Origin of the sequence: Streptomyces reniochalinae, from assembly GCF_003323735.1 — a bacterium.
GTDB classification, from domain to species: domain Bacteria; phylum Actinomycetota; class Actinomycetes; order Streptomycetales; family Streptomycetaceae; genus Streptomyces; species Streptomyces reniochalinae.
The window spans coordinates 1-57,202 of the sequence record NZ_QOIM01000043.1 but is presented as its reverse complement, the minus strand read 5'-3'; the positions used below and the strand labels follow the sequence as shown (position 1 = coordinate 57,202).

Annotated in this window: 48 protein-coding genes, 1 tRNA gene and 3 pseudogenes (1 of these 52 cut by a window edge); 23 read left to right on the top strand and 29 right to left on the bottom strand. The window is 70.8% G+C overall.

The annotated features are described in order from the left end of the window. The 4 genes from DQ392_RS29270 to acs all read right to left on the bottom strand — a co-directional run. Positions 1–42, bottom strand: partial view of an alpha/beta fold hydrolase gene (locus tag DQ392_RS29270; protein WP_114018735.1) — the beginning only. The gene continues 894 nt to the left of window position 1, outside the view; only the first 42 of its 936 coding nucleotides appear in the window; it begins with the start codon at positions 40–42; the stop codon falls past the left edge of the window. Continuing rightward, positions 39–509, bottom strand: coding sequence for a phage holin family protein (locus DQ392_RS29265; protein WP_114018734.1), 471 nt, complete (start codon positions 507–509; stop codon positions 39–41). Before DQ392_RS29265 ends, DQ392_RS29270 begins: the two co-directional genes overlap by 4 nt. 135 nt (positions 510–644) lie before the next feature. Then, positions 645–2,234, bottom strand: coding sequence for a Na+/H+ antiporter NhaA (gene nhaA, locus DQ392_RS29260; RefSeq protein WP_245982122.1), 1,590 nt, complete (start codon positions 2,232–2,234; stop codon positions 645–647). A 175-nt stretch (positions 2,235–2,409) separates the two neighbouring features. Beyond that, on the bottom strand, positions 2,410–4,377 hold the full coding sequence (acs, locus tag DQ392_RS29255) for an acetate--CoA ligase (protein WP_114018733.1): 1,968 nt from the start codon (positions 4,375–4,377) through the stop codon (positions 2,410–2,412). A gap of 681 nt (positions 4,378–5,058) precedes the next feature. On the opposite strand from acs, the gene DQ392_RS29250 reads away from it, so the two are divergent. After that, on the top strand, positions 5,059–6,300 hold the full coding sequence (locus tag DQ392_RS29250; RefSeq protein ID WP_114018732.1) for a polysaccharide deacetylase family protein: 1,242 nt from the start codon (positions 5,059–5,061) through the stop codon (positions 6,298–6,300). Positions 6,301–6,636: 336 nt separating this feature from the next. On the opposite strand, the gene DQ392_RS29245 is transcribed toward DQ392_RS29250, so the two are convergent. Next, on the bottom strand, positions 6,637–7,653 hold the full coding sequence (locus tag DQ392_RS29245) for an ATP-binding protein (RefSeq protein ID WP_114018731.1): 1,017 nt from the start codon (positions 7,651–7,653) through the stop codon (positions 6,637–6,639). Positions 7,654–7,759: 106 nt separating this feature from the next. On the opposite strand from DQ392_RS29245, the gene DQ392_RS29240 reads away from it, so the two are divergent. After that, positions 7,760–8,623, top strand: coding sequence for a Fic family protein (locus tag DQ392_RS29240; protein ID WP_114018730.1), 864 nt, complete (start codon positions 7,760–7,762; stop codon positions 8,621–8,623). A 682-nt stretch (positions 8,624–9,305) separates the two neighbouring features. Here DQ392_RS29240 and DQ392_RS29235 read toward each other — a convergent pair. Further along, positions 9,306–10,157, bottom strand: coding sequence for an HAD family hydrolase (locus DQ392_RS29235; RefSeq protein ID WP_114018729.1), 852 nt, complete (start codon positions 10,155–10,157; stop codon positions 9,306–9,308). A gap of 452 nt (positions 10,158–10,609) precedes the next feature. Between DQ392_RS29235 and ssd the strand changes: the two genes are divergently transcribed. The 7 genes from ssd to DQ392_RS29200 all read left to right on the top strand — a co-directional run bounded on the left by ssd (position 10,610) and on the right by DQ392_RS29200 (position 16,418). Then, positions 10,610–11,767: a septum site-determining protein Ssd gene (ssd, locus tag DQ392_RS29230; protein WP_114018728.1), complete on the top strand. Its 1,158-nt coding sequence runs from the start codon at positions 10,610–10,612 to the stop codon at positions 11,765–11,767. Next, positions 11,764–13,191, top strand: a complete 1,428-nt coding sequence (locus DQ392_RS29225) for a TadA family conjugal transfer-associated ATPase (protein WP_114018727.1) — start codon at positions 11,764–11,766, stop codon at positions 13,189–13,191. Before ssd ends, DQ392_RS29225 begins: the two co-directional genes overlap by 4 nt. After that, a complete protein-coding gene (locus DQ392_RS29220) occupies positions 13,188–14,186 on the top strand; it encodes a type II secretion system F family protein (RefSeq protein ID WP_181856629.1) in 999 nt (332 codons plus the stop codon). The genes DQ392_RS29225 and DQ392_RS29220 overlap by 4 nt, the downstream gene beginning before the upstream one ends. An 11-nt stretch (positions 14,187–14,197) precedes the next feature. Next, positions 14,198–15,043: a type II secretion system F family protein gene (locus tag DQ392_RS29215; protein WP_114018726.1), complete on the top strand. Its 846-nt coding sequence runs from the start codon at positions 14,198–14,200 to the stop codon at positions 15,041–15,043. A 106-nt stretch (positions 15,044–15,149) separates the two neighbouring features. Further along, positions 15,150–15,383, top strand: coding sequence for a DUF4244 domain-containing protein (locus DQ392_RS29210; RefSeq protein ID WP_114018725.1), 234 nt, complete (start codon positions 15,150–15,152; stop codon positions 15,381–15,383). A gap of 154 nt (positions 15,384–15,537) precedes the next feature. Beyond that, on the top strand, positions 15,538–16,008 hold the full coding sequence (locus DQ392_RS29205) for a TadE family type IV pilus minor pilin (protein WP_114018724.1): 471 nt from the start codon (positions 15,538–15,540) through the stop codon (positions 16,006–16,008). After that, complete coding sequence (locus DQ392_RS29200; protein WP_114018723.1) at positions 16,005–16,418, top strand: Rv3654c family TadE-like protein; 414 nt, start codon at positions 16,005–16,007, stop codon at positions 16,416–16,418. Before DQ392_RS29205 ends, DQ392_RS29200 begins: the two co-directional genes overlap by 4 nt. A gap of 473 nt (positions 16,419–16,891) precedes the next feature. Here DQ392_RS29200 and DQ392_RS29195 read toward each other — a convergent pair whose 3' ends face one another. After that, entirely contained in the window at positions 16,892–19,453 is a 2,562-nt protein-coding gene (locus DQ392_RS29195) for a DEAD/DEAH box helicase (protein ID WP_425470632.1), read from the bottom strand. Positions 19,454–19,642: 189 nt separating this feature from the next. Here DQ392_RS29195 and bldG point away from each other — a divergent pair, with 189 nt between their 5' ends. From bldG to DQ392_RS29170, 5 genes are all read left to right on the top strand, one after another. Continuing rightward, positions 19,643–19,984 carry an anti-sigma factor antagonist BldG gene (bldG, locus tag DQ392_RS29190; protein WP_016473000.1) on the top strand — a complete coding sequence of 114 codons (342 nt, stop codon included), beginning with the start codon at positions 19,643–19,645 and terminating at the stop codon, positions 19,982–19,984. Between the two features lie 142 nt (positions 19,985–20,126). Continuing rightward, on the top strand, positions 20,127–20,678 hold the full coding sequence (locus DQ392_RS29185) for an ATP-binding protein (RefSeq protein WP_114018721.1): 552 nt from the start codon (positions 20,127–20,129) through the stop codon (positions 20,676–20,678). 396 nt (positions 20,679–21,074) lie between these two features. Then, complete coding sequence (locus DQ392_RS29180; protein ID WP_114018720.1) at positions 21,075–23,534, top strand: sodium-translocating pyrophosphatase; 2,460 nt, start codon at positions 21,075–21,077, stop codon at positions 23,532–23,534. 241 nt (positions 23,535–23,775) lie between these two features. After that, entirely contained in the window at positions 23,776–24,324 is a 549-nt protein-coding gene (locus DQ392_RS29175) for a small secreted protein (RefSeq protein WP_114018719.1), read from the top strand. Between the two features lie 484 nt (positions 24,325–24,808). Beyond that, complete coding sequence (locus DQ392_RS29170) at positions 24,809–26,347, top strand: DUF7059 domain-containing protein (RefSeq protein WP_245982121.1); 1,539 nt, start codon at positions 24,809–24,811, stop codon at positions 26,345–26,347. A 143-nt stretch (positions 26,348–26,490) separates the two neighbouring features. On the opposite strand, the gene DQ392_RS29165 is transcribed toward DQ392_RS29170, so the two are convergent. Together DQ392_RS29165 and DQ392_RS29160 are read right to left on the bottom strand one after the other, a co-directional pair. Then, positions 26,491–26,916: a DUF2752 domain-containing protein gene (locus tag DQ392_RS29165; RefSeq protein WP_114018717.1), complete on the bottom strand. Its 426-nt coding sequence runs from the start codon at positions 26,914–26,916 to the stop codon at positions 26,491–26,493. A gap of 55 nt (positions 26,917–26,971) precedes the next feature. Then, positions 26,972–27,427, bottom strand: a complete 456-nt coding sequence (locus DQ392_RS29160; protein ID WP_114018751.1) for a TM2 domain-containing protein — start codon at positions 27,425–27,427, stop codon at positions 26,972–26,974. A 161-nt stretch (positions 27,428–27,588) separates the two neighbouring features. Here DQ392_RS29160 and topA point away from each other — a divergent pair, with 161 nt between their 5' ends. From topA to DQ392_RS29135, 5 genes are all read left to right on the top strand, one after another. Further along, complete coding sequence (gene topA, locus DQ392_RS29155) at positions 27,589–30,504, top strand: type I DNA topoisomerase (protein ID WP_114018716.1); 2,916 nt, start codon at positions 27,589–27,591, stop codon at positions 30,502–30,504. 96 nt (positions 30,505–30,600) lie between these two features. After that, complete coding sequence (gene tmk, locus DQ392_RS29150) at positions 30,601–33,897, top strand: dTMP kinase (protein ID WP_245982125.1); 3,297 nt, start codon at positions 30,601–30,603, stop codon at positions 33,895–33,897. A 143-nt stretch (positions 33,898–34,040) separates the two neighbouring features. Continuing rightward, a complete protein-coding gene (locus DQ392_RS29145; protein ID WP_114018750.1) occupies positions 34,041–35,252 on the top strand; it encodes a DNA polymerase III subunit delta' in 1,212 nt (403 codons plus the stop codon). Positions 35,253–35,406: 154 nt separating this feature from the next. Beyond that, on the top strand, positions 35,407–37,038 hold the full coding sequence (locus DQ392_RS29140) for an alpha/beta hydrolase (RefSeq protein ID WP_114018714.1): 1,632 nt from the start codon (positions 35,407–35,409) through the stop codon (positions 37,036–37,038). Positions 37,039–37,118: 80 nt separating this feature from the next. After that, a tRNA-Thr gene (locus DQ392_RS29135) sits at positions 37,119–37,195 on the top strand. A 44-nt stretch (positions 37,196–37,239) separates the two neighbouring features. Here the strand turns inward: DQ392_RS29135 and DQ392_RS29130 are convergent. The 16 genes from DQ392_RS29130 to DQ392_RS29065 all read right to left on the bottom strand — a co-directional run bounded on the left by DQ392_RS29130 (position 37,240) and on the right by DQ392_RS29065 (position 49,598). Then, positions 37,240–38,625, bottom strand: a complete 1,386-nt coding sequence (locus tag DQ392_RS29130) for a tyrosine-type recombinase/integrase (RefSeq protein WP_114018713.1) — start codon at positions 38,623–38,625, stop codon at positions 37,240–37,242. Between the two features lie 64 nt (positions 38,626–38,689). Continuing rightward, the gene (locus DQ392_RS29125) at positions 38,690–38,896 is read right to left on the bottom strand and encodes a helix-turn-helix domain-containing protein (protein WP_114018712.1); all 207 of its coding nucleotides are present in this window, start codon (positions 38,894–38,896) and stop codon (positions 38,690–38,692) included. A 449-nt stretch (positions 38,897–39,345) separates the two neighbouring features. Continuing rightward, entirely contained in the window at positions 39,346–40,821 is a 1,476-nt protein-coding gene (locus tag DQ392_RS29120) for an ATP-binding protein (protein ID WP_114018711.1), read from the bottom strand. A 2-nt stretch (positions 40,822–40,823) separates the two neighbouring features. Beyond that, a complete protein-coding gene (locus DQ392_RS29115; RefSeq protein WP_245982116.1) occupies positions 40,824–41,729 on the bottom strand; it encodes a bifunctional DNA primase/polymerase in 906 nt (301 codons plus the stop codon). Between the two features lie 98 nt (positions 41,730–41,827). After that, positions 41,828–41,992: a hypothetical protein gene (locus DQ392_RS34645; protein ID WP_181856628.1), complete on the bottom strand. Its 165-nt coding sequence runs from the start codon at positions 41,990–41,992 to the stop codon at positions 41,828–41,830. A 12-nt stretch (positions 41,993–42,004) separates the two neighbouring features. After that, complete coding sequence (locus DQ392_RS29110; RefSeq protein WP_114018710.1) at positions 42,005–42,223, bottom strand: hypothetical protein; 219 nt, start codon at positions 42,221–42,223, stop codon at positions 42,005–42,007. A gap of 21 nt (positions 42,224–42,244) precedes the next feature. Continuing rightward, on the bottom strand, positions 42,245–42,439 hold the full coding sequence (locus tag DQ392_RS29105) for a hypothetical protein (protein WP_114018709.1): 195 nt from the start codon (positions 42,437–42,439) through the stop codon (positions 42,245–42,247). Beyond that, the gene (locus DQ392_RS29100; RefSeq protein WP_114018708.1) at positions 42,436–42,690 is read right to left on the bottom strand and encodes a hypothetical protein; all 255 of its coding nucleotides are present in this window, start codon (positions 42,688–42,690) and stop codon (positions 42,436–42,438) included. Before DQ392_RS29100 ends, DQ392_RS29105 begins: the two co-directional genes overlap by 4 nt. A gap of 141 nt (positions 42,691–42,831) precedes the next feature. Next, positions 42,832–45,015: a cell division protein FtsK gene (locus DQ392_RS29095; protein WP_114018707.1), complete on the bottom strand. Its 2,184-nt coding sequence runs from the start codon at positions 45,013–45,015 to the stop codon at positions 42,832–42,834. 195 nt (positions 45,016–45,210) lie between these two features. Further along, a complete protein-coding gene (locus DQ392_RS29090) occupies positions 45,211–46,548 on the bottom strand; it encodes a hypothetical protein (RefSeq protein ID WP_114018706.1) in 1,338 nt (445 codons plus the stop codon). After that, positions 46,545–47,189 (bottom strand): GGDEF domain-containing protein, encoded by a 645-nt coding sequence (locus DQ392_RS29085; RefSeq protein WP_114018705.1) that lies wholly within the window; start codon positions 47,187–47,189, stop codon positions 46,545–46,547. Before DQ392_RS29085 ends, DQ392_RS29090 begins: the two co-directional genes overlap by 4 nt. Next, positions 47,186–47,629, bottom strand: coding sequence for a Pycsar system effector family protein (locus tag DQ392_RS29080; protein ID WP_114018704.1), 444 nt, complete (start codon positions 47,627–47,629; stop codon positions 47,186–47,188). Before DQ392_RS29080 ends, DQ392_RS29085 begins: the two co-directional genes overlap by 4 nt. Next, the gene (locus DQ392_RS29075; protein ID WP_114018703.1) at positions 47,626–47,898 is read right to left on the bottom strand and encodes a hypothetical protein; all 273 of its coding nucleotides are present in this window, start codon (positions 47,896–47,898) and stop codon (positions 47,626–47,628) included. The genes DQ392_RS29080 and DQ392_RS29075 overlap by 4 nt, the downstream gene beginning before the upstream one ends. A 95-nt stretch (positions 47,899–47,993) precedes the next feature. Then, positions 47,994–48,761 (bottom strand): DUF4097 family beta strand repeat-containing protein, encoded by a 768-nt coding sequence (locus tag DQ392_RS29070; protein ID WP_114018702.1) that lies wholly within the window; start codon positions 48,759–48,761, stop codon positions 47,994–47,996. Positions 48,762–48,894: 133 nt separating this feature from the next. Beyond that, complete coding sequence (locus tag DQ392_RS34640) at positions 48,895–49,062, bottom strand: hypothetical protein (protein ID WP_181856627.1); 168 nt, start codon at positions 49,060–49,062, stop codon at positions 48,895–48,897. Between the two features lie 77 nt (positions 49,063–49,139). Next, on the bottom strand, positions 49,140–49,598 hold the full coding sequence (locus tag DQ392_RS29065) for a pRL2-23 (RefSeq protein ID WP_114018701.1): 459 nt from the start codon (positions 49,596–49,598) through the stop codon (positions 49,140–49,142). Positions 49,599–50,094: 496 nt separating this feature from the next. Here DQ392_RS29065 and DQ392_RS29060 point away from each other — a divergent pair, with 496 nt between their 5' ends. Then, positions 50,095–50,865, top strand: coding sequence for a GntR family transcriptional regulator (locus tag DQ392_RS29060; RefSeq protein WP_114018700.1), 771 nt, complete (start codon positions 50,095–50,097; stop codon positions 50,863–50,865). A gap of 2 nt (positions 50,866–50,867) precedes the next feature. After that, positions 50,868–51,422, top strand: coding sequence for a GNAT family N-acetyltransferase (locus DQ392_RS29055; RefSeq protein ID WP_114018699.1), 555 nt, complete (start codon positions 50,868–50,870; stop codon positions 51,420–51,422). Positions 51,423–51,639: 217 nt separating this feature from the next. Here DQ392_RS29055 and DQ392_RS29050 read toward each other — a convergent pair whose 3' ends face one another. The 3 genes and pseudogenes from DQ392_RS29050 to DQ392_RS35555 all read right to left on the bottom strand — a co-directional run. Beyond that, a complete protein-coding gene (locus tag DQ392_RS29050; RefSeq protein WP_114018698.1) occupies positions 51,640–52,497 on the bottom strand; it encodes a DUF6551 family protein in 858 nt (285 codons plus the stop codon). A gap of 244 nt (positions 52,498–52,741) precedes the next feature. Next, the gene (locus DQ392_RS29045) at positions 52,742–54,154 is read right to left on the bottom strand and encodes an HNH endonuclease signature motif containing protein (protein ID WP_114018697.1); all 1,413 of its coding nucleotides are present in this window, start codon (positions 54,152–54,154) and stop codon (positions 52,742–52,744) included. Positions 54,155–54,843: 689 nt separating this feature from the next. Further along, positions 54,844–55,119, bottom strand: a pseudogene (locus DQ392_RS35555) (transposase family protein); the annotation flags it as partial. Positions 55,120–55,445: 326 nt separating this feature from the next. On the opposite strand from DQ392_RS35555, the gene DQ392_RS34175 reads away from it, so the two are divergent. Then, positions 55,446–56,252, top strand: coding sequence for a hypothetical protein (locus DQ392_RS34175; RefSeq protein WP_147266596.1), 807 nt, complete (start codon positions 55,446–55,448; stop codon positions 56,250–56,252). Positions 56,253–56,373: 121 nt separating this feature from the next. Further along, a pseudogene (locus tag DQ392_RS29040) lies at positions 56,374–56,850 on the top strand (transposase family protein); the annotation flags it as partial. A gap of 157 nt (positions 56,851–57,007) precedes the next feature. Here the strand turns inward: DQ392_RS29040 and DQ392_RS29035 are convergent. Continuing rightward, positions 57,008–57,202: pseudogene (locus DQ392_RS29035) on the bottom strand (IS110 family transposase); the annotation flags it as partial.

The window sequence follows — 57,202 nt, the reverse complement described above, 5'->3', positions numbered from 1 at the left end:
CTCGGGACGGATCACGGCCGCGGGACTGTCTGCGAGCGTCATACGGACGAGCGTGTCACACCCTGCACCTGCGGGCGCTCCTTCCCTCCGTTCTCCGCCGCACGGGGGTGCGGCTTGGCGTGCGAGAGCACGGACGCGCTCTGCTTGGCCGAGGCCACCGACTTCTGCGGGCTCTTGCTCTTGGCCACCCTCTTGAACTTGACCAGCGCCAGCAGCAGGAGGATCAGCGCGAGCGCGATGAAGGCGCCGCCCACGATCAGGAACGACCACGCGAGGCCGAGCCCCAGGTTGTGGATGCCGAAGGCGGCGGCGAAGCTCAGCACCGGAAGGGCGAAGAGCAGCAGGACACCGGCGACCAGGGCGGCGCCGCTGCCCATCACCCCGCGCTTGACGTCCTGCCGCAGTTCGACCTTGGCCAGCGCGATCTCGTCGTGCACCAGTGCGGACATCTCCGCAGTGGCCGCCGCGACCAACTGGCCGAGGCTGCGGCCGTCGTCGGCTGCGCTCATCGCTGTGTCTCCCTTGCTCCTCGTACGGGTCCGCGGCGTACGGTCCCGCGGTGTGCGGTCCCGTGGCGTGCGGGCCCGGGGCTTCCCCTGGCTAGTGCCCGGATTACCGGTCGGTCAACATGCCGTGGGCTCCGATCATGCCGGACCATCGTCCGTCACGTCCCGGCCCCTGGCCACCTCGGCGAGCCTGCGGTGCTCGTCCGCTCTCGCCTCGTACAGCGCCGCCATCCGCAGATGGAACTCCGGGTCGTGCTCCTTGTACACGTCCGGGACGCCGTCGCCGTCCTCGTCACGGTCCTCGTCCTCCAGCAGCGAACGGTGGCTGCGGGCCCGGAGCTTGAGCAGCACGCCCGCCACGAGGGCTGCCAGCAGCGAACCGGTCAGCACGGCGGCCTTCGCCTCGTCGGCCAGGGCGCCCGCCCCGCCGGCGAACGCCAGGTCACTGATCAGAAGAGAGACGGTGAAACCGATACCGGAAAGAGTGGCGACGGCCAGTACGTCGGCCCAGGCCAGGTCCCGGTTCAGCTCCGCCCTGGTGAAGCGCGCCGCCGCCCAGGCGCCACCGAACACGCCGAGCGTCTTGCCCACCAGCAGCCCGAGCACCACTCCCAGCGTCTCCGGCTGGGTGAACACCTTCGTCATCGCGCCGCCCGAGACGGCGACACCCGCCGCGAACAGCGCGAAGAGCGGCACCGCGAGCCCGGCCGACAACGGCCTGACCAGGTGTTCGATGTGCGCCGCCGGAGAGGTCCGCTCGCCCTCCCGTACCGTGCAGCGCAACATCAGCCCCATCGCCACCCCCGCCACCGTGGCGTGCACCCCGCTGGCGTGCATCAGCCCCCACACGACGACCGCGAGCGGCACGTACACGTACCAGCCCCGCACGCCCCTGTGGTGCAGGAACCAGAGCACCGCCAGCCCCGCGACCGCCCCCGCCAGCGCGCCGAAGCTGAGGCCCGCCGAGTAGAAGACGGCGATGATCACGATGGCGCCCAGGTCGTCCACCACCGCGAGCGTCAGCAAGAACGCGCGCAGCGCCGAGGGCAGCCCCGTACCGAGTACGGCCAGCACGCCCAGCGCGAACGCGATGTCCGTCGCCATCGGGATCGCCCAGCCGCGCAGGTCGCCGCCGCCGGCCGCCGCAGAGGCCACGTAGAACAGCGCCGGAACCGCCATCCCGCACAGCGCGGAGACGATCGGCAGCGCCGCCGCCCGCGGATCGCGCAGCTCGCCCGCGACCAGCTCGCGTTTGAGTTCGATCCCGGCGACGAAGAAGAAGAGCGTCAGCAGACCGTCCTTGGCCCAGTCCGCCGCCGACAGGTTCAGGTGCAGCGCCTCGGGCCCGAGGTGGAAGTCCCTGACGGTCTCGTAGAAACCGCTGAGGCCGGTGTTGGCCAGCAGCAGCGCCAGCACGGCGGCGATCAGCAGGAGCGTGCCGCCCACCGTCTCGGTCCGCAGCGCGTCCGCGAGGTACTTCCGTTCCCCCAGCGGCAGCCTGCCCAGAAAGACGGAGCGGCGCCCGGGTGGCGGGGATCCGGGTACCTCGGGCGGTCGGGGCGCCTCGGGGGTTCCGGACGACTCGGATGCTCCGGGTGCGCCGGGTGCCTCAGGTGCCTCGGGTGATGCGAAAGCCCTGGACGACTCGGGCGACGTGGGCGACCCGGCGGGTGGGGTCGGCTGCGTGGTCGGGGACTGCGGGGACGGCGGGTCGGTCGGCGGAGTCATGCTGGCCAGGCCTCCAGGGCTGGTCGCGGACACACCTGCGGTGTGTGCCGACCAGACTTCCCGGCTCGCCCCTCGTCCTTGGCACGTTCTTTACGCGCCTCCACCAGGGTAACCAACACGAGCGAGGGGGCGGCCGGCGTGTTGCCGGCCGCCCCCTCGCTCGGTACCGGGCGGCTCAGTCCTCGCTGGGCGCGCTCGGCAGCTTGGACTGGATGAGATCCATCACCGAGGAGTCGGTGAGCGTCTGGGTGTCACCCAGCGTCCGGTTCTCCGCGACGTCCCGCAGCAGGCGGCGCATGATCTTGCCGGAACGGGTCTTGGGAAGCTCGGCGACCGGCAGGATCCGCTTCGGCTTGGCGATCGGGCCGAGCTGCTTGGCCACATGGTTGCGCAGCTCGTCGACCAAAGCGTCGTCCTCGTCCGCACCGCCGCGCAGAATGACGAACGCGCAGATCGCCTGCGTCGTCTGCGGATCGGTGGCGCCGACGACCGCCGCCTCGGCGACCTTCGGGTGCGAGACCAGCGCCGACTCCACCTCCGTGGTGGAGATGTTGTGGCCCGAGACGAGCATCACGTCGTCCACCCGGCCCAGCAGCCACACGTCGCCGTCGTCGTCCTTCTTGGCGCCGTCCCCGGCGAAGTACTTGTCCTGGAACCGCGACCAGTAGGTGTCCAGGAACCGCTGGTCGTCGCCCCAGATCGTGCGCAGCATCGACGGCCACGGCTCGGTCAGCACCAGGTAGCCGCCGGAGCCGTTGGACACCTCCCGCGCCTCGTCGTCCACGACCGTCGCGGCGATGCCAGGCAGCGGCACCTGCGCCGAGCCCGGCTTGGTCTCCGTGACGCCGGGCAGCGGGCTGATCATGATGCCGCCGGTCTCGGTCTGCCACCAGGTGTCGACCACCGGCGTACGGTCGGCCCCGATGTGGTGCCGATACCACACCCACGCCTCCGGGTTGATGGGCTCACCCACCGAACCGAGGATGCGCAGCGACGACAGATCGAACTTCGCCGGGATGTCGTCGCCCCACTTCATGCAGGCCCGGATCGCGGTCGGCGCCGTGTAGAGGATCGTGACGCCGTACTTCTGCACGATCTCCCACCAGCGGCCCTTGTGCGGCGAGTCCGGCGTGCCCTCGTACAGCACCTCCGTCGCACCGTTGGCCAGCGGCCCGTAGACGATGTACGAGTGCCCGGTCACCCAGCCGACGTCGGCGGTGCACCAGAACACGTCGCTCTCCGGCTTGAGGTCGAAGACCGCGTGGTGGGTGTAGGCGACCTGCGTCAGGTAACCACCGGTGGTGTGCAGGATGCCCTTCGGCTTACCCGTGGTGCCGGAGGTGTACAGGATGAACAGCGGGTGCTCGGCGTCGAAGTCCTGCGGCGTGTGCTGCTCGGACTGGCGGCCGACGATCTCGTGCCACCACACGTCCCGCCCCTCGGTCCAGGAGATGTCCTCCTGGCCGGTCCTGCGCACGACGAGGACGCTGCGCACCTTCTCGGTGCCCGGACGGGTCAGCGCCTCGTCGACGGCGGGCTTGAGCGCCGAGGGCGCGCCCTTGCGGTAGCCGCCGTCGGAGGTGATGACGACACGCGCGTCGGCGTCCTCGATCCGGGTCGCCAGCGCGTCCGCCGAGAAGCCGCCGAAGACCACCGAGTGCGGGGCGCCGATGCGGGCGCACGCCAGCATCGCGACCGCCGTCTCCGGGATCATCGGCAGGTAGATCGCCACCCGGTCGCCGGCCTCGACGCCGAGTTCGGTCAGCGCGTTCGCCGCCTGCGAGACCTCGCGCTGGAGGTCGGCGTAGGTGAGCGTGCGGGTGTCGCCGGGCTCGCCCTCGAAGTTGATGGCCACCCGGTCGCCGTGGCCGGCCTCCACGTGGCGGTCCACGCAGTTGTAGGCGACGTTGAGCTTGCCGTCCTTGAACCACTTGGCGAACGGCGGGTTCGACCAGTCGAGCGTCTCGGTCGGCTCGGTGCCCCAGCTCAGGCGGCGCGCTTGCTCGGCCCAGAAACCCAGCCGGTCGGCCCGCGCCTGCTCGTACGCCGCGGCGGTGACATTGGCGTGCGCGGCAAGCTCGGCGGGCGGGGCGAACCTCCGCTCTTCCTTGAGCAGGTTGGAGAGGGAAGAATGCTCGCTCATTTCTCTCCCTCCTCCTTGAGCAGGTTGGCCAGGCTTTCGTTGCTCACGGCATCTCCCTTTCCCGGGGTGTGCGCTGTGTCCCGGCCATAGCTCATCAGCCGCCCCACCCCCATGACAAGGGCCGCCGCCGAAATTGGTGTAGACCTGTCAGATGTCGTTGCCTCGTACATCTGGCGGGACGGATTCGCGAGCGGAACACGAGTAGGGCACGGCTGTGCCGGGTGGCGGTCGGTGACGTGGGGACGCCGAGAGCGGGGTCGCTCCCGGCCCGGGGCGATGGCTTGTCGGTGGGGGGCGGGCCGGTGGTGGCTCCGCCGGTGCTGTGGAGGCCGGCGGTGGCCGGGGCGGTGGCGACGGGTAAGGGGGCGCCTCGGGGGTGACGCCGGGTCAGTGGTGAGGCCGCGTCAGAGGTGGTGACGCGGCGAGGAGGCCAGCCGGCCGCACGTGGCCTTCCGGCTTCCCCCAAGGGTGAGTACATGAAAGGTAATCCCAAGTAAAGCCTTGGTGAAGTGCGGAGTGGGCCCCGGCGGTCTGTGTTCCGCCCATCGAGTGAAAGCCGCCTAAAAAGCAGCTTGTCCTATTTGTCTGATTAACGTCTCGTGTCACTTTTGTTCCGCATGGCGACGACGCCGGTCGCGTCCGGTGACCGACGAGACAAGGCGAGAGGACGAGGTGAGCCCGATGGCAGCCACGCGAAGACGACCCGCTCTCACCACCGCGGTCCTGGCGGCTCTGGCGCTGTCCGTAGCGGCCGCCGGATGCTCGGGTGGCAACAGCCCCCAGCGGACCGAGGAGTCACCGGGCGGGGCGCCGAAGGCCAATCCGCAGGGCAAGGTCCAGCTACTGGGGGACGGCTCGACGTCGTTGACGGGGCGCCAGCCCTTCCAGCCGACACCGCACAAGCTCAAGCCGGGTCAGAAGCCGCCGCAGTTCGTCGTCTTCTCGTGGGACGGCGCCGGAGAGGACAGCAAGAAGCTCTTCTCCCGCTTCCGCGAGGCCGGCAGGAAGTACGGGGCGGCGCAGACCTACTTCCTCAGCGGTATCTACACGCTGCCGGAGGACGAGGCGAAACGTTACTCCCCGCCCGGACACGCCGCCGGAGCCTCCGACATCGGCTACCTGAAGGACAAGAACGTCCGTGCCACGCTCAAGCAGGTCCGCAAGGCCTGGCTGGACGGCAGCGAGATCGGCACCCACTTCAACGGTCACTTCTGCGGCCCGAGCGGCGTGGACTCCTGGTCCGTCGACCAGTGGAAGAGCGAGATCAAGCAGGCACGCTGGTTCGTCGAGCACTGGAAGACGACCACCGGCTTCGGGGCGGCCAAGGCGCTGCCCTTCGACTACACACGGGAGTTGGTCGGCGGTCGTACCCCCTGCCTCGAGGGCCAGGAGAACCTGCTGAAGGCGGCGAGCCAGATGGGCTTCCGCTACGACTCGAGCGGCAACGGCACCCAGGTCTGGCCGGACAAGCGCCAGGGTCTGTGGGACATGCCCCTGCAACAGGTACCTGTGCCAGGAAGGAAGTTCGAAACCCTCTCGATGGACTACAACTTCATGGCCAACCAGTCCGGGACGGTCGACGGATCGGTGGAGAAACGACCGGCCTGGAAGCGCCAGATGCGCGACGGCCTCCTCCAGGGCTTCGAGCGTGCCTACAACGGCAACCGCGCACCAATGATCATCGGCAACCACTTCGAGGACTGGAACGGCGGCATCTACATGGACGCCGTGGAGCACGTCATGAAGACGGTCTGCCGCAAGGAGGGCGTCCGCTGCGTCTCGTTCCGCCAGCTCACCGACTGGCTGGACGCGCAGGACCCCCGTCTGCTGGCCAAGTTGCGCACCCTTGAGGTGGGCGAGAAGCCCGCCGGAGGATGGCGTTCCTTCATCCGTCCGAGTGCGACGGCGGCCCGGGCCGGATGACAGCACGGACGTTGGCCGAGTGACGGGTTGGCCCCTGGCCGAGCGACAGGCCGAGGCGGATCTCCGCTGTGTTTCTTGACGACGGAGCGGAGATCCGCCGGATTCCGGCGGCATGGGCGCGAGCCGCGTACGCGCCGGGTGCTCGCCGGCAACGAGGGCCCGCGGCAAGAGGGAACTCGTCGGCAACGGGCGCACCCGGCGAGGCATGGCCCGCTGGCAGCGGGCGCACGCGGCCAGGCGGGGCCCGCCGGCAACAGGCGCACGCGGCAGTGGAGGTGCCGAGGCGGTCGCGGGCCCGCGGGACGCTGCGGGCCTGACGGCGCGGCGGGACGTCCGTCAGGCGGGCTGCGGTGTGGACGGTGCCGACTGCGGTACGACTGCCTCCTGTCGCTGCTCGCCCAGCACGAAAGACGGGTCCACCTGTGCGGCGAGATCGGCACCCGTCTTCGCGTTGCCCCAGCTCTCGGCGTTGCGCAGGTGGAAGTGCACCATCTGGCGGGTGTACCGCTCCCAGTCCCGGGTGTCGTACACGGCGTCCACCGCCTGGAAGAGGCTGTGGAGCGCGCCCGAGTTGCTCTCTTCCAGCTCTGCGAAGGGCCGGGGCCGGCCCTTCTCCATGGCGCGCACCCAGTCGGAGTGGCCCACGGTCACCAGCAGGTCGTCGCCCACCTCCTGGCGCAGGAAGTCGAGGTCGTCCTCCCCCTGCACCTTGTTGCCGACGACCTTGAGCGGGACGTCGTAGTCCCGCGCGTATTCCTTGTACTGGCGGTACACCGAGACGCCCTTGCGCGTCGGTTCGGCGACCAGGAAAGTCATGTCGAAGCGGGTGAACATCCCGGAGGCGAAGGAGTCACTGCCGGCCGTCATGTCGACGACCATGCATTCCTCGCGGCCGTCCACCAGGTGGTTGAGCAGCAGCTCCACCGCGCCCGTCTTGGAGTGGTAGCAGGCCACCCCCAGGTCGGACTCGGTGAAGGGCCCCGTGGCCAGGAGCCGGATCCGCGCGCCGTCCAGTGCGACCTCTCGCGCACAGGCGTCGAAGATCGGGTTGTCCTCCTGTAGTCGCAGCAGCCGGGAGCCTTCTCCGGGCGGCGTCGTCTTGATCATTGTGTCGGCGGACGCGATCCGCGGGTTGCTGCCGCGCAGGTGTTCCTTGATGAGCGGCAGGTGGGCCCCCAGCGCCGGCAGCGCCGCCGTCTCCTCGTCGTCGAGCCCCAGCGCGGCGCCCAGATGCTGGTTGATGTCGGCGTCGACGGCGACGACGGGCGTGCCGCGGAAGGCGAGGTGGCGGATGAACAGCGAGGACAGTGTCGTCTTGCCGCTGCCACCCTTACCTACGAAAGCGATCTTCATGTTCAACAGCGTAAGGCGGTGAAGGTACTGCTCCGGCAGACGTGAGTGAAGAAGACCACTCGATCGTGGGGTTGGGCCGCCCGGCCGGGTGCGTAGGGTCGTACGCATGAGTAGCACCGCCGGCTCCAACGGCCGCGCCCCGGCGCCCGGGGCCCCTGCCGCCGATCCGCTCGCCCCCCTCGCCGCGCTGCCGGGCGTTCCCGAAGCCGTGGACTCCGTGCGGACGTCGGTGGACCGCGTCTACGGGCACCGGATCATGCGCCGCCGCAGCAGCGAGGTGAGCGCGGAGGCGGCCTTGCGTGGAGCCCGCGCTTCCGCCGCGGTGGAGGGCGCCGACTGGGCGCTGGAAGAGGTTCGGCGCCGCAGCGACTTCGGCACCGAGGCGGAGGCCCGAACCGTCGGCGCGGCGCTGCGGGTGACGGCGGAGGCGGGACAGCTGCTCGACATCTGGCAGCAGTCACCGCTGCGTGTCCTCGCCCGGTTGCACCTGGTGGCGGCCTCCGGGGCGGCACCGGACGACAGCGTCGGGCGGCCCCGGCGGCCGGGAGAGCCGGTGGAAGGTCCCGAGATCGGCCTGGAGCTGCCCGGCGCCGACGAGGTCGCGGCCCGGCTCGACGGCCTGGCGCAGCTGGTCACCGGCAGCACCTCCGTGCCGGCGCTCGTCCTGGCCGCCGTGGTGCACGGCGAATTGCAGACACTGTGTCCCTTCGGCTCCTGCAACGGCGCCGTCGCCCGCGCCGCCGAACGGATCGTGCTGGTCGGCAGCGGACTCGACCCGAAGGCCATCTGCCCGGCCGAGGTGGGCCACGCCGAGCTGGGCCGCGACGCCTACCGCGCCGCTCTGGCGGGCTACGCCTCAGGAACACCCGAAGGGATGACCGCGTGGATCACGCACTGTGGACGCGCCGTCGAACTGGGCGTACGGGAGAGCACGGCCGTGTGCGAGGCGATGCAGCGCGGAGCGGCCTGACGGAATGCGCCCGCCGTCGCTCCTGGGACGCCTGAGACGCTCCGACGGCGCTCGGCCTCTGACAGCGCTCAAGCCCTCGGCAACGAGAAAGCCCGGCGTTCCGTGATCAGGTCCGCGTTGCGTGACCGGCGCCTGTGTTCCGTGACCAGGTTCGCGTTCCCTGAGCGAGGGCCTGCGTGCCGTGTCCAAGCGCGGCGTTCCTCCGCGACCGGGGCCCGGCGTTCCGTAACAATGCGGTGGCACCGCCTCAGGCGGGGCCACCGCTGGCATGTCCACCGGGTTACCAGTGCGTGCTCCACTTGTGTGTCCGAACATCAGGGTGGGTGCTTTGCCCTTCCCTGGTGGGACCTGCCCCGTCGCGGGCTGTGCGTCGCGTGGGTGCCCGGTATTCATGCATCCGGTCCGTGGGGCCTTGAGCTGAACGGGATCCTCTCGGATGCCGCTGGTCTCGCGGGCCGTTGTCTCCTTTGTACCCCCGGCGGAGGGGCATCGGAACCCTTCTGCGCAGAACTTTACTTTCCGTATCAACTACGGCTGTATGCAATGAATCGGGCTGAACGGATAAAAGGGGTGTTGGCCGGTCGGGGCACCGGCGCCCCGACCGGCCAGCCACCTCCCGGCTAAGGGACCGGTCGACTCGGCGCCGGAAGGGGTCTGGCTTTGAGGGGGCGGGATCAGAGGTTCAGAAGAGGCGGAAGCGCGGGTGCCGCGGGGTCTGTCGCCGGTTGTTGAACCAGACGAACCCGGCCGTCGCAGCCGCGGCTCCGACCGCGACAGCCCCCAGTGCCAGCGCCGGCCGCGACGGCATCGACAAGGAGGGGATGCGCTGCTTGAGCCGGACCGGCCTGGAGAACGTCAGTACGGGCCACTCCCGCGCGAGGGCCTCCTTGCGCAGCGCCCTGTCCGGATTGACGGCGTGCGGGTGGCCCACCGCCTCGAGCATGGGCAGGTCCGTGGCCGAGTCGCTGTAGGCGTAGCAGCGCGCCAGGTCGTACCCCTCCGACGCGGCCAGCTCGCGCATCGCCTCCGCCTTGGTGGGGCCGTAGGCGTAGTACTCGATCTCTCCGGAGAAGCGGCCTTCCTCCACGACCATCCGCGTGGCGACCACCCGGTCGGCGCCGATCATCCTGCCGATGGGTTCGACGACCTCGGCGCCCGAGGTCGAGACGATGACCACATCGCGGCCCGCCAGGTGGTGCTTCTCGATGAGGGAGGCGGCCTCGTCGTAGATGATGGGGTCGATCAGGTCGTGGATGGTCTCGGCGACGATCTCTTTGACCTGCTCGACGTCCCAGCCGCGGGCGAGAGCCGAGAGGTACTCGCGCATCCGCTCCATCTGGTCGTGGTCGGCGCCGCCGAGGAGATATACGAACTGCGCGTAAGCAGTCCGCAGCACTGCGCGGCGATTGATCAGGCCACCTTGATAGAAGGACTTGCCGAAGGTGAGCGTGCTCGACTTCGCAATGACCGTCTTGTCCAGGTCGAAGAAGGCGGCTGTGCGGGGCAACGCGAGATTTTCCACGCCACCGAGCATAGGCGCCCACCATTCGGCGTAAGCTGGGGCGCGTGGGTTTGCCTGAGAAGGCTCTCGGGTACACCATGGAAGTCACGGATCGTTCGCGACCGTGCTAACCCGGCCCGACTCCTCCCCCCCCGAGTCGGCCGTGGAGACGACCCCCGCTCTCCCCCCCGGCGGGGGTCGTCGCATGTCCGGAGGTATTTGCCCGCCCTGGCCCGTCGTGGCCGGGGCTTTTTCGATCTCCGCGTAGCGGAGTCAGTGATTCCTCCGAGCTGTGACTCAACGTAATCGCTACGCTGCTCTCCGGCAGTCACCGGTTTGGGTGAGGAAGTTATTCACAGCCCCCCGGTTGTCCACAGTTTTCGACCATGATCCACAAGTTTTTCCGGTTCGCCGGACCGTGAATCCCGTCGGCGTCCGCAGCCGTTTGCGGACGCGAGTGCCCGAGGGGCAGGGAGGTTCGGACCATGGCCGAAAACATTCTGATTGTCACCGAGGACGCGGAACTCCTCGATGACCTACTGCGACTGTGCGCAGCCGCCGGGACGCCCGAACCGCAGGTGGCGCACGGCGGTCCCGCCGGCGCGGTGGGCTGGGCGGCCTGGAGCGGCGCCACCCAGTGGGAGAGGGCCCCCCTCGTACTCGTCGGGGACGACTGCGCCGCCGCCTCCGGCTTCGGAGAGCCGCCCGGCCCCGGCCCTTCGGGCGGAGGCCCAGCGGTGCCGCGCAGGCCGGGAGTCCTCCTCGTGGGGCGGGACTGGGACGACCCGGGCGTGTGGGAACGCGGTGTCCGCGTCGGCGCCGAGAGCGTCGTCCTGCTGCCCGACGCGGAGGCCTGGCTGACCGACCGGATCGCCGACGCCGTGGAGGGCGTGGGGCAGTCGGCCCTGACGGTCGGAGTGGTCGGTGGGCGCGGCGGTGCGGGAGCCTCCACGCTCGCCTGCGCCCTCGCCGTCACGGCGGCACGCGCCGGTGAGCGCACCATGCTCATCGACGCGGATCCGCTCGGCGGCGGTGTGGACATCCTGCTCGGCGCCGAGCGGACCAGGGGGCTGCGCTGGCCCGACCTCGCCCAGGCCCGCGGCCGGGTCGGCGGCTCGGCGCTCGCCGAGTCCCTGCCGCACACCCACGACCTGCACGTGCTCAGCTGGGACCGGGGCGAGCACGCGGTGGTGCCCGCCGACGCGATGCGTTCCGTGCTCGGCGCCGCGAGGCGACGCGGCGGTGTGGTCGTCGTCGACCTGCCACGGCAGGTGGACGAGACCGTCGCCGAAGTCCTCGTCCAGCTCGATCTCGGACTGGCGGTGGTCCCCGCAGAGCTGCGCGCGGTCGCCGCCGCACACCGCGTCGCCGACCGGATGCGTCTTGCCGTGCGCGACCTGCGCGCGGTGGTGCGCTCGCCAGGCGGCCCACGCACGGAGCGCGGTTACGACTCGGGGCTGGAGGACACCGAAGTCGCCCGCCTGCTCGGGCTGCCGCTGGCCGGAGAGCTCCCGTGGGAGCGCGGACTGCTCGAAGGCGTCGACAAGGGCACGCCCCCCGGCTTCGCCAAGGACGGCGCCCTGGCCCGCTTCTGCGGCCGGTTCTGGGAGCGGGCGCTCAGCGGGGGAGGGGTGGCCGTATGACCGCGGACCAGGTCACCTGGCGCGCGTCGGCGGCGACACGCACCCCGCCGGTCACCGGAGCGGGGGCCGGGGCCACCGAGGACGCGGCGGCCGGGGACCGGCTGCTGGACCGGGTGCGGCGCAGCCTCGCCGAGACAGGAGCCGAGCCCACGCCCGCACGAGTGGCGGCGGTGCTGCGCTCCCAAGGACGGCTGATGGGCGACAGCGCGGTGCTGGGCGTCGTCGAGGCGCTGCGCTCCGAGCTGGTCGGCACGGGCCCGCTGGAACCGCTGCTCGCCGACCCGGAGGTCACCGACGTGCTGGTCACCGCGCCTGACCAGGTGTGGATCGACCGCGGGCGCGGGCTGGAACGGGCGCGGGTGTGCTTCCGCGACGCCGCAGCCGTGCGCAGGCTCGCCCAGCGCCTGGCGACCTCGGCGGGGCGGCGGCTCGACGACGCCCGCCCCTGGGTCGACGCCCGGCTTCCGGACGGCACCCGGCTGCACGCCGTCCTGCCTCCCGTCGCGGTCGGATCGACCTGCCTCTCCCTGCGGGTGGTACGGCCCCGCGCGTTCAGCCTCGCGGAGCTGGTCGCCGCGGGGACGGTGCCCCCCGGCGGCGAGTGGCTGCTGCGAACGGTGTTGGAGGCGCGCCTGTCCTTCGTCATCAGCGGCGGCACAGGCTCGGGCAAGACGACGCTGCTCTCCACCCTGCTGGGGCTCGTCGGCCCTCACGAACGCATCGTCCTCGCCGAGGACTCCGCCGAGCTGCGCCCCGACCATCCGCACGTCGTCCGCCTGGAGGCGCGACCCGCCAACCAGGAGGGCGTAGGAAGCGTCGGTCTGCGCGACCTCGTGCGGCAGGCCCTGCGCATGCGCCCTGACAGGCTGGTCGTCGGTGAGGTCCGCGGCGCCGAAGTGACCGACCTGCTGGCCGCGCTGAACACGGGGCACGAGGGCGGGTGCGGGACCGTACACGCGAACGCCGCCGCCGACGTCCCCGCGCGCCTCGAGGCCCTGGGGACGACCGCCGGACTCGACAGGGCGGCTCTGCACAGCCAGTTGGCGGCCGCACTCGACGTGGTCCTGCATCTGGTGCGGGGCCGGGACGGACAGCGCCGCGTCGCCCAGATCCACGTACTGGAGCGCGACGCCGCAGGGCTGGTGACGACGGTGCCGGCCGCCGTGTGGAGCGGCCGGTGCGAGGCACGACCCACGGGAACGGCTACGACAGGCGGCGGATTCGCCCGCGGCCCCGGGTGGGACCGGTTGCGCGCCCTGTGCACGAGGTCTCTCGGCGAGGACGGAGAAATCCTCGCCCCCGGCGGGGCCGACCCGGGCGGTCGTCCTGCGGCGCCTCGGGACCGCACGGCCCAAGGGCGAGCCCTTCCCCTCGGCCCGGACGGTGAGCCGCGCGCGGGCTCCCAGGTGAGGAGCGCGCCATGACGGGTGCCCTGGTTACGGCGGCGGCCGGCACGGAGGCCACCAGCAACCCTGTGGTGTACGCGGTGATGGTGTGCGCGGGCGCTGCGGCCTGGCTGATGACGGGACGGAACGGCGGAGGCCAGCGGGCCCGGCTGCTGCTGGCCGGCCCAGGAGAGCCGGCCGGGCGGGGCAGGACCTTCGTGCCTCCCACCCGGTGGCGGGAGGCCACCGAAGGGGTGCGGCGTCAGCTGGCTGCCCGCCTCGGTCCGGCGGGCTGGTGTCTGCCGGCGGGGCTGCTGGTCGCGCTGCTGGGCCGCTCCTGGATCCCACTCGTGGCGGGGGCCCTGGCAGTGCCTGCGGTGCGTGGATGGATCGGGCGACGGAGCGCCGACCGGCTCGCCCGGTCCAGGGAGGCCGCCGCGGTGGAGCTCTGCGCCGGTGTGGCGGGAGAGCTGCGCGCCGGGAGGCAGCCGGGCGCGGCGGTGCTCGCCGCGGACCGGGCCGTGCTGGAGCGGTTCGGGGAGGCGGGAGCGGCCGTGCTCGCGGCGGCCCGCTTCGGCGGTGACGTCGCGGGCGCACTGCGCGAGGCCGCCGCGCTCCCGGGCGCGGGCGGGCTTTCGGGAGCGGCTGCCTGCTGGCAGGTCGCGGTCGACGGCGGGGCAGGCCTGGCGGACGGGTTGGAACGGGTGGCTGCCTCCCTGCGGGCCGGACGGGATCAGCGGGAGGAACTGAGGGCCCAGCTGGCGGGGCCGCGCTCCACCGCGCTGGTGCTCGCCCTTCTCCCGGTCTTCGGGCTGGTGCTGGGCTCAGCCATGGAGGCGGACCCGCTGGAGATCCTGCTGCACACCCCCGCCGGATTCGCCTGCCTGGTGGCGGGCCTGGCGCTGGAGTGGGCCGGCCTTGCCTGGGTCGCCCGCATCGTGCGCTGCGCAGAGGGAGCCGGCCGGTCACGGCGGACGGCGGCGACCACGGGAGGGCGGCCTCCTTTCGCGCCCATCGGGAGCCGGTCGACGTGAGCGGCGGATGGATGGACGTTGTCCCCAGGCTGTGGATGTGGGCGCTCGCAAGCGTGGCACTGCTGGGCGCGGCCGGGTGCGTGGCGGGGGCCGTCGAAGTGACGCGGCGCGAGGGGCGTGTCCGGCGACGGGCGTGGTCGGCGTGCGGTCCCGAGAAGGAGGGCCGGGCAGACGGCCGGTTCAAGGGCGGCTCTGACCAGCGTGGCTCGGCGCTGGTGTCGAGGATCAGGCGGGCGGGGCGCCAGGCGCTGCTGTCCCGGCGGGTGCGGGAGGGGGCGGGGATGGCGGGAGCCGGTGTCGTGGCGCTCCTCCTGACCGGCGGCAAGATCGGATGGCTGGCGGGCGGTGCCGCGGCGTGGGGCATGCGCTGGTGGTTGCGGCGCGGCGCGGGGGACGACGCCTCGCGGAGCGCTGAGGACCGTGCGGCTGAGGAGCAGCTTCCCCTGGCAGCCGATCTGATGGCGGCCTGTCTGGCCGCGGGGGCGGGACCCGAGCGCGCTGCCGAAGCCGTGGGCGGGTCCGTCGGTGGCCCGTTGGGAGAACGGCTGGTCAAGGCGTCCACGGAGCTGCGGCTCGGTGCGGACCCTGTTCTGGTCTGGGGGAGGTTCGCGGAGCGGCCCTGGGGCGTGGAGTTCGCCCGGTGCATGGAGCGGGCCGCAGACGCCGGAGTCCCGGCCGTCGAGTCCGTGACCCGGCTCGCCGCCGAGTTGAGAGCCAGGTGGATCCGTGCGGCGAACGGCCGGGCGAGACGAGCGGCGGTGCTGGTCACCGGTCCTCTCGGGCTCTGTTTCCTGCCCGCGTTCCTGGCCATCGGGGTGGCGCCCGTGCTGCTGGGGCTCGCCCGGACGCTGTGGTGAGCCGCACGGCACAAGAGCTGCGGTGACGGGCCGCACGGCACAAGAAAGGCAGCAGTGGCGACCATGCGCCGCGAGGCGTGCGTTCCGCCGGAGGAAGGTGCAGACGATGTCCGAAGCCAAGGAGGAGAGTGCGGTGTCGGCGATGATGCGGCGGCTCTGGAAGAGGGTACGCACGGCACGTGAGCTGAGCGGCGACCGGGGAATGAGCACAGCCGAGTACGCGATCGGCACGCTGGCGGCGGTGGCCCTGGCGGCGGTGCTCTACAAGGTCGTCAACAGCGGCCCGGTGGGCGAACAGTTGCAACAGCTGGTCGAGCGGGCGCTCCGTGGCCCTTTCTGACCCCGCGGGGCGCGGTGAGGGACGCGGCAGCGGCCCGTGCGCCACCGCCCGCCACGGACCGCCGCGACGCAAGGTCCGTACGTCCTGTCTGTTACGTCAGGTCCGTACGGTCCGTGCGGCCCCCGCGGGCCGTAGGGACTGGTGCGCGGGCTATGTGACCGCTGAGGCCGCCGTGGTGATTCCGGCGCTGGTCCTGCTGGTGGCCGGACTGCTGTGGGGGCTCATGGCGGCGGTGACCCGTATCCAGTGCGTCGACGCCGCGCGCGCCGGTGCCCGGGCCGCGGCACGCGGAGAGACCGGGGACGGAGTGGTCCGCGCCGTCCGGTCGGCGGCGCCGCCGGGCGCCCGGCTGAAAGTGACGAAAGACGGAGAGCTGGTGCGAGTCGCCGTAAGGGCCCGGACGGTGGGACCGGGCCCGCTGACGGTGGAGCTGCGGTCCGAGGCGGTCGCCATGGACGAGGCCGGGGCGGAGAACCCGGGCGAAGTGGGCGGAGCCGGCACTGGCCGGAGCCACGACCGGACCCCGGCAAGCCCTGGCAGCCCAGACGGCCCCGAACAGGACGACGCGCGGCAGACGGAGAAGACGGAGAAGGATGCGCGGCAGACGGAGGAGAAGGAGGAATGACGGGGAACCTGTCACAGCTCCGCAGCGACCGCGGGTCGGCGTCCGTGTGGGTGGCACTGAGCGCGGTGGTGCTGTGCGGGGTGTTCGCGGCGGTGCTCGGCTTCGGCCAAGCGGTCCACGTACGCCACCGTGCGGGCGCCGTGGCGGATCTGGCGGCGCTCGCGGCAGCGGACCGGGCACTCGAGGGCCGGGCCGACGCCTGCGCGGCGGCGCGCGGAGTGGCGCGGGCCCAGGGGGCACGGGTGGTCAGGTGCGCGGTGCGGGGGGAGATCGCTGATCTGGACGCGCGCGTGCGGTGGGGGCCGTACGACGCCCAGGTGCGCGCCCGCGCCGGCCCGGTCGGATCGGCGTCACCGGAAGCCGATCGCGGTGCCCGCCCCCCACCCCGCCAGGCCGGACAGGACAGGTAGCCGGCCAGGGGGAGCCGGTCGGCCGGCCACAGGCCAGACAGCCGGCGGGTGAAGCCGACCGGGCCATGGGTCGGACGAGCCATGCGGCCGGGCAAGGCGAGCCATGCGGGCCGGGCGGCGGAGCGAGCCATGCGGCCGGGCGGAGCCGGTTGGCCAACGGCCGGACGAGCACGGCAGCGAGGGGAGCCGAACGGTTCACGGTCATGCGAGCCATGCGGCCGGGTGGAGCCGGTCGCTCCACGGCCGGATGAGCCAGGAAGCAGCCGAGGGGAGCCTGGAAGCAGCCGAGGGGAGCCGAACGGTTCACGGTCATGCGAGCCATGCGGCCGGGTGGAGCCGGTCGCTCCACGGCCGGAGGAGCCAGGAAGCAGCCGAGGGGAGCCTGGAAGCAGCCGAGGGGAGCCGAACGGTTCACGGTCGGATGAGCCAGGCACCGGATGCGGCAGCCGTCAGTCGGCCAGGAGCCGGACAGGTCAGACGGCGGAGCGGAGGAGCTCGGTCAGGAGGCGGACCGCGCCGCGCTTGTGCAGTGGGTCGTTGGCGTTGCCGCACTTGGGCGACTGGATGCAGGAGGGACAGCCCGCCTCGCACTCGCAGGAGGCGATCGCGTCCCGGGTGGCGGTCAGCCACGCCCGGGCGGTGTGGAAGGCACGTTCGGCGAAGCCGGCGCCGCCGGGCTGGCCGTCGTAGACGAAGACGGTGGGAAGGAGCGTGTCGGGATGCAGAGCGATGGAGACCCCGCCGATGTCCCAGCGGTCGCAGGTGGCGAACAGCGGGAGAATGCCGATGGCGGCGTGCTCGGCGGCGTGCAGCGAGCCCGCCAGGATCTCGGGCGTGATCCTGGCGGCGTCGAGCTGGTCCTCGGTCACCGTCCACCACACGGCGCGGGTCCGCAGGGTGCGGGGCGGAAGGTCCAGCTTGGACTCGCCCAGCACCTCTCCGGTGATCAGGCGGCGGCGCAGATAGGAGACCACCTGGTTGGTGACCTCCACCGAGCCGAAGCACAGACGGGCGTCGCCCCAGGGCACCTCGGCCTCGGTCTCCAGGAGGGCCAGCGAGGTGGTGTCGCGGGCCATGGTCGTCCACGGGGGGCTGGATTCCTCGACGAGCGCGGCAGAGTCCTCCAGGTCGAGCCTGCGGACCACATAGGTGCGGCCCTGGTGGAGGTGGACGGCGCCTTCGTGGACGGTGGTGTGTGCGGCTCCGGCGTCCACGGTGCCCAGCAGCCGGCCGGTGCCCTCTTCCACGACCTGTACGGGCCGCCCGCCGCTGCCGCGGATGTCGGTGAGGTCGGCGGCGCGTTCCTTGCGGGTCCAGTGCCAGCCGGAGGAACGGCGGCGGAGCAGCTTGCGCTCTTCGAGTTTGAGCAGGAGCCGGCCGGTCTCGGGCCCGAAGAGGGGGAAGTCGGCTTCGGTGAGCGGTGTCTCGGCTGCGGCCGCACACAGGTGGGGTGCGAGGACGTAGGGGTTGTGCGGGTCCAGGACGGTGGATTCGACGGGGGTGGCGAAGATGGACTCGGGGTGGTGGACGAGATAGGTGTCCAGCGGTTCGTCCCGGGCGATCATGATGGCGAGCGCGCCCTGGCCGGCACGCCCGGCGCGGCCCGCCTGCTGCCAGAGGGAGGCGCGGGTGCCGGGGTAGCCCGTGATGAGGACCGCGTCGAGGCCGGAGATGTCGATGCCGAGTTCGAGGGCGTTGGTGGCGGCGAGCCCGAGCAGTTCGCCGGTGTGCAGGGCCCGCTCCAGGGCGCGTCGTTCCTCGGGGAGATAGCCGCCGCGGTAGGCGGCGATCCGGGAGGAGAGGCCGCCACGCCGTCCCGGCGCGCCCCCCATCGACGCCCCCACCGCCGCAGCGTCCGCCTCTTGGAGGTCCTGGATGTCCTGGATGTCCTGGAGATCGTCACCTCCCGGGACAGGGGCGCGGGCAGGGGCAGGGGCGGGAGGTCGGGAACGGGCGTTCTCCGAGGCGGAACCCCGTGGGGCCGGGACCGCTGCCAGGCGGTCCTGGGCGATGAGGGAGATCAGCTCGGCGCCCCGCCGGGAGCGGACGAAGGCGACGGTGCGTACGCCCTGGCCGGCCAGGTCGGTGAGCAGTTCGGCGGCCTCGGCGGTCGCGGTGCGGCGGACGGGGGCGCCGCGCTCGCCCTCGTACTCGGTCAGTGGCGGTTCCCACAGTGCGAAGACCGTCTCGCCGCGCGGGGAGGTGTCCTCGGTGATCTCGACGGGCCGCACGCCGGTGAGCCGGGCCGCGCCCTCGCCGGGGGAGGCGGCGGTGGCGGAGGCGAGCAGGAAGACGGGTTCGGCGCCGTAGCGGGCGCACACCCGGCGCAGCCGCCGCAGGACCTGGGCGACGTGGGAGCCGAAGACGCCGCGGTAGGTGTGGCACTCGTCGATGACGACGTAGCGCAGCGCGCGCAGGAAGGAGGACCAGCGGGCGTGTCCCGGCAGCAGGCCGCGGTGCAGCATGTCCGGGTTGGTGAGCACGTAGTTGGCGTACTGGCGCACCCATTCGCGCTCTTCGAAGGGGGTGTCCCCGTCGAAGACGGCGGGCCGTACCGCCGTGCCGAGTGGGGCGGCCAGGTCGGTGACGGCGCGGCGCTGGTCGGCTGCGAGGGCTTTCGTGGGGGCCAGGTACAGCGCGGTGGTGCCGCGTCCGTTGGGGGCCTCGGCGCCGTCCAGCAGGGTGCTGAGGACGGGGGTGAGGTAGGAGAGTGATTTTCCGGAGGCGGTGCCCGTGGCGATGATCACGGAATCGCCGTCGAGGGCGTGGGCCGCTGCGCGGGCCTGGTGTTCCCAGGGGCGGTCGATGCCCGCGCGCCGTACGGCCTCGATCACTTCCGGCCGGATCCGGTCGGGCCATTGCGCATGGCGACCGTTTCGCGGGGGCAAGTGCTCCGTATGGGTGACACGCCCGGCGCGGTCCGTTCCCCTGGTGAGACCAGCGAGCACGTCGCGAGGGTCGCCGTGGGGAGCCGAGCGGTCGGGCTCGGCTCGCGGGCGTACGCGCGCGGACCGGGTGTGCTGTTCGTTGGCCATCGGTACCGAGTGTGTCACTGGCGAGGCGGACAATGGCCGCAAGGCGTCGTCCTCGCCTGCTGGTAAGTGATTGAATGCTTCTGCGGCTGCCGATCCGTCCCCTGCCTTTGGGGGTACCTCCCTCCGTCAGGGCAGGGGGAGGGAGAACCGAGGGGGCTGACCGCTCGATAGCAAGGTGCTGGAGGATCCGTGGACCTGTCCCTGTCGACCCGTACCGTCGGCGATCGCACGATCGTCGAGGTCGGTGGCGAGATTGATGTATACACCGCGCCCAAGCTGCGTGAGCAGCTGGTCGAGCTCGTGAACGACGGCAGCTACCACCTCGTCGTGGACATGGAGGGTGTCGACTTTCTCGACTCCACCGGGCTCGGCGTGCTCGTGGGCGGGCTCAAGCGGGTGCGTGCGCACGAGGGCTCGCTGCGTCTTGTCTGCAACCAGGAGCGCATTCTCAAGATCTTCCGGATCACTGGCCTCACCAAGGTCTTCCCGATCCACTCCTCGGTCGACGAGGCCGTAGCGGCCACTGACTGACGCGTCCGGCCGCCGGACCGCCCCCACCTCGGTGCGGGCGGTCCGGCGGCCTCCCGCTTGACTGGAAGGCGGGGTCGCCGGGGTCCGGCTCCAAGAGCCCTGGGAGCCCCGTCAAGACTCACCGAAGACCGAGGGGGATGGCATGGCCACCGTGGAGCTGCTCTTCAGTGCGCTGCCGGAGCACGTCCGTACGGCGCGGCTGGTGGCTGCTGCCGTGGCGCGGCGTGCCGGGGTCGACGAAGCAGTGCTCGACGAGGTGCGGCTGGCCGTCGGCGAGGCGTGCACGCGGGCCGTCGGCCTGCACATGAGCCATGGCCTCAACAGCCCCGTGCGGGTCTCCCTGATCGAGGACGAGAAGAAGTTCTCCATCGAGGTGGGCGACGACGCGCCGCACCGGCGTTTCTCGCTGCCTGGCGGCACGCTGGGCGCTTCGGCGTCCGCCGCTCCCTCGGCCAACGGTGACGGGGCCGGCAAGGGCAGCGGCTCGGGCGGTGGGCTCGTCGAGGCGGAGGGCGCGTTGTTGCCGGGGGCGCGGGACGAGATTCCCGAGCCGGTCGCCGAGGAGGACGAGGGCGACGGCGAGATGGGGCTCGCGGTGATCAGCGGCCTGGTGGACGACGTGGAGGTCACGACCGACGAGCACGGCGGTGTGATCCGCATGAGCTGGCCCACGATCGAGCCGGTTCTCCCCTGAGCCTCCTTGGCCCCGCCCGTCCCGTTTGTCCTGTGCCCGCCGCCTTCGCGGCGGGCTTTTCGGTTGCTCGGGGACCCTCGCGTGGATCTTCTCTGTCGATCATCGGACGATCAACGGAGTAATTGTGACCGCCACTGACCAGGGTCTAAACGAGTCAGCGAGGCTTTTTCCCGTCACTCGATAGATCATTTTCCGGGCGTCAGTTGAATTTGCTCATTCCCTCATGCGAGCGAATTGGCCGGCTCGTACGCGGCTGATCTTCGCCGTTCCCAGCGAATTCCCGCTGCTGCGCTCTGTTTTGATCTAGTGGCGCTCCCTACAATCCGTCCACATCTTTGCAGCAGGACGCCTGAGCGTGCTTGCGCGCGCCCATGTGCCAAACGTCAAGGAGGACGAATGGCGGGGCAACTCAGCCCACTTCACCACCCTCAGCACCTCGCTGACGCCGCAGAGCTGACAAGTGGCAACCGGGGACTCGCGATCGTGATCGCGGTTGTCGCGCTCGCAGCGCTCGGCGTCGCTCTGGTGCTGGTACGACAAGTGCTCGCCGCGGGCGAGGGCACCGACAGCATGAAGAAGATCGCCTCGGCCGTGCAGGAGGGGGCGAACGCCTACCTGGCGCGGCAGCTGCGCACCCTCGGGGTCTTCGCGGTGGTCGTCTTCTTCCTGCTCATGCTGTTGCCGGCCGACGATATGAAACAGCGAATCGGCCGTTCGTTGTTCTTCCTGGTCGGTGCGGCTTTCTCGGCGGCGACCGGCTATATCGGTATGTGGCTCGCGGTGCGCAGCAATGTGCGCGTGGCCGCTGCGGCGCGTGAGGCGACTCCGGCCGCCCCCGTGGGGGTACCGGCGCCGGCTGTGAGCTCAGCGGCGAAGGGCGAGCCGGGAGAAATTCCGGTCGATCTCACCGCCGTCTCCCACAAGGCCATGAAGATCGCTTTCCGTACCGGTGGCGTCGTCGGGATGTTCACCGTCGGCCTCGGTCTGCTGGGCGCCGCGTGCGTGGTGCTGGTCTACGCGGCGGACGCGCCCAAGGTGCTGGAGGGCTTCGGGCTCGGTGCCGCACTGATCGCGATGTTCATGCGAGTCGGCGGCGGCATCTTCACCAAGGCGGCCGACGTCGGCGCCGACCTCGTCGGCAAGGTCGAGCAGGGCATCCCCGAGGACGACCCGCGCAACGCCGCCACCATCGCGGACAACGTGGGCGACAACGTCGGTGACTGCGCCGGCATGGCGGCCGACCTGTTCGAGAGCTACGCGGTGACGCTGGTGGCCGCGCTGATCCTGGGCACCGCGGTCTTCGGCAACGACGGGCTGGTCTTCCCGCTGCTCGTCCCCGCCATCGGGGTGCTCACCGCGATGATCGGCGTGTTCGCCGTCGCTCCGCGCCGCTCCGACCGCAGCGGTATGACGGCGATCAACCGCGGCTTCTTCATCTCCGCGGTGATCTCGCTGGCGCTGGTGGCCATCGCCGCGTTCGTGTACCTGCCCTCCAGCTACGCGGACCTCAAGGGTGTCTCGGGAGACGACGCGGACGAGATCCTCGGCCACAGCGGCGACCCGCGGGTGCTGGCCATCGTGGCCGTGGCGATCGGCATCGTGCTGGCCGCCCTCATCCAGCAGCTGACCGGCTACTTCACCGAGACCACCCGCAAGCCCGTTCGGGACATCGGCAGGACGTCGCTGACCGGTCCCGCGACCGTGGTGCTCTCCGGCATCTCCATCGGCCTCGAATCGGCCGTCTACACGGCTCTGTTGATCGGGCTGAGCGTCTACGGCGCCTTCCTGCTGGGCGGCGGAACGGTGATGCTGGCGCTGTTCGCCGTGGCACTGGCGGGCACCGGGCTGCTGACCACGGTCGGCGTGATCGTGGCCATGGACACCTTCGGGCCCGTCTCCGACAACGCGCAGGGCATCGCCGAGATGTCCGGTGACGTCGAGGGCGCGGGGGCGCAGGTGCTGACCGACCTGGACGCGGTGGGCAACACCACCAAGGCGATCACCAAGGGCATCGCCATCGCCACGGCGGTGCTCGCTGCGGCGGCGCTCTTCGGCTCGTACCGCACCGAGCTGGGCAAGGCGCTGACCGAGGCGGACCAGAACAAGGACAAGATGCTGGAGCTGGTGGACATCGCGCAGCCCAGCACGCTGGTCGGGCTGATGTTCGGTGCGGCCGTGGTGTTCCTCTTCTCGGGGCTCGCCATCAACGCGGTCTCCCGCTCGGCCGGTTCGGTCGTCTTCGAGGTCCGTCGGCAGTTCCGTGAGAAGCCCGGCATCATGGACTACTCGCAGACGCCGGAGTACGGCCGTGTCGTGGACATCTGCACCAAGGACGCGCTCCGCGAGCTGACGACGCCGGGGCTGCTGGCGGTGGTGTCACCCATCCTGGTGGGCTTCACCTTCGGTGTCGGGGCGCTGGCGGCGTTCCTGGCCGGCGCGATCGGCGCCGGCACCCTGATGGCCGTCTTCCTCGCGAACTCCGGTGGTGCCTGGGACAACGCCAAGAAGCTGGTGGAGGACGGTCACCACGGCGGCAAGGGCAGCGAGGCGCACGAGGCGACCATCATCGGTGACACGGTCGGCGACCCCTTCAAGGACACCGCGGGTCCGGCGATCAACCCACTGCTGAAGGTCATGAACCTGGTGGCGCTGCTGATCGCGCCCGCCGTGGTGAAGTTCAGCTACGGCGCGGACAAGAGCGCCGGCGCCCGCGTCGTCGTGGCCGCGGCCGCGGTGGCCGTCGTCGTCGGCACCGTCTACCTCTCCAAGCGGCGCGGTATCGCCGTGGGTGAGGAGGACGACACCGGGCGGACGGCGAAGCCCTCGGATCCGGTGGATCCGGTGGCCGCTTCCTAGCGGCGACTCAACCGAGGGGCGGGCGGGACGCGTTGGCGTCCCGCCCGCCCTTGTGTGTGTTTCGTCTCAGCGCCGTCGGACCGGTTTCCCGCGGCTCCGTGGGCTCACGCGTGTCCGTGATGTCGCAGACCCGCGTTGGTGCAAACGGCTGCAATAGTAGACATAGGGGTCTTCCGGCTCGCCGCCACTCCCTCCGAGGCGTGTATGTTCCGGGCCGAACAGCCATGAAGGGACCGATCCGGTGAACAAGAAGCTCACGGCGGCGCTGTCCGGCGGCGCCGTACTCGTACTCGCGCTGACGGGCTGCAGTGACGACAGCGGCAAGACGGACGAGTGGGCCAAGAGCGTCTGCGACGACCTCCAGCCGCAGCTGACGAAGGTCAGGCAGGCCAACGCCGCCATCGCCGAGGCCTCCCAGGCGGACAAGTCCCCCGAAGAGGTCAAGAAGGCCGACTCGGCCGGTTTCAAGAAGGTTTCCGACGCATACAAGGCGATGGCGCGGGCGGTCAAGAACGCGGGAGCCCCGCCCGTCGACGACGGCGAGAAGATGCAGAAGAGCGCCATCAAGGAGCTCAACGGCATCGCCGGCCAGTACAACGACCTCAAGACCTCCGTCGACAAGCTGCCCACCGGCGACAAGTTCGACGAGGGGCTCGACGATGTGGCCGCCAAGCTGAAGACGCTGGGGCAGCGCGGTGACGAGGCGCTGCACAAGCTGTCGACCGGCGACGTCGGCAAGGCGATGGCCAACCAGGAGAGCTGCAAGAAGACCGGCGTGACCGACAAGTGAGCCGGAGCGCCCGGCCCGCGGCGCGGGTGGCGGCGCGCGCCGCCACCGCGATCCGGACGGCCGCCCGGGAACCGTCCTCGACGGCCCCCGGCCCCTCCCGGGCGGTCCGCCGTCCGTGTCGGACGTCGCGCCGTCCGGCCTGCGCGGCTGATCGCCTGTTGGGGACGGCCCGCCGCCCTGCCCGTGCTGCTCTTCGCCCGTGGGGGACGGTACGCCGCCCGTCCGGTGCCGTTGAACGCTCGGCTTGTGCGGTTGGTCGCCCCTCGGCGACGGTCCGCCGCCCGGGCCGTGCTGCTCGTCGCCCGTTGGGGGCGGTTGGCGGTCCGTTCCGTGCGGTTGGCCGTCCGTGCCGGAGGGAGCGCGGCTCGGGCCGTGCTGCTCGTCGCCCGTTCGAGGCGGTGGGCGGTCCGCTCCACGCCGCTGACCGTGCGGCCCGTGCGGCCCCGGTCGTGGGTGTGGGTGAGCGCGAAGGAGAATGGCGCGGGTGAGAACTGACGCACTGCCCGAGCCCACGCCTCAGAGCACCCGAACGCTGCGGGAGGCGCTGGCCGCGGCCGGTTTCACCGCCGACGGGCTGCTCGATCTGCTGGGCGCCCCCGCCTATGCGGCGCTCGCCCGGGGTGAGACGGTTCCGGCCCTTCGCGCCACGCGCGGTCAGGAGCCGCTGGAGACCCTGGTACGGCTGTTCCTGCTCCAGCGGTCCGTCTCCCGCGAACGTGCCGGGGCCGTACTGCCGTTGGACGAGGTGCTGGCCGGCCGGTGGCTCGAGCGGGTCACGGACCCGGACGCGGGCCCGACGGAGCGGGTCCGTGCCACCGTGGACGTACGTCCCTACAGCGGCCCGGACGGCGAGGACTGGTGGGTCGTCAGTGACCTGGGCTGCGCCGTGGGCGGAGCGGGTGGCGTGGGCGGCTCGGTGGAGTCCTCCCCGGACGTCGTCCTGGGCGTGGGCGGTGCCTCGACCACGCTGGCCGGGCTCATGGTGACCGCCCCCGCCGCCAGGGCGCTGGATCTGGGGACCGGTTCGGGGATCCAGGCGCTGCACGCCGCCCGCTTCGCCTCCCACGTCACCGCCACCGACCTCAACCCGCGTGCGCTGCGTTTCGCCCGCCTGACCCTGGCGCTCTCCGGCGTCCCTGAGCCGGAGCTGCGCCAGGGGTCGCTGTTCGAGCCGGTGGCGGACGCGGAGCCGTACGACCTGATCGTCTCCAACCCGCCGTTCGTGATCTCTCCGGGTGCCCGCCTGACCTACCGGGACGGCGGCATGGCGGGCGACGGCCTGTGCCGGTCTCTTGTCGAGCAGGCGGCCGGCCGTCTGGCTCCGGGCGGCTACTGCCAGCTGCTGGCCAACTGGGAGCACCGTGAGGGGGAGGACTGGCGGGAGCGCGTGGCGGCGTGGGTACCGCCGGGGTGCGACGCCTGGATCGTGCAGCGGGAGGTGCAGGACGTCACGCAGTACGCGGAGCTGTGGCTGCGGGACGCGGGTGATCACCGTGGCGATCCGGCCGTGTACGCGGAGCACTACGACGCCTGGCTGGAGGGGTTCGCGGAGCGCGGCACGCAGGCTGTCGGGTTCGGCTGGATCACGCTGCGGCGCAGTGACGCCGAGCGGCCTTCGGTGCTGGCCGAGGAGTGGCCGCACCCGGTCGAGCAGCCGCTGGGCGAGGTGATCCGCGCGCACTTCGCACGGCAGGACTTCCTGCGCCTCACGGGTGACGAGGCGTTGCTGGAGCACCGGTACGTGCTCGCGGACGAGGTCGTGCAGGAGGAGATCGGTGAGCCGGGCGCGGAGGATCCGCAGTACGTGGTGCTGCGTCAGAACCGCGGGATGCGGCGGGCGATGACGGTGGACACGGTGGGCGCCGGGTTCGCGGGGGTGTGCGACGGCACGCTGAGCGCGGGGCGCATCCTGGAGGCCATCGGGGAGCTGCTGGGAGAGGACGTGGGCGGGCTGCGTGCCCGTACGCCGGAGTCGCTGCGGCTGCTGGTGGAGCGGGGCTTTCTGACACCGGTTGCGGACTGACGCTGTCGCGGGGAGCGACGCCGGATGCCGGAGTGACGGCGGGGCGATGCCGGGGCGTCGACATGGCGCCGGGAGCCGCAGTGACGCCGGGAGGCAGAGTGGCGTCGGGCACCAGAGCGGCCTCGTGCCGGCCGTCCTGGGACCTACAGCAGGTTGCGGGTCACCGTCCAGGCGACGGCGGCGCTCAGGACGGCCACCTTGCCCCGGGTGCTCATCCGGGGCGCCCAGCGGCGGCCGCTGAGCCCTTCCCACAGCCAGCGCGCCGACAGGTATCCGGCGACGGGCAGGCCGACCGTCAGCAGCGCCGCGTTGTCGTGCAGCGCCGTGGTGAGGTCGCCGTGCAGGAGGTCGTAGACCATGCGGGTGCCGCCGCAGGCCGGGCAGAGCAGTCCGGTGGCCCAGTTGAAGGGGCAGCGCGGGAGCAGGCCGCCGGGCTCGTGCGGGTCGGTGCCCCACAGGTAGCAGGCACCGACGAGGCCGGCCGCCGCTGTCGCCAGCGGCGGGGCGGCCGGGTGGGAGAGGGCGGCGCGGAGTCGGCCCACAGCATCAGGGACGTTGGTGTTCGCCATGCGGCCGGTGCCTCCCCTCGTGTCGCGCAGCCCTCCCCCTGGGCTCGCGCCGGTCTCAGCCACGCAGGATGCGGCCGTCGCTGTCGGTCCGGTCTGTGCTCGTTAGGAAGATGATCCCGTCGATGAAGCCCCACAGACCACCGAGGCCGAGGGTGCAGATCGAGACGGCGAGCTGACCGATGCCCATGCCTATGTGGCCGGTGTAGAAGCGGCCCACACCGAAGGAGCCGAGCAGGATCCCGAGCACGCCGGCGACGATCTTCGACTTGTGCGAGAGGGGCCGTCCGTACGGGTCGTAGCCGTACGGTGCGTTCGGGTCGCCGGAGTACTGGCCGGGCATGGGGGCCATCGGCTGCTGCTGCGGGTAGCCGTAACCGGGCGCTCCCGGCTGTCCTGGCGGCTGGTTGTAGGGGTTCTGGCCCGGCTGCTGGGGATAGCCGTAACCGGGCTGTTGGGGATTGGACACAAGACCTCCGAGGTCGAGCGGTACCTGGTGATGTGCCCCCGACATGTTGCCAGAGCCGTCGGGCGGCGCCACGGCTGGTTGTCGGGTTACCGTTCGAGTGGCGTTGCCGACTTTTCCCGTTTGACATGGGGGCGGGAGGTACCGTCACACTCCGCAGCGATACCGATGCGATACAGACAGCAGCCGACCGGAGAGAAGAGCAGAAGTTGTCCCCGACCCACGAGACAGCAAACGGCGGGCGCCGACTCGTGATCGTCGAGTCGCCTGCCAAGGCCAAGACGATCAAGGGCTATCTCGGCCCTGGCTACGTCGTCGAGGCCAGCGTCGGGCACATCCGTGACCTCCCCGGCGGTGCCGCCGAGGTTCCCGCGAAGTACAAGGGGGAGCCCTGGGCCCGGCTCGGTGTCAACGTCGACCACGACTTCGAACCCCTCTACGTCGTCAACAGCGACAAGAAGGACCAGGTCAAGAAGCTCAAGGAGCTGCTGGCCGACTCCGACGAGCTCTACCTCGCCACTGACGAGGACCGCGAGGGCGAGGCCATCGCCTGGCACCTGCAAGAGGTGCTCAAGCCGAAGGTCCCGGTCAAGCGGATGGTCTTCCACGAGATCACCAAGGACGCGATCCAGAACGCGGTCCGCAATCCGCGCGCTCTCAACCAGCGGCTGGTGGACGCGCAAGAGACGCGTCGGATCCTGGACAGGTTGTACGGGTACGAGGTCTCTCCGGTGCTGTGGAAGAAGGTCATGCCGCGGCTGTCGGCGGGCCGCGTGCAGTCCGTGGCCACCCGGCTGGTCGTCGAGCGGGAGCGGGAGCGCATGGCGTTCCGTTCCGCCGAGTACTGGGATCTGACCGGCACGTTCGCGGCGGGGCAGGCGGGGGATGCCTCGAGGGGAGCGGGACGTGGCGCGGCCGGCGATCCGGGGACGTTCGGTGCCCGGCTGACCACGGTGGACGGCCGCCGTGTCGCCCAGGGGCGCGACTTCGGCTCGGACGGGCAGCTCAAGGACCCCGCCGCCGTGCTGCACCTGGACGAGGAGGGCGCGCGCGCCCTGGCCGCGGCGCTGGAGGACACGGACTTCTCGGTCCGTTCCGTGGAGTCAAAGCCCTACCGCCGCTCGCCGTACGCGCCTTTCCGTACGACCACCCTCCAGCAGGAGGCGAGCCGCAAGCTGGGCTTCGGCGCGAAGTCCACCATGCAGGTGGCCCAGAAGCTGTACGAGAACGGCTTCATCACGTACATGCGTACGGACTCCATCACGCTCTCCGACACGGCCGTGTCCGCGGCCCGCGCGCAGGTCACCCAGCTGTACGGCGCCGACTACCTGCCGGACAAGCCGCGCACCTACGCGGGCAAGGTCAAGAACGCGCAGGAGGCGCACGAGGCGATCCGCCCCTCGGGGGACCGCTTCCGCACACCCGCTGAGACGGGTCTGACGGGCGACCAGTTCAAGCTGTACGAGCTGATCTGGAAGCGGACCGTCGCCTCGCAGATGAAGGACGCCGTCGGACAGTCCGTCACCGTCAAGGTCGGCGGCCGCTCGGCGGACGGGCGGGACGCCGAGTTCAGCGCCACCGGCAAGATCATCACCTTTCACGGCTTCCTCAAGGCCTACGTCGAGGGCGCCGACGACCCCAACGCGGAGCTCGACGACCGCGAGCGGCGGCTGCCGCAGGTGGCCGAGGGCGACCCGCTGCGCGCCGAAGAGATGTCGGTGGACGGCCACGCCACCAAGCCGCCGGCCCGCTACACGGAGGCCACGCTCGTCAAGGAGCTGGAAGAGCGCGAGATCGGCCGCCCCTCCACCTATGCCTCGATCATCAGCACGATCCTGGACCGGCGCTACGTCTTCAAGAAGGGCACCGCGCTGGTGCCGTCTTTCCTGAGCTTCGCCGTCGTCGGACTCCTGGAGAAGCACTTCGGCCGGCTGGTCGACTACGACTTCACCGCCAGGATGGAGGACGACCTCGACCGCATCGCCGCCGGGAACGCGGAGGCGATCCCGTGGCTGCGGCGCTTCTACTTCGGCGACGGCGGGGACGGCCAGTCCGCCACGGCCACCGGCGAGGCCGCCGCGGCCGGCAACGGCGACGGCGACCACCTCGGCGGTCTCAAGGAGCTCGTCTCCGACCTCGGCGCGATCGACGCCAAGGGCGTCTCCTCCTTCCCCGTCGGGGAGGGCATCACCCTGCGGGTGGGCCGTTACGGCCCGTACGTGGAGGGCCCCAGCCAGCAGGAGGGCGAGCCGGGCCAGCGCGCCGACGTGCCCGACGACCTGCCGCCGGACGAACTGACCGTCGAGTACGCCAAGGAGCTGCTGGCCAAGCCCAGCGGCGACTTCGAGCTCGGCACGGACCCGGAGACGGGCCGGCCCGTCGTCGCCCGTGACGGCCGCTACGGCCCCTACGTGACCGAGGTTCTGCCCGAGGGCACGCCGAAGACCGGCAAGAACGCGGTCAAGCCGCGCACTGCCTCGCTCTTCCGTTCGATGTCGCTGGACACCGTCACGCTGGAGCAGGCGCTCAGACTGCTGTCGCTGCCCCGGGTCGTCGGTGTGGACCCGGAGTCGGGCAACGAGATCACCGCCCAGAACGGCCGGTACGGCCCCTACATGAAGAAGGGGACGGACTCGCGCTCGCTGGAGACCGAGGAACAGATCTTCACGATCACGTTGGAGCAGGCGCTGGAGATCTACTCCAAGCCCAAGCAGCGCGGCCGTGCGGCGGCCAAGCCGCCGCTGAAGGAACTGGGCAACGATCCGACCACCGAGCGCCCCGTCGTGGTCAAGGACGGCCGCTTCGGCCCGTACGTGACCGACGGCGAGACCAACGCGACGCTGCGGCGGGACGACGACGTCGAGACGATCACCGCGGAGCGGGGCTTCGAGCTGCTGGCGGAGAAGCGGGCGAAGGGCCCGGCGAAGAAGTCCTCCGCGAAGAAGACGGCGGCGAAGAAGTCCTCTGCCAAGAAGGCGACGGGGAAGACGGCCGCGAAGAAGACGGCGACCAAGACGGCGGCTGCCAAGAAGACGGCGACGAAGAAGACGGCGACGAAGAAGGCCGCCGCTTCCAAGAGCGCCGCCTCGAAGGGCCCGGCGAAGAAGGCGTCCAGCGGGGAGTAGGCCGCGGGGGAGGCGTTCGGGGAGCCGACCGGTGTTCACACGGATGTTCGGGTACGCATCCGGTTGGCGGCGCCCTCCCTATACGCTGGCGGGATGATGTCTTCGCCCCCAACCGCTCCGGACGACTCCCTCGCCGCGGAATCCCGCGAGGGCGCCGTGACCGCGCTGTTGCGTTTCCCGCCGCTCAAGCGGCTGTGGACGGCGCAGTTCACCAGTGGGATCGGCGACATGCTGGGCCTTCTGGTGCTGCTGTTGTTGGCGATGCAGGCGGCGGCCGTGCGCGGCGTCGCGGGAGACCCGGTCTTCGGCGGCGGATACCGCGGCATGGCGTTCGTCGTCGCGGTCGTCTTCGGACTGCGGCTGCTGTCCACACTGCTGTTCGGCGCCGTCCTGCTGGGCCCCGTCTCCGTGCTGGTGAGCGGCGTCACCGGCAAGGGCGGCGCCAAGCGCGCGGGAGGCCCGGGCGGTGCAGCGGACACCGCCGGGGCGGCGGCGCAGGACAAGGACGCGCCGAAGCAGGACGACGAGGCGCCGAAGAAGGTCCTCGACCGGCGCTGGACGCTGTTCGGCGCCGACGTCCTGCGGGCGGTCGCCCTGGTCATCGCGCCGCTGTGGATCGACTGGACGCCCGGCAACGCCTTCCTCATCCTGCTGATCACCGTCTTCGTGGCGGGCACCGCCGAGCGGCTGTCCACCGTGACGCGTGACAGCGCGGCCCCGGCCCTCCTGCCGGCGGCGCCCCTGGAGGGCGCGGCCGTGCGGCCGCTGTCCGACCACCACGACGCGCTGCGCCGCCTGTGGCTGCGCACCGGCTTCGTGGCCCTGCCGCTGGCGGCCGCCGGGCTGGTGGTCGTCACGCTCGTCAGCAACCTGCTCGGCACCGGCATCGACTGGTTCGGCTCGCACCAGGCCGCGCTCGCCTCGTACGTGGCGGCGGGCCTGTTCGCCGCCGCTGCGGCCACCGGCTACTTCCTCCAGCTCCCGGACACCCGCACCCCGCGTCCCCGCTCCCCACTGGAGGGGCTGCGCCGGCCCAGCACAGGATCGGGTACCGACAAGGGGCGTACGGGCGCCGTGCCGCTGCTGGTCCTCGCGGGCGCCGCCGTCAGCGGGGCGGTCGCCGCGGCTGTCGCGCTCGCCCCGCTGCACGCCGCCGACCTGGGCGGCGGACCCGTCGCGTTCGGACTGCTGACGCTGATGCTGACCGGCGGCACCGCCGCCGGCATCCGGCTCGCGCCGCACACGCTGCCCTCGCTCTCCCGCCGCCGCCTCCTCGCGCTCGTCACCGGTCTGACCGGTGTCGCGCTCCTCGCGGCCGGGCTGGTCTCCGACACCGCGACCGTCATCGGCCTGGCGCTGCTCGCCGGGCTGGGCGGCGGTATCGCGGCCAACACCCTGCACACCCTGCTCGACCAGGAGACCGAGGACTTCCGCCGCGCCCGCACCACCGAGCACCTACAGGCCGTCGTACGGCTGTCGCTCGCGCTGTGCGCCCTGATCGCGCCCGTCGTGGCCGCGCTCATCGGGCCGCACCGGGTGGAGGACGGGGCCTTCGTCTTCGACCACGGCGGAGCCTCGTTCACCCTGATGCTCGTCGGCGCGCTGCTGCTGCCCGTCGGCGCGATCCTGCTGGGCCGCACCGACGACCGGCAGGGCGTACCGCTGCGCCGCGACCTCGTGGAGGCGTTCGGCGGCGGCCGGCCCCGGCAGGCACCCGCGGCCGACGGCTTCTTCCTCGTCCTGGAGGGCGGCGACGGCGCCGGCAAGTCCACCCAGGTCGAGGCCCTGGCAGAGTGGATCAGGGCGAAGGGCCACGAGGTCGTCGTCACCAAGGAGCCCGGCTCCACACCCGTCGGCAAGCGGCTGCGCTCCATCCTGCTGGACGTCTCCTCCTCCGGGCTCTCGCACCGCGCGGAGGCGCTGCTGTACGCGGCCGACCGGGCCGAGCACATCGCCACCGTCGTCCGCCCCGCGCTGGAGCGCGGCGCCGTGGTCATCTCCGACCGGTACGTCGACTCCTCCGTCGCCTACCAGGGCGCGGGACGCGACCTGTCGCCGACCGAGATCGCCCGCATCTCCCGCTGGGCCACCGAAGGGCTGGTGCCGCACCTGACCGCGCTGCTCGACATCGCACCCGAGACGGCGCGGGAGCGCTTCACCGAAGCCCCCGACCGGCTGGAGTCCGAACCGGCCGAGTTCCACCAGCGGGTGCGCTCCGGCTTCCTCACCCTGGCCGCTGCCGACCCCGCCCGCTACCTCGTCGTCGACGCGGGACAGGAGCCCGAGGCCGTCACGACGGTCATCCGCCACCGTCTCGACCAGGTGCTCCCGCTCTCCGAAGCCGAGAAGAAAGCCCAGGAGGAGGCGCGCAAGCGCGCCGAGGAGGAAGCCCGCAGGAAGGCCGAGGAAGAGGCCCGCCGCAAGGCGGAGGAGGAACGCAAGGAACGCGAGCGCAAGGAACAGCTGGAGAAGCTGCGCCGCGAGGAGGAGGAGCGCAAGCGCCGCGAGGCCGAACTGGAACGCCAGCGCGAGGAGGCGCGGCGCGCCGAGGAGGCACGCAAGCAGGCCGAGGAGGCCCGCCGCATCGCCGAGGAGGAGCGCGAGCGCCGCGAGGCCGAACAGCGCGCCTACGAGGAGGAACAGGAGCGGCTGCGCAAGCGCGCCGAGGAGGAGAAGCGGCTCCGCGCCGAGGCGGAGGAGCGTCGCCGCGAGCGCCAGCGCAAGGCGGAAGAGGCCTTGCTGCGGGCGGAGGAAACGCGCCGCGCCGCGGAAGCGGAGGCCGCGGCCAAGGCACAGGCCAAGGCGGAGGCGGACGCCGAAGCGGAGGCGGAGGCCAACGCGAGGGCGGCTGCCAAGGCCAAGGCCGAGACCGAGGCCGAGTCCCGGTCCGAGGCGGAAGCGGACACGGACACGGCGACCGGGCCCGCCGACGAGACGACCGAGACGACCGCGACGACCGAGACGCCCCCGGTTCAGCCCGCCCCCGCGCCTGACGGCTCCGAGGCGGACACGGCACAGATTCCGCAGGTGTCCGAACGGGAGGAGCCCTCAGCCGCGGAGCCGGACGTGGAGGACACGGCACAGCTGCCGCGTCCCGCCGTCGCGCCGTCCGCGGAGGACGAGACGACGGTGCTGCCCAAGGTCTCCGACGACGAGACGACCGTGCTGCCCAAGGTCTCCGAGGACGAGACGACCGTGCTGCCGAAAATCTCTCAGGACGGGGAGGAGGACCGTACGCGCGAACTCCCCCAGGTCGAGGAGAACGGCCGCCCGCGCCCCTCCTGGGCGGAGGACACCCCCATGGACGACGCCCCCACGCTGGCGGACAGGCTCCTGGGGCCGCACGACGACCAGGACGACCAGGACGACATCGGCGACCAGCGCCGCCGATGACGCTCCCGCCACCGGCTCCCGCGGCGCGCTGAACCCGGACACCGTCCGGGCAGGCGCAGCGCCGGGGGAGCCGACGGGGGTTGCCCCACGGCGTGGCGGCGGACGGTGCCCGGGTGTCACCGGCATCCGGGACAATGGTCCGTATGGCGGTGTGGGACGACCTGGTGGGGCAGGACAGGGCGGTGGGGCAGCTGACGGCTGCCGCGCGGGACGCCGACGCGTACGTGACGGCGGAGGCCGCGGAGGGCGGGTCGGCCGGCCTGACCGGCTCCGCGATGACCCACGCCTGGCTCTTCACAGGACCGCCGGGTGCGGGCCGCTCACAGGCGGCTCGCGCGTTCGCGGGGGCGCTCCAGTGCGTCAGCCCGGACAGGGCGCTGGGCGGCAGCCCGGGGTGCGGTTTCTGCGAGGGCTGCCACACGACGATGGTCGGCACCCACGCGGACGTGACCGTCGTCCGTACGGACCTGCTGTCCATCGGCGTCAAGGAGACCCGCGCGCTGGTGCGGGAGGCACAGATGTCGCCGGCGGGCGGCCGCTGGCAGGTGATCGTCCTGGAGGACGCCGACCGCCTCACCGAAGGCGCGGGCAACGTCCTGCTGAAGGCCGTCGAGGAGCCGGCGCCGCGCACGGTGTGGCTGCTGTGCGCCCCGTCGACGGAGGACGTGCTGCCGACGATCCGGTCCCGCTGCCGCCACCTGGCGCTGCGCACGCCCCCGGTGGACGCGGTCGCGGACCTGCTGATGCGGCGGGACGGCATCGATCCGGACACGGCCAGGTTCGCCGCACGGGCCACGCAGGGCCACATCGACCGGGCGCTGCGGCTGGCCACGGACGAGCGGGCCCGCGCCCGGCGCCTTGCGGTGCTGAAGCTGCCCGCCCGGGTCGAGGACGTGGGCAGCGCGCTGCGTGCCGCGCAAGAGCTGCTCGACTCCGCCGCGGAGGACGCCAAGCAGGTGGCGGAGGAGCTGGACGCCAAGGAAACCGAGGAGCTGCGCACCGCACTCGGCGCCACGGAGGGCAAGCGGCTGCCGCGCGGCACGGCGGGTGCGATGAAGGAGCTGGAGGACAAGCAGAAGCGGCGTGCGACCCGCACCCAGCGCGACTCCCTCGACCTGGCGCTCTCGGACCTGACGGCCTTCTACCGTGACGTGCTGGCCCGCCAGTTGGGCTCCTCGGTCGCTCTCGCGCACGAGGACCCCTCGGCACCCGTCGACCGGCTCGTCACCACGTCGCGTCCGGAGCAGACGCTGCGCCGTATCGATGCCGTACTGGAGTGCCGCCGGGCGCTCGACCGCAACGTGGCGCCCCTGCTGGCTGTCGAGGCGATGACGATGGCACTCAGGGCGGGCTGAGGCCGACCACGCGCCCTGTTCCTCCCGTCTGACGCCCCGACGCGCCGGGCCGGCCCGGCCGGACGCTGACGCGCCTGGTGGGCCCGGCGGGCGGACGGCACGACGGCACAGTGGGTAGGCTCGCGTGGACATGCCGCGAGCGGAGGGACGCCCGATGAGTCAGCAGCCACCCGGACCCCGAGCCCGTACCGCGCGGGGGCCCCGTCGTGTGGCCGCGGCCGTCCTGGCGGTGACGGCTCTGGTGCTTGCGGGCTGCTCGTCCGAGGACGGCTCCGACAGCCCGGGTTCCGACCCCTCCGGCGCGCACGCGGGCGCCGACGCCCCGCCGCTCAAGCCGCTCTCGGAGTCGGTCCCGGAGAACCTGCGCCCGTACTACAACCAGAAGCTGTCGTGGCGCAGCTGCGGTGTCGAAGGCTTCGAGTGCGCGTCGCTGCGGGTGCCGCTGGACTACGACGAACCCGGTGACGGCCCCGACGACACCGGGCACAGCGTGCGCCTGGCCGTCACCCGCTCCAAGCCGCAGGGCGGCGGGGGCAAGCCGAAGGGCGGGTCGCTGCACGTCAACCCGGGCGGCCCTGGCGGCTCGGCGATCGACTACGTGCAGCAGGCGGCGGGTCTCGCGTACCCGCCGCAGGTGCGCGACCACTACACGCTGGTCGGCATGGACCCGCGCGGCGTCGGCCACAGCGAGCCGGTCGAATGCCTGAGCGACAAGCAGATGGACTCCTACACGCGCGTCGACCAGACCCCGGACTCCGCGAAGGAGACGGACGCGCTCACCGCCGCCTACGAGCGCTTCGCCAAGGGCTGCAAGAAGCGCTCGGGCAAACTGCTGGGCCACGTCTCGACGACGGAGGCGGCCCGCGACATGGACGTCCTGCGCGGCGTACTCGGCGACAAGCAGCTCAACTACGTCGGGGCCTCCTACGGCACCTACCTGGGCGCCACGTACGCGGGACTGTTCCCGAAGCGCTCCGGCCGCATGGTGCTGGACGGCGCCATGGACCCTTCCCTGTCCGCACGCCGGGTCAACCGCGAACAGACCGCCGGCTTCGAGACGGCGTTCAAGGCGTTCGCGAAGGACTGCGTCGGCCGCTCCGACTGCCCCCTGGGCACCGGCGGCGTCAGCGAGGCGGGCGAGGAGCTGGGCGACTTCTTCGAGAAGGTCGACCGCAAGCCCCTCAAGACCGGCTCCTCGCGCCCCCTGACCGAGTCCCTGGCCACCTCGGGTGTGATTCGCGCCATGTACGACGAGGGCTCCTGGCCCCAGCTGCGTGAGGCACTCGCGGCCGCCAAGAAGGGCGACGGAGCACCGCTCCTCGCCCTCTCCGACGACTACTACGAGCGCGGCCCCGACGGCGAGTACAGCAACATCATGTACGCCAACCCGGCCGTCAACTGCCTCGACGCACCCCCCGCCTTCTCCGACGCGGCCGCGGCCCGCAAGGCGGTCCCCTCCTTCGAGAAGGCCAGCCCCGTCTTCGGCCGCAACTTCGCCTGGGCGGCGCTGAACTGCGCCAAGTGGCCGGTGAAGCCCACGGGCGAACCGCACCGGATCGCCGCCGAGGGCGCCGACCCGATCGTCGTCGTCGGCACCACCCGCGACCCGGCCACCCCCTACCGCTGGGCCCAGGGCCTGGCGGGCCAGCTCTCCTCGGCCCGCCTGGTCACCTACGAGGGCGACGGCCACACCGCCTACCTGCGCGGCAGCGACTGCGTCGACTCCGCCGTCACCTCCTACCTCGTCCAGGGCAAGCCCCCCAAGAACGGCACCACCTGCCACTGACCCCGGCCCCCGTCCCGACCACCCCCGCAAACCCTGTAGACTTGTCGCCGCAGCGGCCCCCACACTGGTCGCACGCACCCGCCGCCTTAGCTCAGTCGGCCAGAGCGACGCACTCGTAATGCGTAGGTCAAGGGTTCGATTCCCTTAGGCGGCTCCACTGGAACCCCAGGTCAGATGGATTCTGACCTGGGGTTTTGTGGTTCAGCGGATACGACGGCGACGCTTCGCCCGCTCCGCGCGGGTCTGCCCGGTCTCAGTCCTGGTCTCAGACGTGGCCCGGGGCGGCGGCAGAAATGCGTCCCCCATCCGCCGCATCGCCTCCTTCGACAGCTCCGAGCGGCCCTTGACGTACCGCCGCGTCTGGCTGATCTGGGTGTGCCGCAGGATCTCCATGATCGTGGGCATGTCCACCCCCAACTCGTTCAGAATCGTGCCGGCCGTGTGGCGGCTCCCGTCGTAGAGCCGACGGTCGCTGATGCCCGCCTCCTCCAACAGCACCTTGAACTCCTCCCAGTCGGCCCGCGGGTCCAAGGGCCGCCCGTCCGGCCGGGCGAACACGGCGTCGTGCTCCTCCCACAGCTCTCCAGCCGCCTCGCGTGCCTCCTGCTGGGCCTCGCGTTGTGCGCGCAGGTGCGGGATGAACGGAGGAGGGATCGGCACGGGCTCACGGCTCTTCTTCGTCTTGGGCCGCGTGAAGACCAGTCCGCCACCCTTGCGCTCCGGGCAGATGCTCGCGTGCCGGGTGCAGTCCTTCGCGCACGGCGGGGGACAACCGCGGGTGTAGTGCTTGTGCACCGTGCACTTCTCGGGGCACGGCTCGAAGCGGTGCAGTCGGGTCCCACACGTGTGCGGGTCGGCACAACCGTGCCGCCACGTGAGCCGTTGGAGCTGCCAACGCGGGTGAAACAGCTCGGCTTCAAGGTCCACGTACGCCCAGCGCAGCCCCAAACACTCTCCCTGCCGGAACCCCATGCCTACGCCGACGATCCAGCGCAGAGAGGTCGGGCGCTTCGCAGCGGCCAGCAGGAACGCCCTGGCTTCCGCCATGGTGAAAGGGTTCGCCTCTGTCTCGTCAACGGATGGGGGCTCCACGAGCGTGGCCACGTTCTCTGAGATGATCCGGCGGCGGTGGGCAATCTTGAGAGCCCGCGACAGGATGCGGTGGACCTTCAGCACGTGCGAGGGTGCGTGGCCCTCTTCGAGCATGTCGGCGTACATCCGCTCCAAGTGCTCCGGTTGAAGCTTGTCGAGTCGGTGCTGCCCGACTCCCGGGATGATGTCGTTGCGGGTCTTCGACCAGTAGTCATCCAGCGACCGCGGCTTGAGCTTCAGACTCGCGATGGTGGTGAGGTACGTCGTCAGCCACTCCTCAACGGTGGGCTTCCGGCCAGCCTTCGGCGCCCGACCCTGGTCCCGGAGCCGCTCCAGCTCCTTGACCTTGCGATTGACTTCCGGCTCGCTCTTCGCCCGACGATGCCGGCGGTCCGGACTCCCGTCGTTCTTCACGCCCATCGTGACGCGGCCGTGCCACCACCCATCACTGCCCAGGTAGATAGACGACTCCATGTTCGGCTTACGAGGACTCACATGCTCCTCCATGCAGAGAGGCGCCCCCGGAGCAATCTGCGGAAGCGCCTCGGGTGTGCTTCGGTCAGTGGCTCTGCGGGCTCAGCTTGGCGACGTACTGCTCAAGCGCGGTTCGCCGGATGCGTCGGCAACGGCGGCTCAGCTCGACGTACTCCAGCTCTCCGGCCGCCATGAGTTCGTAGACGAAGGAACGGCCGATGCTGAGAACTTCGGCGGCGTCCTCCGGTTTGTAGAGCAGGCGGTCAGCGGGCGCGGTCACGGTGGCGGTCATCCGGGTGTGCCTCCTTGGCCGGTGGGATGAGGCTGCGTGTGTCCGAGGTGTGGATCCCTGCGTCACCGCGTCACCTGCGTCATTTGTGGCTCTGACCTGAGGCTTTGGGTGACGCAGGGGTTTGGGTGTGCGTCACCGGTGCGTCATGGGCTGCGTCATCAGGTGACGCAGGTGACGCAGGTGACGCACGGGTGACGCAGGCGCTGCCCTCTGCGTCACGCGCGTTGTGGCAGGTCACGGGGTGTTCTCGGGCCCCGGGTGACGCAGGTGACGCAGCGTTCCTCTCTTAGGAAAAAGAGGAGGGGTTTCTGTTGTGGTGCGGTGCGGCTCAAGGCGTGAAGAAGGAGCCGCTGCGCGGCACGTCTTTCGGGCGGCGCCGTGGCGCCGAAGAGCAAGAAGAGCACTCGGCGGCGTGGCGTCTGGTGCTCTTCTTGCTTGTTGGGTGCCGGTCAGAACGCTTGTTGCTGCTCGGGCGGGTTCCGGTCCGGTCGGCGGAGCATTTCGAGGTACCGGCCCTCTCGGGTGCGGCCCGAGTCGATGAGGACTCCGCGGGCCGCGAGCGTCGGTTGAAGGCGCTTGAGGCGGTCTGAGAGGACCTTTCCCGTGGTCGGCCATCCCTTGGGCAGTGGACGTAGGTTTTCGCCGCTGTAGAGGCGGCTGAGGCAGTGCAACCACTCTGTGGAGGTCATGCGCTGCGGTTCGCCCGCTTCGATGCCATCGGCGTGCTGCAAGACGGTCTGCGCGAGCAGATCCCCCTCGATCACGTCATCGTTGAGGTCATCCAGGCTCCGCCGGTAGGCGGCCAGCGCGCCGAAGCCGGTGGCCGCGTCGAGCTGCGCGCACAGGTGCGCGAAGTCCGCCATCCGCAGATCCGTGGGGGTCTCCGCCTCTGCCGCCCGGACCTTCACCGTGAGGTCGAGCAGCGATCCGAGGATCGCGGGCAGCGCCTCGGTGTACTCGGCCCACAGTTCCGCCTCGGTGCGCCGCACCTTGGGCCGCTCCAGCCGCAGCGGCAGGAGTCGTTCGGCCAGGTCGGGCCGGATGACGCCGACGTCAATGCCGGTCAGCAGCATGGGGCGGCGGTAGCGGGCCCGGAAGACGTCCCCGTCGGTGAACAGGGCGCGCTTGACGTTCTCCGCTCCGGTGACGATGCAGCACATGGCATCCGACAGGTCAGGGGTCATGTGCGAGAGGTTGTCCAGCGCGGTGACCCAGCCCGCGGCCACGGCCGCCACTAGGTTCTCCTCATCCTTCGGGGCACGGCGCAGGTCCCCGCTCATGCCCTCGATGATCCGCACCAGCATCCGCCCCCCGGTGGACTTGCCCGCACCCTGCGGCCCGGTGAGGAACGGGGCGGGGACGGGCACGGACGGCCCGAGGCAGCCGATCAGCCACGCGATGGCCAGGCATTCGGTCTCGGCTCCGGCGAAGTTGCACAGCCTCAGGAGCAGGTCGATGCCCTTGCCGTCGGTGTCCCGGGCGGGCAGGGGCAGTTCCCCGGTGAGCTGGGTGCGTCGCCAACACACCTCCCTCGGGTCGGGAGTGGTGATCTCCCAGCCAGCGGGGTGGATACGGACGGACTGCCCGTCGGCGCGGCCCAGGTCCAGCCACGTGGCGCCGTCGTATCCGGGGGCGACGCGGATGTGCACGGGCTGCACGTCCTCGGTCAGCGCGAGTGCTTCGATCAGATCCAGCGCCTCCTTCAGCGCTGTCCCGTTGAAGACGCCGCACCCGTCGCGGAAGAGGCCGACCATGAGTTCCTGGCGGTGGCTGCCGGTCGTGCCCTGCGAGCGGATGGGCCGGGCGACGGGGTGGCCGTTCCGCTGTGCGTACACGGTCCCGTCGGCGGTGCGGAAGTAGCGGAAGTGGGCCTGCGCGTAGTCGGTGATGACCTCGCGGGCCGGGGTCTTTTCCTCGTCGGCCATGGTCACAGTCCCAACCTGGTGCGGGCGTTGGTCCACGCCTCGGTGCAGTGCCGCAGGGACTCGCCCTTGGCCTGCGCCGCGACGAATAGCCGCTCCATGTGCGCGTCGCTGAGGCAGCCGCACCGGCCGTGAGCCGAGAGCACGGCGAGGAACGTGCGGTAGACGGTGGTGTGCACCGCGCTGCGCGCCTCGGTGATGCGCTGCTCCGCCATCGCGATGCCACGCTCAAGGAAGATGGGCGTGCGGTGGGGGCACTCCCCGCCCGCGGCACGTTCGCCTGCGGTGAAGGCCAGCGGCTCCGAGAGGGCCGGGGTGGGCTTCTTCGTGGCCAGTGCCCGCACGGTCTCCGGCAGGTCCGACATGGTGCCGGCGCCCGGGGCGAGCCATCGGGCGTAGGCCATCGTGGACTTGATGTCCACACCGTCCCGCACGGCGTTGACCGACCGCATGGTGCCCCGGTAGATCCAGTGCTCCCCGCGTGAGGTGGCCACGGTCCGGGTGGCCGGCAGCGTGGCGCGGGCCCAGGCGACCGCGCCTGGGTGGTCGAGGTCCACGACGGTGAGACCGGCGCCGCCGGGATGGTAGGCCACCGCCGCCGCCTGGCGCCACGCTCGCGCCCACGCGGGCGAGCCGAGGGTGTGCGGGTTGGTGGTGGCGGCGGCCCAGCCGTGACAGGGCGCCGGGCAGGTGCAGGGCCCGGGGGTCTTCATGTTCGGCCGGCCACCGCATGCGTAGTGCGTGCAGGCCGGGCAGTTCCCGAAGGGCACCTTGCCCTTGCGCAGCGGCAGCACCGGCAGGCCGCGGGCCGCGATACGCAGGGCAGCGTGCAGGTGCTCGGTGGCCGCGTTGCCGGGGGTGGCGGGGTCACCCGAACGGTGCTCTGCCGCCGGGTGGGGGGATGAGGGCATACTGGGTGTCTCCTGTTCTGTCTCATGGCGGGCAGGTGGCCGGGGGCGGCGGGGCTTCTGTGGTAGGGAGCCGCCGCCCCCGCGCCGTGTCGGGGTGGTCAGTCGGTGCCGGTGTAGTGGGCGACGTAGCCGGGGCACGGGTCGTCAGGGCAGTCGCAGCCGCCGCACTCGTTGCAGATCTCCCCTCGGCAGTCGTCACAGAGTTCGTGGCCGCGGCAGCCGTAGGCGGCGCACTCGTCGCAGTAGGTCTCTTCCGGGTCCATCGGTGGTTCCTCTCAGTCGTCGGTCGGGGTGGGGATGGTCAGGAGTGCGGAGACGCTGCCGCCCAGGGCGGCGAGTCGGTGTTCGATGGCCTGCCAGGAGTCGGGGTCGATGGCCATGAGCGCGGCCACGGCGGCGGGCCGATCGCCGCGCTCGATGGCGGCCAGGGCGTCGCGCAGTTCCCCGGCGGCCATCAGCGTGATGCCGGCCGCCCGGGGGCGGGTGGGGTCCATGGGGAGCTTCCCTTTCGAGGGTCAGTTGCCGATGGAGCCGAGGGCGTTGGAGACGGCGGCGGTGAACTGGTTGATGCTGTCGGCCGCGTCGGTGGAGGCGAGGTAGAAGCCGAACAGTCCGGCCAGGACGAGACCGCCCAGGCTCAGGGACTTGAACTTCAAGGCGGCGGCCACGCCGACGCCCAGGAGCACGACGGCGGAGAGGGTGACGGTCATGGGGTGGTCCCTTCGCGGTGGAGGCGGGCGGCGCGGTTGAAGAGCCAGCGGCCGGCGCGGAGGCGTTTGCCGTGGCCGTCGCAGCGGCGGCAGTGCTTGCCGCGCTTGGGCCTGCCGGTGCGGGTGTGGCGGAGCTTGAAGCCCAGGCCGCGGCACTTGCGGCAGTTGCCGAACGGCGAGACCGCACACAGCGCGACGTAACAGAGCGTGAGGAAGAGGAGGCCGGGTATAGCGGCCAGCGCAGGGGTCATGAAGCCCTCCCGGGGCCGGTTTTCGGGGTTGTCGCAGGTGGCGCCGCTAGCGGCTAGATTCCTGATCAGATGCCGGATGGTGCGCTAGCGGGGCCGCTAGACCTAGCAGGGCCCGCCGCTAGGTCTAGCGGCGCTTCGCGGCTAGGCGGCGTCGCTGTTTCCGTCACGCTCCGCAACGGCTTTGAGGATGTCAGCGCGCTTGATGCCGCGCCGGTTGGCGCCCTTGCCGTCCTCGGTCGTCCCCCACACCTGCCCGGTACGCACGCCGTAGGGCTTGAGCGCGGCGGTCAACTGCTCACCGCCCCACTCCCCGTACGCCTCCGGGCGCAGCTCTGCGAGGCGAACGGCGACGGTCTCGTTCCATGCCTTGGCCTCTTCGGCGGGCATGACCGCGAGGATGTCGGCCAGCAGATCAAAGCTGGCGGCCGGGTCGGCGGCGGGCTCGTCTCCGAGGGCGTAGCCGGACAGGAGTCCGGCGTCCTGGCGCAGCTTGCGGGCGCGCAGGGCGATGCTGTCGGCGGTCACCGCGTCAGCGAAGACCGAGCGCACGATCTGCGCGTCGGCGCCCTCCCCGACGAAGTAGTGAATGCCCTTGTCGGCCCAGGAGAACATCGTGGCCCGCACCCCCCGCTTGTAGGCGGAGGTACCCAGCACCATGTCGTTTTCCAACTGGCCCATGACCTTGAGGCAGAACCGCGCCGAGGCGTTGGCGGAGATGCCGGTGGGCAGGGCCTTGGCGTCCGGCCGCTGCGTGGCGACCAGCAGCACGATCCCGGTGGCGGGGCCCCGCTTGACGAGGTCGGTGCAGATCTCCTCGAACTCCTTGCCGTGCTTGTCGTGCTCGAACCACACCTGGCACTCATCCACCCCGACCACGATCGGGTGCAGCCCCAACGAGCGCTTCGAGGCCAGCTCGGAAGTCACCTTCGACTCCGGGCACACGTCCCGCGGAAGCGAGCGGATCACCTTAGTGCGGCGGCGCAGCTCGGTGCGCAGCTCCCGCAGGTCGGCCAGCGCGTACTCGATGTCCTCTTCCTCGTCCCCCGCCCGGTGCCGGTGGGAGACGCGCTCCCCGACCGGGTCGAGGTCGCCGGTGCCCTTCAGGTCGTAGGTGTGCAGCTCCGCACGCGGGTCCAGGGAGGAGATGAGCAGCAGCAGACGCAGCAGGAACGTCTTGCCCATGCGGGGGATCGCGCCGATGACGGCCGCGATGTACATCAGCGTGATGTCCACCCACCGGCCGCGCGGGTCGGTGCCGAACGCGACGGGCTTGAACAGGTCCACGCTGCCCGCCTTGAGCAGCGGCCAGGCAGGCTGTTTGGCCTGGGACATGTCCTCATCCCCGACCCACAGCACCAACCTGCCGGTGTGCTCCTCCCCGACGGCCTCGGGCCACACACAGCCCAGCGGCCGGCGCAGACCGGAAGCGAGCTTGTCACGCCGGTCGATGACATCCGTAACCGTCACCCCGTAGGGCAGATCCCCCTCGGCACGCCAGCCACGCCCGTCACGGGCAATGGGCGCGGTGAAGGAGAACCCGTCACCGCCCTTGCCCTGCGCCTGATTGATCGCGGGGATACCCAGGGCGCCGAGGGCGCGCAGCACAATGTCCGAGGTGAGCTTGGGTGCCTTGCCGACCTCCACCGCCCGGTGAATGACCGGGGCGTCGGCCGGCTGACCGAGCCACCCCAGCGCCAGCGTCACCGACGCCGCGGACAGCGCCATCAGCCAGCCCGGCGCCAGCACGTACATGGCCAGGGCGGAAGAGACGCCGATGACGGAGGCGACGACGCCGACGAGGGTGCGCCAGCGCACGCGATGGTCCCGCTGCCGGGAGAGTTTCAGGTACTCGCCCACATCCTCACGGCGGGCCGCCGCCGCGCGCAGCGGGTCACCCTCGCGGTCAGCCAACCACCGCAGCGAACCGCCCACGAACTTGGCGGCCCCGGCCGGGGCCTGCACCGTCAGCCGCGCCGCGTACCAGGGGGTGCGAATGCCGTGGTAGGCGGCCGTGTGCCCGAGGTGCCCGGCCGTCCACCCCGCCGCCGCCACGAACTCCGGCTTCGAGGTAGCCCAACCCGGCAGGAGCGGGCGGCGCTTCGCGCTGCGCATCCGGTCCAGGAACCCGGCCGCCTGCGGATTACCGGGCGCGTCCACCATCGGCCGGGCAGGCGCCTCGCCCTCCTCCGGGTCGGCGTCGGGCGCCGTCGGTGGGGCGGCGCGAGCGGCGCGCTCCTTGGTGAAGTCGAGGACCGTGCCCGTCTCGCCGTCGCTCATCTCGGATTCGAGCCGCTTGAACAGCTCGTTCTCATCATCGTGATTCACTGCTGTTCCCTTCCTGAACGGGTTAGGGGTGTGCGGGGCCCGGTCACTGCTTGGCCGTAGAGGGCCGGGCCCCGATACGCCGCACTCAGGCGGCAAGGTCATACAGATCCGCAGCTCAGGCAGGCGTTCGCGTGCGGAGCCGGCGGCGGGAGACCACCCGGAACGGGCAGGTCGGCGTGCCGTGGAAGTAGCCGCTCACGAGGTCGCGCCGGTCACCACGTGCAGCCCGGGCCGGGCCGCGGCGCGGCGCTTGTCCACGGCCTTGATGCGCTTGCGTGCCCAGCCCTCGGAGAAGCCGAACTCACGGCCCAGCGCGGCCGGACCGATCGGGGCTCCCGCGTCGAGGGAGTCGGCGTACGCCTCTTCGGCGCGCTGCCGCGTACGCTCCAACTCCGCATCCTCGAACGCCTTCGCATCCGGCCCCCGTACGCCCCTACGCCCGGTGTGTACGGGCGCCGTACGGCCGGTCTTGCGCGGGGCGGCCGTACGGGGTGTGACCTGCGGGTACGGCGCGGACGCGGGGGCGTCCGTACGCGGATCCGTACGGGCCCCGTCCGGCTCCCCCGTACGGTCCGGCGCGTCTTCCGTACGAGCCTGTACGGGTTCGATGGGTGCGGGCGTACGGCGCCACCGTCGGCGGGGTGCGCCGTCCCACTCGACAGCGATGCGGCGGCGGTGCTGGGCGCGGCGCTGGGAGCGCAGCTCCCGCACGGTCGGCTCTCCGGGTGTGACGCCGTAGCGGCGCTCCCACACGGTGGCGAACGCCGTCTCGAACTCTGTCCCGGTGCTGTCGGCCAGGCCGCGGGCGCGGGCCGACAGGATGGGGTGGCGGCGGCGCATCCGGCGTTGCCGGGCGAGCTGGGCGGCGGTCTTGCCGGCGGCGACCGCGCGGCGCGAGCGCATGACCGTGCCCCACAAGATGAGCGCGGCCAGCGACGCCGCGGCGAACGCCACGGCCCGGTAGATGCCGAAACCGCTGGAGTCCTCCAACAGGTGCCCGGCCGCGTTCACCCCGGCCGCCACCAGCGCGGAAGCCCAGGTGGCCACCAGCAGGCGGCGGTAGGGGCGTTTGTGGGTGATGGCGGCGGCGGTCAGTCCGGCGAGGGTCAGCGTCATGCCCTCGGTCAGCACCGGCACGCCGACCGACGCGGGCCCCATGCCAGCCACCAGCGCGGCACCGGTCTGGCCACTCCAACCCATCACCAGCGAGACGGCCACCACCGGCAGCCCAGGCAGCGGCATGTGCGCCTCCACCCCGGACCGCAGCGCCGTCCACCGGCGGGTACGGGTCTTGCGACGTTCGGTGCGGCGCTTCGCGCGCAGCTTCCGGGTCTTTTCCTGGGCCTCCATCCGGGCTTGCCGGGTGGTGGTCTTCTGTTCGATGCGCAGCAGCGCGGCGTCCCGGCGGTCCGCGCGCCCCTCCTCACGGGCGGCGCGCAGGTCCTCCCGACGCTGGGCAGCATCAACCGCGCGGTCGCGGCGCCGCTCCTCACGGCGGGAAACAACGGCGCGGGTGTCGATGTGGGTGCTCATCCTCGGCTCCCTTCCGCGATGGTGCCGGGTCGGCCGTAGCGGCGGCCGTTGGCGGTGGGCAGGGCCGGGGCACCGGGGGCGGCGGGCAGCCAGCCGCCCCCGCCCCGCTTGACCAGGTACATGACCTCATCCGCACGCCGCACCGCAGCCGACAACGACGCGTCCGGCAGGTCCCCGGTCCAGCAGCCGCCCACCGACGCGCCCACCGTCAGCTCCCGGCCCTCGATCCAGGTCGGGGCGGTCAGTTCGTCGTGCAGGCCGCGCAGCAGCCACGGCAATGCCACCGGGGAGGCCATCGGCGTCACGGCGGCGAACTCGTCCCCGCCCAGCCGTGCCAGCACCGCATCCGGGGCGTCGGTGGCCGCGTCGTGCAGGGCGCCCGCGGTGGCGCGCAAGATGCCATCGCCCGCGGCGTGACCGTGGGTGTCGTTGACGGCCTTGAAGCCGTCGAGGTCCACGAAGACCACCGCGCACGGCCCCGCCCGCAACAGGCGGGCGGCGCGCTCCTCGAACGGCGCCCGCGTCAGCAGCCCGGTCAGCGGATCGCGGTGGGCGGCTTCCAGGCGGCGGCGCAGAGCGAGGGTGTGCAGGCCCCAGCCTGCCGCGAGGGGCAGGGCGAGGGCGGTGGCGAGCCGGTTCACAGCGCACCTCCCGCCGTCAGCAGGGCGGCGAGGATGAGCAGGCCACCACCGGCGCAGATGAGGTCGATGGCCCGTCGCAGGCTGGTGAACTTGACCACCGCCAGGCGAGACAGACCGGCGATATCGGCGGCCAGGTCACCCGAGACGGCCTCGCGGACCTCCTGCGGGTCCAGCGTCGCCCACAGCGGGAAACCGTGCCGCCCCCTCAGGTTGGGCCGCACCGAGCGCAGCAGCAGCCCGGCAGCACCGACCAGCAGCGCCATACCGAGGGCGCCGGTAAGAGCGGCGGGCAGGTTCAGGGGCAGGTCGCGGGCGGCGGTCAGCACGCCGGCCAGCACCGCGCCGATGAACGCCAGGAGCAGGGCGGTCTTGGTATCGGTGCGGGCGATCTCGGCCTTCACTTCGGCGTGCGCGGCACGCAGACGCTCATCCCCGCTCATGCGGCAACCTCCGGGCGTGCGGTGCGCTGCCGGGGCCGGAAGGGCACGACGTTGCTGCGCGGGGTGGCGACCAGAGCGGCGGCGACCACGCGGGCGGCGCGGTCGAACAGCTCCGGGTCGGCGGCCAGGATGTCGCGGCCGGCGTCCAGCCGGGCGGCGGTCTCCTCTTCCGTCTCGTCGTCCTGGCCCACGTACAGGTCCAGGGCGAGTTCGAGTGCTTCGTCGTCGGCGATGACCTGTTGGTCACCGATGTAGTGGCGCATGCTCATGGCGGGCTTCTCCAGCTGGTGAGAAGGGGTCCCGGGGCGGCAGGGCTCGGAAGGGTGGTAGGGAGCTGCCGCCCTGGGAAGGGCAAAGGGTGGGTTCAGGTGCGGGTGCGGCCGGAGACGCTGCGGACGCTCAGGTCCAGGTGCCGGCCGCCGCTCACGCGGACGTCGCCGGAGACGGTGTGGGCCCGCAGCCGCCCGGAAGCGGCGGCCATGGCGTACACCCGCACGTCGCCGGACGTGGTGGTCAGGTCGGCGTTGCCCCCGGCGTAGGGGTCGGTCTCGATGTCGCCGGAGATGGACCGGGCGGTGATGCTGTCGGTGACGGGCCCGGCGATGATGTCGCCCGACGTGGTCGAGGCAATCACCTCCCGGACCGCATCGAAGCGGCAGGAGCCGGACACCGAGCGGAACTCGGCACGCTCCAACGGGCCGTAGGCGGCCAGGTCGGCGGACTGGGAGACCATCGCGAGCGAGGAGCCGGCCGGAAGGACGATCCGGGCCACGATCGGGGAGACCGTGCACGTCATGCCGCCGCCGGTGATGACCTGTCCGTTGATGATGGTCATGCCGGTCACGGTGCCGGAGACGGTTCCGGCGTGCTGCACCACGTGGTTGCCGCGCACGCTCTGCGTCACCGTGCCGCCGGGCAGGTCGGGCACCTCCACCGCGAGGGTCTGCCCGTCCTCCCACTCGCGGGCCCTGAGGATCGCGTTGGCGGCCGGGCCGGATTCGTCCTCGGTCCGCAGCATCACACGCGCCCTGGTGACGTTGTGGGATACCTGTACTTCGGCGCTGCCGACCGGCAGATCCAGCCCGAGCACGATCGGACCGGTGGAGGACATCTCAAAGGTGCGCTGAGTCATGGCGGGTTCTCCTGTCAGAGCGAGTCAGGGGCCGGGCACCGGTGGCTTCTGGCAGGGAGGCCGGTGTCCGGCAGTGCCCCGGGCGGGATTCGATCCCGCGCCCTCACGGCGTACTCCGGGGCAGTTGTGGCGGTCAGTGCTGGCCGTAGCTGGGGCCGCCCTCACGGTCCATCTGGTCAAGGGCCGCGTTGATCGACTCGTGATACAGGCCGTGCTGCGGGTCGTCGGTGGATGCCTCGGAGGCGAGCTTGGCGGTGCCGCTGATGTACTCGCGCATGTCGTCGGCGCTGGGGTGGCTCATGGCGTACTCCTTCACACAAGGCAGCCGGACTGTCCGGCTCCCCTCACCGCCCGCCGTGCGGGCAGATCGGGCAGCCGTCAGGCCAGCGCCATGCCGGCGCAGGACACGAACGCGTCGTGCGCCGCGAGGGCTTCCGAGCGCAGCGCGGTCAGCTCGTCCAGGTCGGCGGCATCGCGCATCCGGTAGGTCGCCAGCGCGGCCTCGTCGGCTGCCGCGCGGGTGTCGGCGTCACGGATGAGGAGCCGGATGCGCACGGCCGGGGCGGTGATGGCGCTGCGGGTCTCGTGCGCGGCCTCCCGCAGCTCCAGAACCCGGGCAGCATCGGCGCCGGCGAGCATGGCCTGGCGGGATTCCCACATCGTGCGGCGGTGATCGGAGACGGCGACCGCGAGCGCGGTCACCGCGTCGAGCTGGTCACGCCGCAGCGCCTGTCGACGGGCGTCAGCGCGTTCGGTGTGCACGGCGCGGTGCTGGAGAAGACCGGACAAGAGCGCGCCGGTCAGGGTGCCGATAACGGCTATCAGGCTGGCCCACATGGCAGTACTCCGTCTCTGAAGAGCGGGCAGGTGGAGAGGGGGTGGTGCTCCGGCTCCCCTCGGCCCCGCCCGTACGGCCAGCAGCCGGACGGGCGGAGGAGGCAACCGGCCGCAGCGGGAGCTGCGGAGGTCGTCAGTGCGCGGTCTTGGCCGCGCGGGCCGCCTTATCGGAGGAGGCGGTGACCTCGTCACGCTGTTCAGTTCTCAAGCAACAGCCGCTCCGACGGACTGCGGTCTGACGCCCTCCGAAGAGGGAGCCCGCCGGGCGATGCCTACCGAACTTCGTGTCGGAAGTTCCGATGAGCAAGAAGCTAGCCGACAGATTTGACCTTCGTCAACCACTTCCGACACGAAGTGTGTGGGAGGGTGAGCGTGCTGTTGGGCCCAGCAGTGAAGGCGAGTTTGGGTACGTGCGGCCTGACCTGGGATACTTCCGACACGAAGTGGTGTCGGATCCGGAAAACTTCCGACCTGAAGTTGGGCTACCCTGCGATACATGCCATCTAAGGAAGCGCCGACCGCCCGAGAGATCGCAGACGAGCTACTCGACCGCATCGCGTCCGGCGATCTGGAATCAGGTGAGAAGCTGCCGAGCACCCGTGAGCTTGCAGAGCTGCACGAGGTCGGAGAGAAGACCATCTACCGCGTGATCTCCCTGCTCAAAGCCAGCGGGCAGGTGGAGGGACGGCAGGGGAAGGGCGTCTTCGTCCGCGCGATCAAGCCTCTTGAATGGCAGCTCCACCAGTTCGAGCGGGGCGACCGTCGAGACGACAGCACGTCGGGGCGGGACGACTGGAAAGCCGCAGCGGCAGAGCAGGGGCGTACCCCGAGCCAGGACACCCCGCGTGTCAGCGTCGAGCCAGCGCCGCCGGAGGTGGCCGCATGGCTCGGACTGAAGCCCGGTACGTTCGTGGTCGCCCGCCGACGTGTTCGCCGGGTCGATGGTGAACCCTTCCAGCTTGCGGACTCCTGGTTTCCCACAGGGATTGCCCTGGACACGGACCTTATGCGCGAAGAGGACGTGACGCGGCCAGGCGGCATATTGGCCTACATCGGGCACCCGCAGAAGCGACTTCGCGACGAGATCCGCTCATGGCCGCCGGCTACCCAGGAAGAAGCTCAGCGGCTCGAACTCCCCGAGGGCGTCGGCACACCCGTGACGAGGCATGCTCGCATCGGCTACGACGAAGCAGGGGACCCGATCCGAGTCATGGTGACGGTAGCCCCGGGGCACCTCAACACGCTCGTGTACGAGTTGGAGGTTTGAGGATGTCCGACTACGTCATCCGCCGTGCTACCCCTGCTGACGGAGAAGCGCTCATGGCGCTCCGTGTCGAAGCTGAGGGTTGGTTGGCGGCGGCGGGCATCGACCAATGGCGCTCCCCCGGCTTCCGCGATCGCGCGCTGGCGAAGTGGCAGAACGACATCGCCCATGACCGCACCTGGGTCGTCGAGGACGGCGCGGGCACGGCCGCAACCGTGACGCTCGCGCCCCCTGATATGGACTTTTGGCGGGAGGGGGACGACCCCGACAACGCCGTGTACGTCGCCAAACTGATCACGGGACGGAGGGCAGCCGGGCAACAGCTCGGTGGTCGCGTGCTCGACTGGGTGGGGGCCGTCGCCCGTGATCGGCGCCGCAAGTGGGTCCGGCTCGACTGCTGGCGCGCGAACACGGCGTTGCAGAACTACTACCTGCGCGAAGGGTTCGCCCACGTACGGACGGAAGCGCCCGCACACCGCCTGTCGGGGTGGATGGCACAGCGAGACGCCACAGTCGTGATGCATCCTGAGGCGCCGCTGGAAGCTGTCGCTACCGGCTGACGTGGGAGCGCCAAGCGGGGGGCAAACGAAGCGAACGCACGACGACAGCGGGCGCGCCGGCTTTTCGGGAATCATCGTGGCATCTGTGCAGCTCTTGAGCGTAGCCAGTAAGTATCGAGCCGCCGCGGTGGGCGCGTGCGTGATGTCGGGCTGCGATTGGCAACGGCGAGGTGGCCCGCCCAACATCGCAGGGAGCGGGCCACCATGGTCGCGAGTACTACTCGAAGATGTTCGGGAGGGGAATCTTCCTGACACTACGGTGAGCGTTCCAGGCGGCTGCAACCGACAGGTGAGCGGCTTTGAGGCGGCCCTTGGTGCCGTCATGTCGCGTGTTGCCATTGGTGGCGGTGGTCTGGATCTTATTCTTGAAGGACTTCGGATCGCCTTGCGCCTTGAGCTTCCGCGCCAGTTCCACGGGCGTAACGACATCGGGGTGCTGGGAGAGCACGATAGCGATACCGCCGATAGTGACGGAGTGCCATGTGTCGGGGGTGCGGCCCCAAGCGTCCTCGGCGATGGCGAGTGACTGGTCAAGAATCTCGGGGCCGTAGTCCTGCACGATGCTGAGGATTCCCTTGATGCCGCGCACGCCGTTGGTGGTTCGGCCACCGACTTTGAGCTGGTGCTTCTCCAGGACGGTGCTGGTGTCTACGAAGAGCGGGTGCCCGGCAAGCACGCCGATTCTGAACTCGTCGTTGGCACCAACTTTCGAGGACTCCTTGTTCTTGATGATGAACAGCGATGCCTCGTTGGCCATCGACAGGCCCGAGTGGATCTCGCAGTAGATTTCCTGGAGTGCTGCGCGGACCTCGTCCGGGACTAAGACGCTCCCAGCAAGAATGAGTTGGCAGGCATAGACACGGTGCATGCCGTCCACGGCGTACCGCCCGTCTTCACGCTGCGACAGGATCGGCGTCCCGAGGGCTGTTGGGACCAACTTTTCCGCGATGGCCTTCGCGCGGGCCTTGTTGAGGTTCCGCTGAGCGCGAGGATCGAACTTGATTGCCCTCGGATCCACCTTTTCGTAGTAGATCGGATGATCTGGGATGTCGTAGCTGTAGTCCTTACCGGACACGGAGGTTCCCCTTCTGTGTCAGCGCCCCAGTGGGGACGACGGCGACACATGTCAGCTCCCGGATGCGGGAGACGGTGACTGTGGAGCGATGAGATTACCGGACAACCCGGTTTTTGGGGCTCAAGTTCAACGATGTACCGATAGATTGCGGTGGCGGGGCGAAGAGGTCCGGCGCTAGTGCTGGCGAAACGCTGCCGAGGTCTGGTGAGCGGTCTCAAACTGACACCCAACTGACATCTACCTGTTATGTACCACTGTCGTCGGAAAACTGTTTGTGGCGCGTGCGGGCGATGCTTCGAAGACGCTTCTCCATCGCCTTGCGCTTGATGCCGCGGGTCTTGAGCGCGTGGCAGTTCGGGCAGAGGGCGATCATGGTTTCGGGAGTATCTTCGCGCGTGCGAGCCAAGCCATTGACGTGGTCCACGTCGAGGATGGGGGCGCCCGCGTCGGTGAGTTCGCTGGAGTGGCCGAGGCACGTGTCGTTCTCGCAGCGCCCTTCGCTTCGGAGTATCACCGCTTCGCGTGCGGCGGGGGAGCGCAGGTAGCGCTCTGTCTGGAAGGCTTTGGAATGCGAAGCCCTGCCTTTGGCGGTGCGGTGAGCGGCAGCCGTGAGCCGCTTGTAGCGCTCCTGATTGCTGACCTCGTTTTCGACTGGAGCGGCCTGCGGCACGATGTCTCGTGAGTCGTCATGAACCTGGTGGTTGTCCTCGGACAGTGCGTCTCGAACGTCTTCGGGCCAGGTTTCGGGCATGGGCGAGGAGACGGGGGCGAGAACCCACACGTACTCGCGACGCTGCTTGCCGTCTTCCCCCACGCCCCAGCGGCGGCGGCACTGGACGATGACGGCCCACGTCTCGAAGAACCAGGTGCCGCGGTAGGGCTTGTGCCAGTAGCGCAGAGCGCGCCGCTCGCGCTGGTACGCCGCCATGCTCTTGTTGCCCTGGACGAGGCGTTGGTCACCGGAGAGGCCGTCGCCGGTGTAGGCGATCCAGTCGGTGCCAGGGATACGCCCGTCCGCGTACGGCCCCTTGTCATCGGAGTACACCGTCAAGATGCCATCGGCGAGCGGAGTGATGCCCTGCACGTTATTTCCGCCGTGCGCCGCGCTGATCGCGTTCCGGTCGGTAAATCGCTCGCCCACCCGCGGGCGCAATGACGCGTCCGCCTGCCCTGCCAGGAGCTCGGCCAACCCCAGGTCGTCCAAAAGCTGCGCGGGTACGGGGCTGAAGAACTTAACCAGCAAAGTGCCAGCCACCCATGCGGCGACCGCACGGTCCTGCGAAAGCAGGTCGTAGTCCTCTGCCGGGAGACCGGCCAGGGGATTGCGTTCGTGCAGTTCCGTGAGCGTCGGACGACGGCCGCCACTGGTGAGCAGGAGCTGCTCGGATCCCTCGACCTCCCACAATCCGTCCTTCCTCAAAGCCCAGAATGGATAGGCCGCAGATCGAGCGTCTCCCGGAGCGTTCGCGTACTTCGTCAGCAGAGGCTTCAACACGTCGCACACCTGTGACCAGCGCTGCTCGCGCGGCTCACGGTGCACGGCCTGCCCGATACTCCACAGCAGCAACAATGGGCGGTGCAGCGCCTGCCCGTTCGCGCGCTGGGCCGGGGACAGTTTGCCCACGCGCTTAATGAGATCCTTCGCAGCCGACGTCATGGGGCTCCCTCTAAGTGCTCAACTCGGAGGTAGCAGTGCATCACGCGGCACTGACAACGGATGTCGAGGAGGAGACTGTCAGTAGCGCTGTGGGCGGCGTCCACCGGGGCATCGTCTCCGTCTCCGCTCCTGCCGCTGTCAGAGCCCCTGCGATAGGTCCTCCAGCGGATGCCCGTGCCAGAAGCGGTCTCACTTCTGGTCTCGTCTGACCGCGCATCCACCCTGATCTCTCAGCGTCCGTACGGGTCCATACGGCCTCTGAGCTGCGCAGAAGGATCTACTTGCGTACCCTCCTGGACCTCAGCGGACCATGATCGGACAACTCGTAATGCGTAGGTCAAGGGTTCGATTCCCTTAGGCGGCTCGTCTGAAGCCCAGGTCACACACCGTGTGACCTGGGCTTTTTCATGTTCTGGGCGGCATTGGGCTGCATGACAGACCCGTGTCCTCGTGCCGCCCCGTCCAAGGGGAGCGCATGGGCGCAGAGCTTGTGCAGAGGGGAGCGCGGGCCCGGACTTCGCAGAGGCGTCGCACTGTCGACCACAGCCTCCGGGGCCAATGCCGGAACTTGTGGAAGTGCTCCAAGGGCCGCGCCTACGCTGTACCCGAGCCATCGCCGCCCGCCTCCCCGGCGCCCTTCGCCGCGCCTGGCTGCTGAGCTGGCAAGCCGACCGCTGCTCCCTGCTCATCCTGGCCGGCTCGTGGAGACTCGGTGCGAGTGCGGCCGGCAGGTCGACGGCCTCGCTGATGTAGCGGTAGACCGTACTTGTCCCGGCATCGAAACCCGCTGCGAGCTGGGCGTACGTGGTCCCGTTCCGCAGATCCGCCGACACCGGCAGGGCTTGACGGCCGGCCGGGAGTCAGCGCCGGTGACTTCCCCTCCGACGGTGGTGGTCGCGCAGGCGAGCGGCGAGGAAGGACAGGGATCGACTGGACACGTCCAGCCCGCACGGAGGGGCAAGCACCCGAAGCCTCTGGTCGGGCGAGGACATCTTGGTCGTGAATCCGTCTACCAGAGGCTTCACTTGACTGTCGAACCAACCGACCAGCTCACGCCGCAAGTTGGCAAAGCCTCATGCCATACACTCATCAGTGGGCAGCGATGCACCGGTCTTTCCGTCGTCGTAGGCTCGCGCAGCACGACTGGTGACGGTTGGACTGCACTCCCATCAAGAGGCTGTCAGAGGCAGACGTCGGCGCAGCTGTCGGAAATTCGATGTCCGCTCTCGGCGCATGCCGGCGATTCACCTGTCGTAGTCCGGAATCGCATCGGCAAACAGGAGGCTTCAACGTGGCGGTTCCCCAAGGAACTCACGAAAACCACGCCGCACCCGGTTCGGCGCTCGACCGTTGGAGCCCGTTTCCCGGGAGAGTTCTCGGAGGTCTCACACTGATCGTCGGCCCCCTGGTGTGGACCTCGGGGCTGTTCGTGCAGTGGCTGGCCAGGCAGTCAGCGTCCCTGTCTCCGACTGAGCTCGATGATCTGGACGCAGATGCGTTTGCCGCACCGATGCTGCTCGTAGTCCATGATCGAGCGCCAGGACTCTCCACTGCAGGATGGACTCTCTTGCTCATCGGCGTCGTCTTGCTGATACCGGCGATGATCAGTCTCTCTCACATCGCGGCCCGCCGAGCACCACTGATCGCGACACTGGGAGCCGGTTTGATGACGCTCGGCCTCGGCGCGCGGATATTCTATCTGGGAGTGGATGCCACCGCTTTCAATCTGGTCGAACGGCTTGGAAGCGACGCGGCGTCTTCCGTGTTCCTCGATGGGTATGGTGACCTCGCATATGCCTTCTGGCGAATTCCGGTGGTCATCTCCGTCGGAACTATTCTCGGTTCTTTTCTGATTGCCGTCGCAGCCTATCGGTCTCGATCCTTGGGCTTGATGCGATGCCTGTTGATCCTTCCGGCCGGCTGGCTCGGCATGGGCATTCTCAAGGAACATGAGCCCGGCCTCGGAGGACTGTGTCTTGCTCTTGTGCTTGTCCCATGTGGTCTTGCGCTGCTGCGCGACCGTGAGCCGCGCTCCCGTGTCCTCTTCGGCGAGGATTCGCGCGTACGGCATCCCTCACGGGACCTCATCAGCTGGTGACACCTGTCACTGAGGCTTTGCCAATTTGCGGCGTGAGCTGGTCGGTTGGTTCGACAGTCAAGTGAAGCCTCTGGTAGACGGATTCACGACCAAGATGTCCTCGCCCGACCAGAGGCTTCGTGTGCTTGCCCCTCCGTGCGGGCTGGACGTGTCCAGTCGATCCCTGTCCTTCCTCGCCGCTCGCCTGCGCGACCACCACCGTCGGAGGGGAAGTCACCGGCGCCGACTCCCGGCCGGCCGTCAAGCCCTGCTGGTGTCGGCGGATCTGCGGAACGGGACCACGTACGCCCAGCTCGCAGCGGGTTTCAATGCCGGGACAAGTACGGTCTACCGCTACATCAGCGAGGCCGTCGACCTGCCGGCAGCACTCGCACCGAGTCTCCACGAGGCAGTTCGGATTGCCTCGACGAAGGCATACGTCCTGCTCGACGGGGCACTCCTGCCGATCGACCGGATCGCCGTCGACCGGCCCTTCCACTCCGGGAAGCACAAGAAGCACGGCATGAACATGCAGGTCCTCGCCGATCCGTCTGGCCGGCTGCTGTGGGCCTCGCCCGCACTGCCGGGAGCCGTTCACGACATCCGCGCGGCCCGCGACGACGACCCTCCGCTCATAGGGAAGCGCAAGGGGAGCGCGGACGCCCTTGGACGGGGCAACACGGTGCACGAACAGGGGGGGGACCGCGATACGTGCTCTGATCTGGGGAAACGGCAACCTGGGACACCCCGCAGCACGTGGCTGCCTAATGCTTCTGTCAAGCGATGAGACGCAGGGGTGGCCGGTGCTGGAAGGGCTGTCGGTCGCGGAGCATGGCGTAGAGGACGTTGACCTTGCGTCGAGCCAGAGCGATGAGAGCCTGGTGGTGCCGTTTGCCTTCGGCCCGCTTCCGGTCGTAGTAGGTCCGCGAGGTGGGGTCACGCTGGATCGAGCAGAACGATGCCTGGTAGAA

Coding starts and splice junctions, on each gene's coding strand:
- DQ392_RS29265 (WP_114018734.1), bottom strand. CDS start 509: ATGAGCGCAGCCGACGACGGCCGCAGCCTCGGCCAGTTGGTCGCGGCG.
- nhaA (WP_245982122.1), bottom strand. CDS start 2,234: ATGACTCCGCCGACCGACCCGCCGTCCCCGCAGTCCCCGACCACGCAG.
- acs (WP_114018733.1), bottom strand. CDS start 4,377: ATGAGCGAGCATTCTTCCCTCTCCAACCTGCTCAAGGAAGAGCGGAGG.
- DQ392_RS29250 (WP_114018732.1), top strand. CDS start 5,059: ATGGCAGCCACGCGAAGACGACCCGCTCTCACCACCGCGGTCCTGGCG.
- DQ392_RS29245 (WP_114018731.1), bottom strand. CDS start 7,653: ATGAAGATCGCTTTCGTAGGTAAGGGTGGCAGCGGCAAGACGACACTG.
- DQ392_RS29240 (WP_114018730.1), top strand. CDS start 7,760: ATGAGTAGCACCGCCGGCTCCAACGGCCGCGCCCCGGCGCCCGGGGCC.
- DQ392_RS29235 (WP_114018729.1), bottom strand. CDS start 10,157: ATGCTCGGTGGCGTGGAAAATCTCGCGTTGCCCCGCACAGCCGCCTTC.
- ssd (WP_114018728.1), top strand. CDS start 10,610: ATGGCCGAAAACATTCTGATTGTCACCGAGGACGCGGAACTCCTCGAT.
- DQ392_RS29225 (WP_114018727.1), top strand. CDS start 11,764: ATGACCGCGGACCAGGTCACCTGGCGCGCGTCGGCGGCGACACGCACC.
- DQ392_RS29220 (WP_181856629.1), top strand. CDS start 13,188: ATGACGGGTGCCCTGGTTACGGCGGCGGCCGGCACGGAGGCCACCAGC.
- DQ392_RS29215 (WP_114018726.1), top strand. CDS start 14,198: ATGGACGTTGTCCCCAGGCTGTGGATGTGGGCGCTCGCAAGCGTGGCA.
- DQ392_RS29210 (WP_114018725.1), top strand. CDS start 15,150: ATGTCCGAAGCCAAGGAGGAGAGTGCGGTGTCGGCGATGATGCGGCGG.
- DQ392_RS29200 (WP_114018723.1), top strand. CDS start 16,005: ATGACGGGGAACCTGTCACAGCTCCGCAGCGACCGCGGGTCGGCGTCC.
- DQ392_RS29195 (WP_425470632.1), bottom strand. CDS start 19,453: ATGGCCAACGAACAGCACACCCGGTCCGCGCGCGTACGCCCGCGAGCC.
- DQ392_RS29185 (WP_114018721.1), top strand. CDS start 20,127: ATGGCCACCGTGGAGCTGCTCTTCAGTGCGCTGCCGGAGCACGTCCGT.
- DQ392_RS29180 (WP_114018720.1), top strand. CDS start 21,075: ATGGCGGGGCAACTCAGCCCACTTCACCACCCTCAGCACCTCGCTGAC.
- DQ392_RS29165 (WP_114018717.1), bottom strand. CDS start 26,916: ATGGCGAACACCAACGTCCCTGATGCTGTGGGCCGACTCCGCGCCGCC.
- DQ392_RS29160 (WP_114018751.1), bottom strand. CDS start 27,427: ATGTCGGGGGCACATCACCAGGTACCGCTCGACCTCGGAGGTCTTGTG.
- tmk (WP_245982125.1), top strand. CDS start 30,601: ATGTCTTCGCCCCCAACCGCTCCGGACGACTCCCTCGCCGCGGAATCC.
- DQ392_RS29145 (WP_114018750.1), top strand. CDS start 34,041: ATGGCGGTGTGGGACGACCTGGTGGGGCAGGACAGGGCGGTGGGGCAG.
- DQ392_RS29140 (WP_114018714.1), top strand. CDS start 35,407: ATGAGTCAGCAGCCACCCGGACCCCGAGCCCGTACCGCGCGGGGGCCC.
- DQ392_RS29125 (WP_114018712.1), bottom strand. CDS start 38,896: ATGACCGCCACCGTGACCGCGCCCGCTGACCGCCTGCTCTACAAACCG.
- DQ392_RS29120 (WP_114018711.1), bottom strand. CDS start 40,821: ATGGCCGACGAGGAAAAGACCCCGGCCCGCGAGGTCATCACCGACTAC.
- DQ392_RS29115 (WP_245982116.1), bottom strand. CDS start 41,729: ATGCCCTCATCCCCCCACCCGGCGGCAGAGCACCGTTCGGGTGACCCC.
- DQ392_RS34645 (WP_181856628.1), bottom strand. CDS start 41,992: ATGGACCCGGAAGAGACCTACTGCGACGAGTGCGCCGCCTACGGCTGC.
- DQ392_RS29110 (WP_114018710.1), bottom strand. CDS start 42,223: ATGGACCCCACCCGCCCCCGGGCGGCCGGCATCACGCTGATGGCCGCC.
- DQ392_RS29105 (WP_114018709.1), bottom strand. CDS start 42,439: ATGACCGTCACCCTCTCCGCCGTCGTGCTCCTGGGCGTCGGCGTGGCC.
- DQ392_RS29100 (WP_114018708.1), bottom strand. CDS start 42,690: ATGACCCCTGCGCTGGCCGCTATACCCGGCCTCCTCTTCCTCACGCTC.
- DQ392_RS29090 (WP_114018706.1), bottom strand. CDS start 46,548: ATGAGCACCCACATCGACACCCGCGCCGTTGTTTCCCGCCGTGAGGAG.
- DQ392_RS29080 (WP_114018704.1), bottom strand. CDS start 47,629: ATGAGCGGGGATGAGCGTCTGCGTGCCGCGCACGCCGAAGTGAAGGCC.
- DQ392_RS29075 (WP_114018703.1), bottom strand. CDS start 47,898: ATGAGCATGCGCCACTACATCGGTGACCAACAGGTCATCGCCGACGAC.
- DQ392_RS29070 (WP_114018702.1), bottom strand. CDS start 48,761: ATGACTCAGCGCACCTTTGAGATGTCCTCCACCGGTCCGATCGTGCTC.
- DQ392_RS34640 (WP_181856627.1), bottom strand. CDS start 49,062: ATGAGCCACCCCAGCGCCGACGACATGCGCGAGTACATCAGCGGCACC.
- DQ392_RS29065 (WP_114018701.1), bottom strand. CDS start 49,598: ATGTGGGCCAGCCTGATAGCCGTTATCGGCACCCTGACCGGCGCGCTC.
- DQ392_RS29060 (WP_114018700.1), top strand. CDS start 50,095: ATGCCATCTAAGGAAGCGCCGACCGCCCGAGAGATCGCAGACGAGCTA.
- DQ392_RS29055 (WP_114018699.1), top strand. CDS start 50,868: ATGTCCGACTACGTCATCCGCCGTGCTACCCCTGCTGACGGAGAAGCG.
- DQ392_RS29045 (WP_114018697.1), bottom strand. CDS start 54,154: ATGACGTCGGCTGCGAAGGATCTCATTAAGCGCGTGGGCAAACTGTCC.